Origin of the sequence: Helicobacter cinaedi CCUG 18818 = ATCC BAA-847 (assembly GCF_000155475.1) — a bacterium.
In the GTDB taxonomy this organism is placed as follows: domain Bacteria; phylum Campylobacterota; class Campylobacteria; order Campylobacterales; family Helicobacteraceae; genus Helicobacter_C; species Helicobacter_C cinaedi.
Map to the genome: position 1 here is coordinate 114,518 of NZ_DS990391.1, position 57,671 is coordinate 172,188.

Consider the following 57,671-nt stretch of genomic DNA (forward strand, 5'->3'; position numbering starts at 1 on the left):
TTAGCGATATGCTCAACATTTTGCTCAATACTCTTTGCCATCGCTCCAAATTCGTCTTTATTATGAAGCGGAGTAAGCTTAATTTCTTTGCTTTCACGATTAAGATACTTGAAAAACAACATCATATTATGCTGCAACACACCAATACTCTTTAGCAATGAACGATAAAACATAAACATCAAAGGCACAAAAATAACCACAAAACATACAGAAGCAATGATGAGAGCATTACTCAAAATAGAACGAATAATAGAAAGAATAGATGTTGAGCTATTTTGTGCGTATTGTTCAAAAGTATCAGCATATACACCTGTGGAAATCCAAATATTATCCGTATTTGGAATCATCGCTGCATAGGCAATCTTAGGAGCATTGCCAAGTGTGCCATCAGGCAAAGGTTTCGAAAAGACAAAATGCACAAATTTGCCCTTTGCACTTTGGCTTTTTGCCGTATCAAACAACTCCCGCACATAATACACACCATTGACATCTTTTGCTTCTGCTAGAGATTTACCAAGTAAATCTTTACGCGTAGGGTGAGCCACCGGCACATATTCCTTATAGGTAAAATAATAGCCCGATTTGTCATCTTCAAAACGAAAATCCTCAATAGCCTTGGCGATAACAGCAATTTGTTGCTTTTCATCAAGCCCTTTTATCAAAGCCCCAAGAGATTGTGCCACAGAATCTGTGGAAAGCTTAAGCTTTTGCTCAACTTCCTCTTGTATCAGATCGTGCAGTCGCTCTACACTCTGTTCTGCTATTTCTTTTTCACCAATAAAAACAAGTCCTACAAGCACAGCAAAACTTAAAAATGATCCAAAAATAAGAATAGAAATTTTATATTTAACTGAAAGATATGTAAACATTCTCGTCCTTTATGATTGAATGAGTATTTTTTCGGCGTTGGCAATTATATAAAAAAAAAAAAACGACATATCCTAAGAAAGTAAAATCAAAGTAAAGAGTAATTTATGTATGACTATCACATATTTGCGTTACAATCCTAGCTATACGCTCCACTTCTTTGAGACTTAAACCCTGATGACAAGGGATAGAAATCTCTGCGAGATAAAACTTTTCAGCATTTTCATATCGCACTTCGCCAAAAAGCCACCTGTATAAGCTAAATTGATAAATAGGCTTATAATGCACCTGCACACCCAAGCCCTGTTCCTGCATAGATTCAAAAATCTGCTCCTTTTTACACCACAAATGCGGATAAAGCAAAATAGGATATAAATGATGTGTGCTTTGTATGCTTTTTGGAATGGCAATTGTCCCAAAATGTGGATTGTTAGCAAAAAAATCATCATAAAATCCTGCGATTTTATGGCGAGATTCTATAAAAGATTCAAGTTTTTTGAGCTGACTTAGCCCAAGGGCAGCTCCTAGCTCACTCAAGCGAAAATTCATACCTGCCAATAAACAATCATAATTCCACAGCGTTCTTTTCTCCACGCCGTGTGAAAGCAAAAGCCTTGCGTAATGGGCCAACTCTTCATCATCAGTTACCAAAGCCCCACCCTCTGCGGTAGTAATAGGCTTTAAAGCGTGAAAGCTAAAAACACTTGCATTTGCCAAAGAGCCAATGGGCTTATTGTGGTAGCTTCCACCAAAAGCGTGGGAGCTATCCGCAAACAACAAAAGATTATGCTCCTTTGCAAGATTCTGCAAGACTTCATATTCCACACTTTTCCCCGCATAATCCACACTCACAATCGCCTTGATATACTCTCTTTTTGGGTGAGTGACCAGAATCTTAGCAAGGGCTTTTTCATCAATGTTGCCATCATCTTTCACATCGCAAAAAATGGGCGTGATACCCCAAACTAACATCATATTCGTCGTAGCCACAAAGCTTATAGGCGTAGTAACAAAATAAATCTCTTGTTGAACATCTGCCTGTCGTAGTGGATTTATCCGTGATTTAGCAATATGGGGGAAATATTTATAGATAAATGCTCCATAGAGCACATAAAGGGCTGAAGTAGCAGAGTTAAAAGCAATGGCGTATTTAGCATTTGCCCTTTGGCACAAAGCAGATTCAAATTCTTTGATAAGTTTGCCTTGTGTAAGGTGCGGAGAATGCAAGGCCAAATTTAAAGCCTTTACATCGCTCTCATCAATAAGTTGTGTGCTATAAGGTATCACTACAAACCAAACTACGCTAAAAGCTCTTGCACACGCTGATTGTTTAATTTATCCGTATCGTGTGAAACACGGAAAAGTGAGTCTAGCTTTCTTAAAAATGAGCCATCTGTCTCTTTTGCATCTTGCTTAGCGACTTTAACACCATCTTTTGCGTTTAGCTTCTCTGCGTCATTATCTGCTTGTTCTTTTAATGTGTCAATGGCATCTTTAATTTCACTTTGCTGCTCTTTTAAAATATCATAAAATTTCTTAGCGTCCGTATCAAGTAGCCCTACTTTTAGCTTTGGTGCGTTAAAAATCACATTGCCACTGCCATCTTTTATGTTTTTAGCAAAAACACTAGTGCCTTCAAAAGTCGCCTTTTTCAATACAGATTCTATATTTTTTTTCAAATCCTGCATTTGAGTGCGAATATCATCTTTCTCACCCTTGTCAAAAGTTTCTTTATCTTCATCTGCAAGTTCGGCAAATTTTTTCACATCAGATTCTATTGTTTTGAGTGATTTTTGTGCGACTTGTAAGCGTCCAATATCGCTGTTGGTGTTTTTAAGATTTTGAGCGAGTTGAGAGTCTTTTATGCCACTTACATCAACACTTTTTGCTTTGTCAGCTTTAGGAGAATCTTTTGGATCTTGGGCTTGTTTTGTCGCTTTTGACCCTTTTGATTTTAGCTCTTCTTGCTTTAATGTTTGGCTTGTGCTTGCGGTGATTTTCATTTTTGCTCCTTCACATATCTCTTAATACGCTATCTCTAAATATCTCTAGCACTCTGCTTTAGTCTATTTCAAGCATATTTTGTTCCAAATATTTTGTATGAATATTTGAAGCGTGGAAATCCTTATTTTTCATCATCTTAATATGGAATGGGATAGTCGTCTTAATACCTTCAATACAAAATTCTTTCAAAGCCCTGTGCATACGGATAATAGCCTTGTCTCTATCCTCACCCCACACAATGAGCTTACCGATCATAGAATCATAATGCATAGGCACGGTGTAGCCACCATAGGCGTGGGTATCAAGCCGCACATTTGCTCCACCCGGAGCCACCCATTTTGTAATCTTGCCCGGACAAGGATAAAACTTTTCAGGATCCTCTGCGGTGATTCTGCACTCAATAGAATGTCCCTTAAAAGTAATAGAATCTTGACTTGGAAGCTTCTGCCCCTCGGCTATGCGTATCATCCATTCTACCAAATCAAGTCCGCTTACCATCTCACTCACTGTGTGTTCAACCTGCAAACGCGTATTCATCTCCATAAAATAGAAATCCTCATAATTCGCATCTAGCAAAAATTCAAATGTCCCAGCCCCTACATATTTAATATATTGTGCGGCTTTTACAGCAGTATCTAGCAGTCTTTGACGCACTTCAGGCTTTAAAACCACAGCGGGAGATTCTTCTATGAGCTTTTGCTGTCGCCTTTGAGCAGAGCAATCACGCTCACCGATATGCAACACATTGCCGTGCTTATCAGCTAGAATCTGCACTTCAATATGTTTGGGATTGCGGATAAATTTCTCCATATAAATCGTGCCATCGCCAAAGGCACTTACTGCTTCAGATTCAGCTGCGAGATAAAGATTTTTAAGCATTTCAGGCTTTTCAACCACACGCATACCGCGTCCGCCACCACCCGCAGCAGCTTTCAAAATCACAGGATAGCCTATCTCATTTGCTATCTTTTCAGCCTCTTTATAGTCTTTTAATGCTCCATCGCTCCCTAAAATTACAGGCACACCTGCTTCTTTCATCACATCTTTTGCCTTAGATTTATCGCTCATAAGCACCATAACTTCAGCACTTGGTCCAATGAACTCTATATTATGATGAGAGCAAATCTCCACAAAATTTTGATTCTCACTCAAAAAGCCATAGCCGGGAAAAATCGCATCAACCTTAAGCAACTCCGCCGCACTCATAATCGCAGGAATATTGAGATAACTTTCACTTGACTTATCCCCGCCTACGCAGATTTTACCATCTGCCACATCAAGGTAATACGCGTCTTTATCGGCTGTTGAATAAATCGCAATAGCCTCTTTACCCATCTCTTGGATTGTTCTAATAGCACGGAGCGTAATCTCGCCACGATTAGCTATGAGAATTTTTTGAATCTTTTTTTGTTTTACACTCATTGCTTTGCCTTAGAGTTTTTCAACTTTAATAAGATTAGTGCTAAACTCCACAGGCTGTCCATCGCTCACTTCAATGGAAACAACCTTGCAGTCAAACTCCGCTTCAATCTCATTCATAATTTTCATTGCTTCAATAATCGCAACCGTCTGTCCTTTTTTAATTGTATCACCAACATCAACATAAGGAGCAGCACCCGGGCTTGGAGAGCGGTAAAATGTCCCAACCATTGGAGAGGTAATAAAATGTCCGCTTGTATCTTTTGGTGTGCTAGGTGTCGCAACAGGAGCAGATTCTGCTACTGGAGTTTGAGAGATAGCTGCAACAGGAGCTGGTGCAATGGCTGTAACCGCCCCACTCACACTAGCATTAGCCTTTTGGAGTTTTAGCTCAAAGCCCTCTTGTTTAATACTAAACTTCGCAATATCACTATTGTCAAACAGCTCCATAATCTTTTTGATTTCTTGTAGATTCATCTTGCACCTTTCTTGTCGTGAAATTTAAATCTGCTATAATAACACGATTTTTTTAAAGATACGCAAAATTTTGTAAAAAGTGAGGTGCAAAATGGGTTTAAAGTCTGATTTGTGGATTAAAGAGATGAGTAAAAAGGGTATGATTGAGCCATTTTGCGAAAAGCAAGTGGGGCAAAATATCGTAAGCTATGGGCTATCAAGCTATGGATATGACATTCGCGTGGGTAGTGAATTTATGATTTTTACAAATATCGGTGCGACTTTGGTTGATCCTAAAAGCTTTGATGAACGCAATGTTGTAGAAGTCGATACGAGTGAAAAGGGCTACTGCCTTGTGCCGCCAAACTCTTTTGCCCTTGCACGCACGATAGAATACTTTAGAATGCCACGCAATGTGCTTGCTATCTGTCTTGGCAAAAGCACTTATGCAAGGTGTGGGATAATTGTAAATGTTACGCCTTTTGAGCCAGAATTTGAGGGGCATATCACTATTGAGATTTCAAATACAACGCCACTTCCAGCAAAGATTTATGCCAATGAGGGCATAGCTCAAGTATTATTTTTAGAGGGCGATTCGCCTTGTGAGATAAGCTATAAAGATAAAAAAGGCAAATATCAAGGGCAAAAGGGTATTACACTACCTAAAGTTTTAAAATAAATTAAATGCAGATTCTAAAATCGCTTTATATACCCTATGTGATAGCTTTGTGTGCCATTTTCCGCATTACTCACCCAAGCGGTAAGCTGTGAATCTTTGCTCTGTTTGTTTGCCAAAAAGTATGAAAGAGAAAAGCCCAAAATCGCCCCAGCAATGACTTGTGTAGTGGTATGTCGCTCTGCATATACCCTACTTGCTCCAACTGAAGCTCCAATCAAACTTAATGGCACTCCCCACTTCCAGCCATAACGCTTTTGAGCAAATCCAGCCGCCGAAAAAGTAAATGAAGTATGTCCGCTTGGGAATCCATCAAAGCCTCCATTGTTTGGACGCTGTGAGATTCTAGCATTTGATTCATTTGAACGCGATACAATCACAAAGCCTTGCTTGATAGCGTGAGTGGTAAGGAAAGTCGCTCCAGCCCCTATGGCTTGCTCTTTCACACCTTGCATATCATCAATAGCACAGCTATATGCCATCATTGCAAAAGGCAGAATCTGCATTACATCGCCATATATCTTAAATCCACTCTTTTGGGCATACAAGCCCTTTTGCAGTCCTATACACAACATCAAAGTCATCAAATTTTTTTTATACAAAACACACTCCTTCAACTAAAAAAGTGTGCGATTATACGCTTTTTTCCATAAAAAACAGCAAAAATACACCACCATTTTAGGAATACATTTTGCTTAGTAGCTTACATAATTTTCTTGTAAGGAGTGCAGTATGTTAGATGCAATGCAAAATTCTATTTTAAATAAGCCCGATTCTATCTTGGATAAACGCCCAAACTCTCCATCAGCAGATGTCAATAAGTTGGAGAGCAAGTTTGAAGATATGTTTGCCAAACAGACTAAAGCCAAGACTCAAAAGGAAGCCAAAGATTCAAGTCAAGCCCAAGCCGTAGATGACAAGAATCCACTTAGCAAAGCCTTGCAAGGCAAAATGAATAAGACAGAGGGTAAAAATACAGCTCAAGCAGATTCAAAAAATGAGCTACTTGATAAGAATCTTTCATCACAACCGCAAAAAACACAAAGCCCAAGCACAAAACCTACAAGTCAAAAAGCTCAAACTCCAAGTGCAGTTCCTGCGTCTTTTGATTTTAAGGACACTGCGAGTGAAGATTCAAAAATCGGTTTGCAAGAAAAAATTGCCAAATCATCTAAAGAAAATAAACCAAAAGAGAGTAATCCCCTTGCAGAAGCCCTAAGCACACCTTTAAACACAGGCTCAACAAGCACAGCAAATAAAATTGCAGAAAGCAAAGATTCTAGCCTAGATTCAAAAGCAACAACTCCGCGTTTAGCCTCTATGCCAATGCCACAAACTAAAATCCCACAAGAAGAAACCCAAGCTCCAAAAACCCTAGCTGATGTGCAAAATCTCGCTCAAGCCAAGGGCTTAAACCCTAGCAAAATGAGCCTAGAAACACAAGGAGTAAATGCTCAATCTCTCGTGCAGGAAGCATTAGAGACACAAGCAAAGCCAAAAAGCATTCCAGCATCGACAAAAGAGAAAATCAACTACGAGTATGAAAATAATGTAGATAGAATCGCCATAGTCCAACGCGGAACCAAAAAGCCAAAAAACATCACAAGCAAAATCTCAAACGAGTATCCAACCAAAAAGGCTAATGATGAGGGCAAAGGCAGTGTATTTTCTCTAAAGGACGCACCCCAGCTGGGATAAACAAGATTTAAAAGAGCAAGATTCAAAGGAGAATATGCTCCAAAAAACCCTTAAGACAAAGGCTACGCCTTTAGTTGCTGGAGCTGAAGTGGGTAAGATTCTTAACTCAAAGCAAGATTCTATTGTAGAACAAGACGGAGAATCTTTACAAGCCCCGCAAGACAAAGGCAAAAAGCTCAAAAAGAATAAGGCGGAAAATGGCGAGATCATAAGCGAAGATTCTAAAAAAACAAAGGGTAAGGCGGTCAAAAACCCACAAAATAAAAATGTAGAAAAGCTAGAATCTAGTCCTACCCAAGCAGAATCTAAACAGATAGCCAATCAAACCAAGCAAACAGAGCAGTTTCAAGCCCAGCTTGTGGATTCAAAAAATGCAGAATTAAAAAGCTTTGAAGAGGCATTAAGACTTGATGAGATACCAAGTATTGAGGAGCTACAAAAGCAGACTCCAAAGTCGCAATCAAACGCTACTCAAAAGCCTAATGCCCTAGCCTCAAGCATAGCCGCTTTAGAATCTGAAGCCTTACAAAATAAATCTAAAAGTGGGGATAAAAAAAATAATGAGAAAAATCCCAAAAAAGACACACAAAGCAAAGGGGCTAAGAATACAGACTCAGAAAGCCTAGTGCAAACGAGTAAGGCACAAAACACACAGCTAGAAGAATCTCAATCGCCCCTTGAGCAAAGCCAGATTCAAGAAGAGGAAAAAAGCTTTGCGGAAATGCTTTTAGCAGGGGGCAAAAAGAAAACCAAAATAAAAGAAACTGAAGCAATGGAAGAAGGCAAGGGCAAAGCTCAATCTAAGCAAAGTGCGGAAGTTTTACACACAAAGGAAAATACTCGCACACAGATTCTCTACCGCTCTGCCTTAGCACGAGAGAGTGTAAGGAATTTCGCTCAAGCCCTGCGTGAAGAGGTGCTAAACTACAAGCCCCCTATCACAAAGCTATCCTTAGAGCTTAACCCGCAGAATCTTGGCACACTAGAGCTTACCATCACTAAAAAGGGCAAGGATTTACATATTCAAGTGGTGTCAAATGCCACAGCGGTTGGGTTATTTTTACAAAATCAAGTGGATTTTAGAAACAATCTCGCACAAGTGGGCTTTGAAAATGTGGATTTAAGCTTTAGCTCAAATGAGAATGGTGGCGGCAATAAGGGGCAAAATGGCGAAAACAGCACCCCACAAGAGCAACAGCAAGAAGGGAACAAAAATAGCTTAGAAGATTCACAAAATGAAATAAATGTAATGCATATTACACTGCCTAAATATGCCTAAAAAGGGAGCTTAATAATGGCGATTGACTTAGCAGAAGTAACAGGAAGTGCGGCAAAAATCGCAAAAGAGAAAGAAAAAGTCCGCAATATTAATGAGCTTGATAATGACGCTTTTATGCGACTTTTCTTAGAACAGCTCAAAAATCAAGACCCAACCGCACCAATGGAGACTGATAAGATTATCACGCAAACTGCCCAGCTCACGCAAGTGGAAATGCAAGAGCAAAATAAAAAGACAATGGTAGAAGTGGCAGAAGCGATGAAAAGCACACAAGAGACAAATAAGGAGCTAAAAGAGTTTCAAGCACAAATGAAAGAATCTTTAGAAGCACTCAATCTCGGTATGCAAGATTCAGCCAAATCAAATGTCACTACCGCACAGCTTAATGCACTAAATACCGTCTCAATGATTGGCAAGGTGGCTGAAACTGATGTCTTTGGCGTGAATGTCCAAAAAGGTAAGGCAGTGAAATTCTCAATCTATTTTGATCAAAAAATTGACACACAAAAGGGCGAACCCACCATTTATATTTTCAATAGCAACAATGAAATGGTCAAAAGCATTTCGCTTAAAGATAAAAATAACCAAAGCGGGTATTTGGAATTTACTTGGGATACGCTAGATAATAACGGCAAACAGGTAGATGATGGCACATATAATATTCGTGCAGAATACAATCTTGATGAAACAAGTAAGCAATATCACACCGCTCGTGTAGGACGCGGAGAGGTGCAAAGCATTATTTTTGATAAAGGCTCACCTATGCTAAGAATGGGCGATATGATTTTGCCCCTTGATAGTGCTATTGAGTTTTACAATAAGGATCACGGGCTATGAATAGCACTCTTATCAACTCTTACAGCGGGATTAAAACGCATCAATTTGGGCTAGATTCTATCTCAAATAATATTGCCAATGTCAATACCATTGGCTATAGAAGGAATATTCCGCAGTTTGAAAGCCTTTTTAGCACAAATATGGATTCTCTTAATGCCGATTCCCCTATTAATAACGATATGAACTATGGTGCGACAAAATCAAGTAATGCCATATCTACGCGTAGTGGAAGCTACAAGGCGAGTGATGGGGAGTTTAATGTAGCCTATGAGGGCAAGGGCTGGTTTGTCGTAGGGGAGCAGAAAAGCGGGAGCTTTGAAATCAAAGATGACGGCTATGAAAAAAAGCAAAAAAACTACTTCACACGCGATGGCTCATTTTTGCGTGATGGAGAGGGCTATATCGTCAATACAAGCGGATATTATATGTATGGTGTGGATTTAGGCAAGATTAAAGATGGAATCTACACTTCAAGCAAAAGTGAAGAGATTGATTTTGCAGCCCTTTCTTCTGGGAAGTTGCAACCTATGCAAGTCCCGCAGAATCTCTACTATCACCCTGTGCTGACTACAAAGCTTGATGTAAGTGCCAATCTTAATAAAAATGAAAACGCCACTTCTGTGTCATCATTTTTCAAAAACAAAGATGGTGAGTTTGATATTGAACGATTTATGGATACGGATATTAACGCCTTTGCCACCGATGATACGCCACTTAATGCCCCAAGCTACAATGAAGTCCGCCTTATCATAGATAAAGATGGCAAAAAAGAGACTTTAAATTTCAAATATGGCAATGGCGGGGCAGAATCTGGGGAATTTCGCACTTTTAATGATTTAAAAAATCTTTTGCGTGAGAAAGTGGGGTTAGATTTAGAAATCAGCAAAGGGGCTGATGGGAAAGTTGGCGAGAAAGTAAGCCTAGAGCTAAAAAATAATTCGTATAAGAATCTCAATTTAGAGCTTGGCGGAAGCCTATTTGAAAAGCTAGGATTCAAAGGAAAAAATGAAAACTTTAATAGCGGTGTGGGGACAAATTTTAACGCTAATAAAGCGTATGAAAAAAATGCTATTGTGCAGTATAAGGGCATCTCATTTATCCGCATGGGCGAACTTGGCAGTAGCGAAGATCCCTTTATAGATAAGGAAAATTGGAAGATTCTAGATAGCAGTGCGTTAAGCCAATGGAGTGATAATACCACCTACCTTGAAGGCGATGTGGTGCAAAGTGATGACAAAATCTATCGCCGTATTAATGCCGCTGGGAATAATCCACTCAATGAGGGGAATTGGGAAGAGCTAGGCAGTGTGGAATCTGCCCTGCCACCAAGCTATACCAAAGGCAGCACCTATCAAGTTGATGATGTGGTGAGTTATGAGGGCAAACTTTATCGCAAAATGGTGGATAGTGGCTCAAGCGATCCTAAGCTTGATAATATCGGTTGGCAGGAGATTAGAGGGGATAGCTTCTTCAGTGAGTTTATCCAAATGCCAAGCTACCAAACCAATGTAGAAATCTATGATGAAAGTGGCAAAAAATTCCTAGTCCAAAGCCATTATTTTATGGTGCAATCGGGCAATCCTGAATCCGAGCCGCCAATCAAGGAAAAATGGGAGGTGCGTTCAGCTGTGTTTGACCAGCACGGGGAGATTATGATAAGCCCCGATTATGTAACGCACAACATAGAATTTGATAGCGATGGGAAGCCAAGTGCCGAGCCTATTGAGCTAAATTTTGGCGATAAGAGCTTGACATATAATATCGCAGGGGCAAAGGATATGCAAAGCTCAAACTTTGTGTATAGAGATTCTGGCATTTTAGGAAAGGATCAAGATGGCAGGGCGGAAGGGCATTTGCGTGATGTAAGGATTGATAAAGATGGCATTATATTCCTTGCGTTTGATAATGGGGCGTATGAGCCTATGGGACGCGTGGGCATTGCGGCATTTGTCAATGATCAGGGCTTAAGGAAAGTAGGCGGGAATCTCTTTGAGATGACAGAAATGGTTGTAAATGGCGATGCAAGCACCATTAGCGGAAAGCCAATTTTAGGTTGGGAGGGGCTAAATCTCAAGTTTGGCTCGGTGCTGTATAAGCATTTGGAGACAAGTAATGTTGATGTGGGAAATGCCTTAACGGAGCTAATTGTTATGCAAAGAGGCTATTCTATGAATGCCAAAGCCTTTACCACAGGCGATGATTTAGTCAAAGAAGCCCTCAATCTTAAACGCTAAGATTCTATATTTTTGTGAATCTTAGAATAAATCTTGCCAAAATTTAAAATGTGTTTTTTTTGTATTGTGTGGGCTTTAGATTCTAATTGAAAGGGCAAAAATGAAAAATGCAATACAAAACATAGCAGTTGGAGTTGTAGCAATCTTATCGCTTACCTTGGCACTTAATGGTTGCAATGATGATAAAAAGACAGAACAGCAAAAGTTTCAGCCAGATTCTTACTATGAGAATAAAAGTGTGCAAGAGCTAGAATCTCTATGTGAAAGCAATGACTTCAAAGCGTGTCATAAAGCAGGGGTAAAACCTTTGTTCTCTGCAAAGTAAAAACCAAGCGATTCAGTGCCTGTTATTCTTATTTTCATACCCTCTTTTGCAAAAATATCTGCAAGAATGGCTGAATCTTCTATGAAATCTTTGGCATTAGTTATTTTATCAAGACAGATAAGTTTTATGCCTTTATCTCTCTCACAAATAAGCATATCATAAATATTATCCATCTTATCATTAGTTTCAATTTCATAAAAAGCGCATTTTAAAGAATTTTTATATTCATCGATAATTTGATTCATAATGGTAGTTTTACCTATCCTACGCAATCCATATAACACTACAATTTTGCCATTTTTTTCTTTGTTTGCATTAAAAAAATCTTTGATAATATCTACTGCGTATCGTTTGTTTTTATTAGATTCATTTATTTGGTTAATGTTTTGTTGAATCATTTATTTTTTGTCTTTGGGATTTTGATTGAATCTAATCCGTAGATGGCATAGACTAGCGAGTCGATTTGGGATTGAAGTTTGGCGGTGTTTGCGGTGGAATCTTGCGCTTTTTTGGCTAATCCTCCAAAATCTCAAATAATGCTTTGATAATCTTTGGGTGTAATGTTTTCCCGCTGTGGTGTGGCAAAACCATTCGTTTGGAGTCTTTTTTGTAAATTTTATGGCTTCCTTTTTGCCTATCCACCACAAAGCCATTTTGTAGTAGCAAAGATTCCGCTTCTTTTGCGGTGAGTTTGGGGAGTTTATCGCCCAAGTGCCACCTCGATAGGCGTTATCATCGCTTCTTTTGCGACAATGTGCCGAATCTCATCTGCCCCCAAACTCTCCAAATATAGCTCGATGGCTTCTTTGATATTTGTCCTAGCTTCCTCGAAACTTGCCCCCTCGCTTACGCAACCTTTTAGCTCTGGCACAAAAGCAAAGTAGCCGTTTTCGTCCTTTTCTATCACTGCGTTTATTAGCATTTTTGTCCTTTTTTGCGAAAATTTTGCGAATTGTAGCATATTATTAGTTTTCAATGATTTGGATTTCGCTTGAATCTAGTCCGTAGAGTTTATAAACCAAATCGTTGATTTGAGATTCTAAGTCATTTATTATCTTGTCATTTTGAAGCTTTTTTCTCTTGTCATATTGAGCCATAGGCGAAATATCTCTTTTAGATTCTATGTTTTTAGATACTTCGCTATGCTCAGTATGACAAGATTTAATGACTAAAATTGTATCGACAAGATTCACAAGCTCATCAACTAAATTTTGGTTTTCTTTTGTGATTTTTGGGATAGGAAATCTTTCTAGATATTGATTAGAAAGCAAAAAGCCTTTATCACTATACAAATGCCCGATTTGTTTAAAATACCAAAATATAGTTTTTGAATTTAATAACCCAAAAAGATAATATAACTCTTGCTTTGAATCGCTTGTCAAAAAAGCCATAGAATCTAAAAGATAAAAATCTTTTTCTAAAATAAAACTCGGCTCTTGCGTAACCCTTTGCCACGAAATTTTAAGTTTCTCAAAGTCCTCCAAATACGCACAATTTCGCAAATTATAAGGCGTTTTGCCCTTGTCGGCTCGTTTTTCTAGCTTTGGATAAAAGCTATCTAAATGCTTTTTCAAGGCTGGATAATCGTTTATGTCAATGGCTGGTATTTGCTCGCCATTTTGCGAAGTGTAGCCGTTGTGCGTGCCGATGAGCCACAAGTTCGCCCATTCATAGCTGTATCTTTTTATGTCTCGTCCGCGTAAAATCGGCTTGATGAGTTGCTCTGTGCGTTCTCGCTCTGTCAAACCCACCCCCAAACCCCCTCCGCAAGGGAGGGGGCTTTTTATGCTATTATCACAGGAATCTAAAATCGCCTCTTTTGTCGCTGTGTCTATGATAAAGGCTTCGTTATAGCCTGTTAAAACGCCACGATAAATAGCTATGTCCCATTCTTTCAAAGGTGTGCCGACTTGCTCTATCTTTTGTTTGAGTGCGAGTGTAGGCGAATCTACAAAGATAAATGCCTCGCTATTAAGGCTATCTTGAGGGATTTGGCTGTAACTTAGGGTAGATAAGTCTTTTTGTGTAGGCGTAGCATAAGCAATCATATTATCCTTTTGTCTCTCTTTGCAAATTTGCAATATACACGAATCTACGGTTGCATTCTCAAAGACTTTTACGCCATTAAAATCCACATATTTTTGGATAGTTATGCCTAGTAAAAACTCTCTTAGATTCTTGCCATACCCCGCACGGCAGAATTTATTAGAAGTGATGAAAATAAGATTGCCTTTGGGGAATAGCAGCATAGCACCTTTGGCAAAGAAATAAGTGTAAATATCTGCTGTGCTACACGAAAAGGCATAATCTTTGCCTAAAAAATTTATGTTTTTATAGGATTGGGTTATTGCTTGTTTGTTTGGGATAGATTCTTGCCTTATGTAAGGCGGATTGCCAATAACAATATCAAAAGATTCCACGCCAAACATATACGCACTATCGAAAAACTGCGCTATATCGTTGGGATTAAATGGATTCCATTTAGTGAGTGGCGTCTCGCCTTGTGCTTCAAAAAATAAATCTTTTGCGATTTTGTCTATCGTGGCTTTGTATTTTGATTGTAGGGCGATTTTGTCGTGGCTAGTAAATGTTTCTGCGCGTATTTGTTGTAATTCTATCAAGCCTTTTTCATAAATATCACTGCCAAGTCGTCTGCCACGCGAATCTTGCAATGAAGTCTGCAAAGGCAAAAGCGAATTTGCAGAGATGAATTTAAACTCCAAATTTGGCAGGGGCTTAATATCGCTAGGATTTTCATCGATGATAAGGGAGAGAAAGCAACGCAAACGCGCGATTTCGGTAGCCATAGGCTGAATATCTATGCCATAAATGCACTCTTGCAAAATCTCTAATTTGCGTGTATAAAGGGGGCGTGTGTCGTCTAAATCGCTTTGAATGCGGATAATCTCATTCAAAATCCCCATAGGAAATGCGCCCGAACCACAAGCTGGGTCTAGGATTTTTAGGGTGGCTAATTCTTGTAGGATAGTCTTTTGGGTGTGGATTGCTTCGGTTGCTTCGCTCCCTCGTAATGATGAATCAAACACAAGAGATTCTAAAAATTGTGAATCGACTTTGCCTTTTAGTTTGGTTTGTAAATGCAATAAAATCGCGCTACGCACCATATAGCGCACGATTTCGCGTGGCGTGTAGTAGCTCCCTGTGGCTTTACGCAAAGAATTTTTATCTAACTTTTCTAATTTATTATCCGTAAAAAGTTGAGATAGTAGGCTCTCAAAAATCTGCCCCAAAAGCTCGGGGTCTAGGGCGACTTCCACCGCGCTCTCATCTGCCTCATCGATAGTGAAATGATAGCGATTAAGCGTGGCAAAAAGTTCGCTAAAAAGGTCGTTTGAAATATGTAGTGAATTGATATGCGCATTTGGATTTTGCAAATCAAAAAAGTCATTGTCCTGTGGGCTAAATAATCCACCATTTAGGTAAGGAATCGCGTGTAAAAGGCTAATGATTTGCTCGGGCAAAAATCCATAATTTCTAGATTCGCGAGGTGTGTTTAGCGTGGTAAAAAAGAGTGGCTCTAACACTTCGTGGTAGTAATTTTGGCTTAAATGTGTATCCCAAATCGCAGAATCTACAATGCTCTTTTTCTCCAAAAATTTACAAAATAAAATGCGTGAAAATAGGCGCAGGACAAAATCTCTCTTGGTTTGCTCATCGCTTGTGTTTGGTAATGTGATGGATTCTACAAAGTGTGCAAAATGAGCGAAAATTTCGGTGTAGAATGCTTTATTTAGGCTTGAAATGCTTAACGCCTCCAAAATCTCGCTGTAATAAATATCTACTTCTTTTGGTTTGATTTTGGCGATTTGGTCTAAATTTTTGCAGTGAGCGTGGCTTGGGCTGGCTAAATTTATGTCTTTTATAAGTGTGATTTTTTCTAAAACATCTTTTGTGCTTGTGATTTTATTGTCTCGGCGCGTGGCAAAGGCGATAGATAAATGCGTGGAGCTTACAAAAAAGATAATGTTATAACTTGTGATTGCTTTATTTATCGCATAGGTGGCGTGTATCAAATCCGCCCTTTTGTGTGAATGTGTGGAAACAAGGCTAAATGCTAGATTGCTATGTCCGCTTTTAGAGCTTTCTAACTTATCATCGTTTTTTGCATTAGAATAAAAAATAATCGCATTTGCAAAATCAAAAATTTCATTTTGCAGATTCGCTATATTCTCGTTGCTTGCTTCGTCTTTATGTATTGGAAATAACAAATCTAATAAATCTTTAAATGATTTGCTTTGGGATTGGAGATTGTGTAGGGTGATTTTAATGTTATCGTGCATTGCTTTGTCCTTGTAATGTGGTAAAGTTTGGGTTTATAAGTAGCCACGCTATTAGCTTAAATGGCTTTGGTTTTGGCGTTTTAGGGAAAAGTCCGCCATCTCGCAAAGCATTTTGAGAAATTTGCTTTTGCGTTGAATCAATTTGGGCATTTAGTTGATTAGTTAAATTGGCAAAAATGTGCTTTAACACGCTAATGTCTCTGTAATCTTTGGTAAGCGATTTAAGGTGCGTGAAGTCCTCTTGGGACTTTTGGGTGATATTTTTTAGTGTGATGATTTTGGATAGATTGGCGTATTTGTCATTTTCGCTCACGCTTGGGAGCAATGTAGCGCGTGAAATATCATAAATGCACGGATAAAGCGCGGATTTATCGCGTGAATCTATGTCAGCTAAAAGGGCAAAAAGGAGGTTTTGAGATACTTCGCTATGATTAGTATGACAAATTCTTGCAATCGAAAAAATGCCATCTAACAAATTGCTAGGCGGTGGCGCGGTAAAATCAAAGAGATTTGAGAGATTGACAAAGGCGTTGCTTTCTGGCTCTAATGCGATAAATTCGCTCTCCATTGCTTTTAGTTGCTTTTGTCGCAATTCTTTGTGTGCGCTGTATTTTTCTTGTTGTGGGGAAAATGGATTTTCTAGCGCAGTGGCGGTGTTTGCCGCTTCTAGCTTGTAGCGCAATTTTGCCTCTAAATCGATATATTTTTCTAACTCCATAGGGAAAAAATGCCGAATGCGATTTAGCTTGTGCTTTGAGCCGATACGCCAAATGCGCCCGATTCGCTAAATCGCACGCACGGGATTAAAGGCAATGTCCCAATTTAGCAAATTCGCGCAATCTTGCAGATTTTGCCCCTCGCTTAGACAATCTGTGGCGACTAAAATGTCGATTTCGCGCTCGCCATCTTTTAGCTCATAATGCAAGGATTTTGGCGAAAATAGCTTTTTAAAATCGCTAAAATCTTTTGTGCTTGTGTTGCCTGTGATAGATTCTATGACAAACTCGCTAAATGTCGCTTGTAATGCGGATTTTAACGCCTCTGCTGTGATGATACTCTCTGTAAAAATGATGAGTTTTTCGCGCTTTATGTCGCAAGAATCTATGAGATTTTTTAGGGCTAAAAATTTCTCACTTTTGGGAAAATCACGCTTTGAATTGTATGAATCTAACTTTGATTTTATGTGCTGTAATTTATCCAAATCGCCTTTTATGTCGCTATAAAATTCATCGCTTAAATCGCTAGTGTAGTTTGAATCTCCAATGCTTTGCAATCGCTGTGGAAATGCGCTAGATTCATCAAAATCATCGCTAGATTCGCTAAAATTGCCACTCAAAAATCTCGTGTGGTAGCTAATGATTTTATCCAAAATGCTACTAAACGCATCGACACTAGATTCTAATGCTTTGATAAGCGACATACATAAAAATCCGCGTGGCGTGGAGTAATCGCCCAAATTTGCAAGTTTGTCGCTTTTTAACAACTCGATAATTTCACGGGGCAAATACCGCTCACTATAAGGGTCATAAATGCAAAACGATAAGCTATTTTTGCTTGGATTTACGCCCAAAATTTCTAGCAGTGAATCTATGCTAAAATCTATGTGTGCGGGGATTGATGAGCGTGGCTCTGAAGTTATATCCTTTGTAGGCAGGGATTTGCCTTGCGCTTTTAGAAAACTCTCTATTTCTTGTGCGGAGCGCGAAAAGATAAGATTGCAAAGTTTGTAATAATCAGGTGGCAGAATAATCTCGCTAGATTGACTAGAATCTTGTGCATTTTTGGTGGTTTTGTTTGTTTGCTCACATATTTTTATTGGGTCTAAATCCTTTTTGTTTATGGTGATATGGGATTTATTTAGGCTAAGCTGACGGGCTAAATCTAAGTAGCTATTGTTTATCGGCGTGGCAGAGAGTAGCAAGATATGGGATTTTTCACCTAATCTCTCTTTGAATCTGCGATATGTGGCGTTGTCATTGCGAAAACTATGCGACTCATCGATAATCACTAAATCCGCATTTTGCAAAAACCCGCTTTTTTTGTCTTTGTGTATCGCTTCATCGTAGCTGTAAAATGTAATATTTTGATTTTGGATAAAAACATCTTGCGAATCGTATTTATAACTCTCCCATTGTGCTTTTAGCTTGGCTGGAGAAATAATTGCGATTCGCTTATAGAGCGTGGCAAGGGCTAATGCGCTCAAAGTCTTGCCACTGCCTACGGGGTCTGCAAGCAAGGCTACGCCATAAGTTTTTAGCCGTTTTAGGCATTCTTGTGTGGCACTTTTTTGGAAATCATAGAGTTCGTAAGCTTTCGCACCTAGCTCTAAATCGCGCATTTCATTTGCGGATAAATCCTGCGTCTCATCTTTGAAATACGGCGTGATTTTATCGATAATGTCTTTTGGGCTGTGATAAAAATAGCTTGTATTAAGCAAATTTAGCACTTCTTGCGTAGAATCCATGCAGGTATTTAAGAGATTATCAAAGTAGATTTTGCACTCTTTTGTTGTTTCTTTGGAATCACAGAGCAAATTTAGCTCTTTGTTTGAGCTATCACCATAAAGCCCCAAACCACTTGCGGTTAGATTTGAGCTGCCGATGATGGCGTTTTGCTCGATTTTAGGATTGGCGCAATCGTGGAGAAAATACATTTTTGAATGGATAAGCGTGGAGCGTGGCGAAGTGTAAATTTTGGTATTTGCGTGGTGGGCGATAAAATCATAGGCGATTTTAGTCGCAGAAATCTCATCTAACTGATTTTGGATAATGTCTAGCTCATAGTTTGCTATCCCATCGCCGTGGCGCAAATAAAAGGCAATGCTAGAATCATTTGTGCTAGGCGAATCTTTGCCTAAAATTATCGTAAGTGAGTTTAGCTTGTGGTGAAATCGCGCTATTTCTTGCAATGCTTTGGCATTGAAAAATCCGCTAATCACGCACAAATCGACTTTTGCATTATACGAATCTATGAGATTTGATAGGCGATTTATGAGGGTGTTTGGAGGCTCGTTTGTGATGAGTTGGGAGGTCATAATATTTCTTTTAAAGTGATGAGTTCATCATAACTTCAGGTCTATCAAGCACTTTTTCCATTTCTTGCATTGCTATTCTAGCTTCGATTCTCTCGCTTATGAGGTCTTTTAAAGTCAAACGCCCATCAGATTTCACATAATATTCATAGATGCCATCAATACTATCATTAAATAAAGCAATCTTATCCTTTGGTATAGCTTCAATGAATAGTTTTTTACCTACCATTTCGCTAAAAATCGAATGTGTCTCAAAATAATATTCTACATCAACACCATTTTCCATTCCCAAATATTTAACTCTCAAATAATCAGCAGCTTCTTTTGATATTTCAAAGTCGTGTTGTGCTGCATTTATTGAGCCATAAAACTCCATATATAAGCAATCTTCAGGATGATTTAATTCGCCGCGATGATATGCCTTTAAGGCTTCAATATCTTTTTGCACATATAGTGGCAGAGCTCTTTCATTGAGTTGCATTGTATTTTCTCCTATAATTTGTATATTTATACCACAATATCGCTTAAAAATTAAACTAATTGTGTGGATTTTTAGATTCATCTACTAGGTCTGCGTAGTTTATCAATATCTATTTCATCATTCTTTTCAAAAATATTGTTTGGCAAAGGTTTCAATGATAGATTCCTATTAAATATTAGCTTTTCAAAAAAAACTTTATATATAACTAACATCAAAACCAATGTGATTGAAATCTTCCGTAATCGTATCATAAGAATTTAGCACAAGTGCATTTCTAAAATATTTAGAGTTTTCTTTGAAAATATCATTATTTGCTTGTTTAAGATTCATACTTTATAGCATCATTATTGTAAATACTGCTGTTGTGCGTGTATTGCCCTCTACAAATGGGTGTGTTTGCCAAATATCAGTTACAAATTCACTGATACACTCAATCAAATCATTGCGATTTGGTTTAGGATTTTGCTTTATGTAGTCTTTGTAATCCATAAACGATGATTTTAGATTTTCTGTAATGTGTTCGCTTAATGAATATCTTACACTATCTCCGCATAATATAGGTTCTTTTTTGCTAATATTATATGTCCTAAATTTACCGACATATTTGTCTAAATTGTGTGTAAAGATTCCTTTAAAAAGTTTTCTTAGGACACAATCAGTTAAGCTATTTGAAAAATCGTGTAATGGTGGCTATGGAATGGGCTGTATCTATTTGGGAGATGCCTATGAAAATGGCAAAGTGTAGAGCAGAATACACAAAAAACCATATATCTTTATAATAAAGCCATAGAGCTTGGTGAAAGTGAAGGGTATTATTGGCTTGGATACTTATATACAAGGGGCAAATTAGTAAAGCAAGACTATGTCAAAGCATTTGAATACTATCAACAAGGCTGTGAGCAAGAAGACAATATTTCGTGTTTGCAAATGGGTTATGCTTATTGTGATGGAGAAGGTGTGCGTCAAGACTTTGCAAAGGCAAAAGAGCTTTATGGTAAAGCTTGTGATTTAGGTAATCAGTTTGGCTGTGATGATTACAAAAAACTGCAACAAAAGGGCTATTAGAATCTAGCTTTGCGTAAGCGTGTGAAAGTGTGAAAGCGTAGATTCTAGCTTACATTTTGCTTGTGGTAGAGCTACTCCGCAAGTTGTGGCAGTCTATCCGCACTCAAATCTTTGCTTGGCAAAAAGGGGCTTACAAAACGCTTTTTCTGTTGTTTGTTTTAATGCTCCCACTGCTTGTAGCTCCCAAGCTGACGCAATCCCTCATACAGAGCTGCACCCACACTTGTGGCGAGATTCACACTTCTAATGCCTTTTACCATAGGTAGCCTATACGCCCTAGCAGATTCTGCCAAGCTAGAATCTAGTCCCCTATCCTCTCGCCCAAAATACAAAAATCCCCCTTGTGAAAAATCCGCCTGATAATACAGCTTTTTTGCCTTTGTGCTAAAGAAAAAATGTCGCTCATTTATGGGGTGCTTCTCCCAAAACTCCTTTAGATTCTGCCATTCATACACTTGCAGATTCTGCCAATAATCAAGCCCTGCACGTTTAAGCTCCTTTTGCTCCACGCTAAAGCCTAAGGGGTGGATTAAATGCAAAATAGAATCTGTGGCTACGCATAGCCGCCCAATATTACCCGTATTTTGTGGAATCTGCGGCTCAACAAGCACGATATGAAAAGTATCCATTCTCTTAACCTTTTAAACAATCATTCAAAACAAAAGCCACACTTTAACACACTAAGCATAATAAAAACACCCAAATACATTGCCTTTAAGCTATCTGTGTGCGATTTTAGATACAATCGCAGAGCTTTTTAGCATATTTTTCATTCTAGGAGGGCTTTTATGGATTTTCTCACAAATCTTAATGAAGGTTGGCAGTTTGGCATTCAGCTCTTTGTCGTGCTTGTGTGTCTTTTTTATGGGGCAAGAAAGGGCGGTATTGCTCTTGGGGTTTTAGGTGGGATTGGGCTTTTAGTCCTTGCTTTTGGATTCAATGTCGCTCCGGGCAAACCTGCGGTTTCTGTAATGCTTACAATCTTGGCTGTTGTTGTGGCAAGTGCAACACTTCAGGCAAGTGGGGGGCTAGATGTAATGCTACAAATTGCAGAGCGTGTACTAAGAAAAAATCCAAAATTTTTGACGATTTTAGCACCTTTTGTTACTTGCTTCCTTACAATTCTATGCGGGACAGGACATGTTGTTTATACAATGATGCCAATTATATATGACATTGCGATTAAAAACAATATCCGCCCAGAGCGTCCTATGGCAGCAGCTTCAATCAGCTCACAGATGGGTATTATCGCTTCGCCTGTGTCTGTTGCGGTGGTGAGCCTTACAGCATTGCTCTTAGAAGCAGATCATAAACTCGCAGGATTTGATGGCTATATCAACCTGCTGCAAATCACTATTCCTAGCACACTTTTTGGTGTTTTGTGTATTGGAATATTCTCGTGGTTTAGGGGCAAAGATTTAGATAAAGATGAAGTTTTCCAAGAGAAAATCAAAGATCCAGAGTTTAAAAAATATGTCTATGGAGATTCTAAAACACTTCTAGGTGTTAAGCTTCCTTTCAAAGATTGGTTTGCTATGTGGATTTTCCTAGGTGCAATCGTTGTTGTAGCTGTGCTTGGAGCATTCCCCGAGTTGCGTCCGCAATTTGAAGTAAAAGGTGCGATGAAGCCTATGGGTATGGTAGATGTGATTCAAGTATTTATGCTTTTGGCTGGTTCTGCATTGCTCATTTTTACAAATGTAGATGCAGGTAAGATTGGTAAGAATGAGATTTTCAGATCAGGTATGATAGCCCTTGTGGCGGTGTTTGGAATCTCGTGGATGGCAGATACAATGTTTGCGGTGCATACGCCTATGATGAAAGAAGCTTTGGGCGATATTGTGAAAGCACAGCCTTGGACTTATGCGATTATGCTACTTTTAATTTCAAAATTTGTAAATTCTCAAGCAGCGGCTATTGCGGCATTTGTGCCTTTAGCTCTTGGTATTGGCGTAGAACCCGGAATTATCGTAGCATTTGCAGCAGCGTGCTATGGCTATTACATTTTGCCAACTTACCCAAGCGACTTGGCAACAATTCAGTTTGACAGAAGTGGCACAACACATATTGGACGATTTGTTATCAACCACAGCTTCATCTTGCCGGGCTTAATCGGTGTATTTAGCTCGTGTGTAGCTGGATATGCTTTAGCAAAAATTGCAGGGTATATTTAATAAGTGCGTAATAGAATCTCGCTTTTGAGATTCTATTACTTAATAAAGGATTATTATGGCGTATCTTCTACTCACTGGTGCGAGTGGCTACATCGGCTCACATACTGCTTATGCGTTTTTAAAAAATACAGATTACAACCTTGTCATTGTTGATGATTTAAGCACAGGTTTTATAGAGAATATTACCTATTTGCAGGAATGTTTTAGGGATAGGCTCACTTTCATTCAAAGCAATATTAATGACTTACAGGCAATGCGAACTCTACTTCTTAAATATCAGTTTGAAGCTATCATTCATTTTGCCGCATCGCTGATTGTGGGTGAATCTGTGCTTAAGCCATTACAATACTATATAAACAACACAATCAACACAACAAATCTTATCAATCTTTGTGTGGAATGCAATGTCAATAACTTTATCTTTAGCTCCACAGCTGCTGTGTATGGGGAGCCAGATGTATCGCTTATCCCCATTGATGAAGATGCCCCGCTTTTACCCATTAATCCCTATGGGGCTTCAAAGATGATGAGTGAGCGGGTTTTAAGCGATACTGCAAAAGTGATTGAAAATTTTAACTATGTGGCGTTGCGGTATTTTAATGTCGCTGGGGCGAGTATGGATAACACGCAAGAGCTGCTCTCACAACACAAGGGCTTAGGGCAAAGAAGCAAAAATGCTACACATCTTATCAAAGTCGCGTGTGAATGTGCGTGTGGGAAGCGGGAGAGTATGGGGATTTTTGGCACGGATTATCCTACAAAAGATGGCACTTGCATTCGCGATTATATCCATATTGATGACTTGGCAAATGCTCATCTTGAAGCGTTAAAATATTTGCAACAGACAGAGCAATCAAATGTCTTTAATGTCGGCTACTCTCAAGGGTATAGCGTTAAGGAAGTTATAGAGATTGTCAAAGAAGTGAGTGGGGTGGATTTTAAAGTCATTGCAGAATCTAGGCGAGAGGGCGACCCCATTGAGCTTAGTGCGAAAAATGAAAAGATTCTCTCCCTCACACATTGGCGACCAAAATATAATGATTTAAAAGGTATCATCACAAGTGCGTATCAGTGGGAAAAGGCATTGTCCTAATCCCACTTTGTAAAAAAGCAGATTCTAAAAATAAAATCTGCTTACTTCTCCTAGCTAGTTTAGCTCCTACAACGCAAATAAATCACTAAATTCATTAAACGCCATAGATTCTAGCTTGGCTTGATTTTCACACACTGCCTTAATCTGCTCGCATTTTTTAGGGCTAAGTTTTAGGGCGATATTGCGTTTAAATTTGCTCACTAATACAGGGATACCCTCACTTCTTCGGCGTTTATGCCCAATAGGATACTCCACTTCCACCTTTTTACTCTTGCTACCATCTTTGTAGAAAATCTGCACCGCATTAGCGATTGATCGTTTATCCGCCTCCAAATACTCACGCGTATAGCGACCATCGACTTCTACTACCATTTTATTACGCAAGGCGTCAATGCGTTCATCACTCGCCACAGAATCTTCATAATCTTCTGCGGTCAATCGTCCAAACACAAGCGGCACAGCCACCATATACTGAATGCAGTGATCCCTATCAGCAGGGTTTGCAAGCTCGCCGACTTTGTTGATGATTCTATGTCCAGATTCTTGCGTGGTAATCACAATTTTTTCAATAGAATCTAATTTGTCTTTTACTTCATTATGCAGTTTCAACGCACATTCTACGGCAGTTTGCGCGTGGAACTCCGCTGGGAAGCTGATTTTAAACAGCACATTTTCCATTACATAGCTGCCAAATTCTTGCGGGATAGTGAGCTTTTTACCTCGCATTTTCACATCTTCAAATCCCCAGAATTCCGCACTTAACGCACTTGGATAGCCCATTTCTCCACTTATTGCTTTCAAGGCTAGATTTACACCCCTTGAGCTTGCATCCCCTGCTGCCCAGCTTTTGCGTGAGCCTGTATTTGGTGCGTGGCGATATGTCCGCAACGCCCCGCCATCAATGAAAGCGTGGCTTACTGCGTTTCGCACTTCTTCAAAGCTCCCACCAAGCATAGCACACGCCACCGCAGTAGAAGCGATTCTAACAAGCAGCACGTGGTCTAGCCCTACTTTGTTAAAGCAGTTTTCTAACGCTAGCACTCCTTGAATCTCGTGAGCTTTAATCATCGCACTTAGCACATCTTTGACTTTTAAAGGCTCTTTACCTTCAGCAATATTTTTGCGGCTTAGATAGTCAGCTACTGCCCAAATCGCCCCTAGATTATCGCTTGGGTGTCCCCATTCAGCTGCTAACCAAGTGTCATTAAAATCAAGCCACCTAACCATAGCCCCCACATTAAACGCCGCTCGCTCTGGTTCTAGCTGATAGCTAGTCCCCGGGATCTTTGCTCCTAAAGGGCGAAACTCTGCCCCTTCTACAACAGGTCCTAAAAGCTTGGTGCAAGCTGGAAAGTTTAATGCCAAAAGTCCGCAACCTATGGTATCCATAAGGCAGTATCTCGCCGTCTCATAAGCTAAGGGAGAGTTAATCTTATACTCCAACGCATAACGCGCAATTTTTGTTAGCAACTCATCAAACTCCGGTCGTTTGGTATCCAATGTTCCCATATCGGCACTCATTGTGTTCTCCTTGTAGTAAAATAGAAAATTCACCCTTGTCTATCCATTTATAAGATATAAGGATTTTTAAAGTGGATTGCCATTCTTAAGAACTTCCACCTTAAAAATCCCTAAAACTCACAAAATAACAAGCAATGGCTAGAGTTTGTGTTTTTATAAAATTCTAGAATCTAGATTCTAGATTCACCGCCATTGATAGTCTGCTTAAAGGGCTATGCAATAAGATAAACCGCTCTCTAAGCAGTGAGATTCAAACCGCCCTAAGCGGCGAGATTTTTGAGCTAAAAAGCTAACGCGCCCACACGCATCTCAAGCGTTAAAGATTTTGCGATGATTTTGTGGGTTGTCAAGGCGTGGGCGAAGGGATTTACCTTGAGTGGTAATGAGCAAGCCCACGCCACAGACTCCCACAAAAGCACGCAAAAGATTAACGCTCACTTAGTGGCACAAACACTTTATTCTCCGGTCCTATATATTGCGAACTAGGTCTAATTAACTTATTATTCCCCCTTTGCTCAAAGATATGTGCTAGCCACCCTGCCGTGCGTGAAAAGATAAAAATCGGCGTGAAATACGGCGTAGGGATTCCCATAAAATGATATGTGCTTGCACTATAAAAATCAAGATTAGGGAAAAGCTTCTTTTGCTCCCACATTACCTTTTCTATGGCTTCACTTATGGGGTATAGCCCCTTTGTGTCTTTCACATCATCACTCAATCTTTTACTCCACGCCTTAATCACCACATTTCGCGGGTCTTTCTCCACATATACGCGATGTCCAAAGCCCATAATCTTATCTTTTCTAGCAAGTTTATCTAAGATTCCCTGCGTTGCCTGCTCTGGCGTTTTAAACTCCTCTATCAAATCCATCGCCGCTTCATTCGCACCGCCGTGTAGTGGTCCCCTTAACGCCCCAATCGCCCCTGTGATTCCCGCATACACATCAGACATTGTCGCAGTAATCACCCTTGCGGTAAATGTAGAAGCGTTAAACTCGTGTTCTGCATAGAGAATGAGACTAGCGTGCATAGCCTTTACCCATAGCTCTTTTGGCTCTTTTTGGTGCAAGGATTCTAGAAAATACCCAGCGATAGAATCTTGGCTAGATTCTGTGCTTATTTCTTTACCGCTTGTGTGATAATGATGCCAGAAAGTCAGCACACTTGGGAAAATCCCTAAAAGCCTTGTGCCAATTCTTTGCTGATTTGGAAAAGATGCTTTAAATACATCATATTCTTCTCTCTCCAAACAACCAAGCGTAGAACAAGCTGTCCGCATAATATCCATAGGGTGTGCATCTTTTGGCAAAAGTTTTAGCACTTCTTTTAGCTCTTTTGGTAAGCTCCTAGCAGCGATTAGCTCTTTTTTAAAAGATTCTAGCTCTGCCTTATTTGGTAGCTTTTCTTTTAATAGCAAATATGCCACTTCCTCAAACTCACAATGCTCGGCTAAATCATAAATATCATATCCTCTGTAATTTAGCCCGTGTCCTGTGCCACAAGTGCAAATCGCGGATTCTCCCGCACTTATCCCTGCTAGTCCGCCGACTTTTTTTGCTACTTTTTCCGTTGGTGCTGCCATTGTTGCTCCTTTCTATTAAAGTATCTTTTGTAGATTATTTTTTGCTTTTAAAAAGCGTATCTAGCTTTTGCTCATACTCGTGGTAGCCAAGCATTTCATAGAGTTCATCTCGTGTTTGCATAGAATCTATGCTATTTTTCTGTGAGCCATTGTTGATAATATCTCTAAACACCGCTAAAGCCGCCTTATTCATAGCCCTTGCTGCTGAGAGTGGGTAAAGCACCATAGAGATGCCCACATTTGCTAACTCATCACGCGTGAAATAAGGCGTTTTGCCAAACTCTGTGATATTTGCAAGAACTGGCACTTTTATCACTTCAGTAAATTGCTTATACTCTTCTAGCGTATGGATTGCTTCAGCAAAGATCATATCCGCCCCTGCTTCCACATAGGCTAACGCCCTATCAATTGCGGCTTGTTGCCCCTCACTTGCGTGTGCATCAGTCCTTGCCATTACCACAAAGCTAGAATCTAGCTTTGCATCCATTGCCGCTTTTATCCTATCACACATCTCTTCTTTGCTGACAAGCTCTTTATTTGGGCGGTGTCCGCAGCGTTTTTGTGCGACTTGATCTTCTATGTGGCAGCCTGCTGCTCCACTTCGCGTTAAGTCTTTAATCGTCCTAGCGATATTAAACGCCCCACCCCAGCCAGTGTCCGCATCTACAAGCAAGGGCAAATCACTCACTGCCGTGATTCTACGCACATCAATACACACATCTTCTAATGAGCTAATGCCAAGATCAGGCACCCCTAAGCTCATCGCCGCTAATGCTCCGCCACTTAGATACAAAGCCTTTGCACCGCTTTTTTGTGCTTGTATAGCAGAGTAGGCGTTAATCACGCCTATGATTTGCAAAGGATTATTTTCCTTTAATGCTTCTCTAAATTTCTGTCCTGCTGTTTTCATTTTGCCTCCTTTATGGTTTTAGATTTTGGGTAGCCAAGATTTGCCAATGCTTTCTCAATCTCTGGTAGCACACTAGAATCTTCAATCGTGCTAGGCATTTTCCATTCATTACCATCGGCAATATCACGCATTGTGCCGCGCAGGATTTTACCACTTCTAGTTTTTGGCAGTCGTGCTACCACTGCTACAATATGCAGTGAAGCCACCGCACCAATCTCTTCTCGCACAAGCTGCACAATGCCTTCGCACAAGCTTTGCGTATCTCTCTCTAGCCCATCTTTTAGCACGACAAAGGCAAGTGGAATTTCGCCCTTTAGCTCATCATTTACACCAATTACCGCACATTCTGCAATATCTGGGTGCTTAGCAATCGCTTCTTCCATACCACCAGTTGATAGCCTATGTCCTGCGACATTGATAACCCCATCCATTCGCCCCATTACAAACACATAGCCATCTTTATCGATATAGCCGCTATCGCCGGTGAGATAATAGCCCGGATAGTGATTAAGATATGAGTTTTTATACCTTGTATCATCGCCCCAGATTCCCATTAGACACGCAGGGGGCAAAGGAAGCTTAATCACAAGATTCCCTAGCTTTCCAGCTTTGCATTCCTTGCCCTCTTCATCTAGCACTTTTAAGTTAAAGCCGGGCATTGGCTTTGTAGGAGAGCCGGGTTTTACAGGCATTTGCTCTAATCCTAGCGGATTTGCCGCGATTGCCCAGCCGGTTTCTGTCTGCCACCAGTGATCTATTACAGGCTTTTGCGTCAGCTTTTCAATCCATTTTAGCGTATCGCTATCGCACCGCTCCCCAGCGACAAATACTGCTCTAAGTGAGCTAATATCATATTTCTTCAGCCATTCGCCTTTAGAATCTTCTTTTTTAATCGCTCTAAATGCCGTTGGTGCGGAGAACAAAATATTGACTTTATATTCTTGCACCACTCGCCAGAATGCTCCCGGATTTGGCGTTTTAACCGGTTTCCCTTCATATACAATAGTCGTGCAGCCATTCATCAAAGTGCCATAGACAATATAGCTATGCCCCACAACCCAGCCTACATCACTTGCCGCCCAAAAGACATCACCGGGCTTTGCGTTGTAGATATTATCCATAGACCACTTCATCGCCACAGAATGCCCACCATTACTGCGGATAACACCCTTTGGCTTACCAGTTGTCCCAGAAGTATAAAGCACATAAAGCGGATCAGTCGCATCAACAGGCACACACTCAACAGATTCTGTTTTCTCTTCTTCACTCTCCCAATCCACATCACGCCAAGGTAGCATATTAGCCCTTTCTTGTGGGCGTTGCCAAACAAGGCAGGTGGTGGGCTTATGGCTAGAGCTTTTTATGGCTTCATCTAAGATGGGCTTATATTTCACCACACGCGAAATCTCTATCCCACAAGAAGCACTCATAATAACGCGTGGCTTTGCATCTTCAATCCTAGCGGCTAACTCGTGTGCGGCAAATCCACCAAAAACAACGCTATGAATAGCACCAATCCTAGCACAAGCAAGCATTGCAATCACTGCTTCTGGAATCATAGGCATATAGATAAGCACTCTATCGCCTTTTACCACGCCTTTATTGACTAAGATTCCAGCGGTTTTTGCCACTCTTTTGCGTAATTCTTTATAGGTGTAAGACTTTTTTGTATCTGTTACAGGCGAGTCATAATGCAATGCCACTTGATCGCCCCTACCATTTTCTATATGCAGATCAAGGGCGTTGTAGCAGGTATTCATACAGCCACCGACAAACCAGCGATAATGATCATTTACAACATCAAGCACCTTATCCCATTCGTGATACCAATGCACTTTTTTAGCAGCTTCTGCCCAAAAGGCTTCTGGATTCTCAATGGATTGTTTATACACTTCTTGATATGTGGGCATCTCTACCTCCTTTGAAAAATTGCTTTGAAAAATTGGCTAGGGGTTTATTCTAGCTTGAAAGGATTGATTTGCTATGAACAATTTTTGATTTTTTAATGCAAGTTTTGAACATAAATGCTATAATTGAACAAAAATTGTGCAATTATATTGAGAATCTCTATTGTAAAAAAGAATGTAAAGGATTATTGTGGCATTTGGAGCATTGGAAAAACTCATCATCATTTATCAAAAATCAGGCTTAAGCGTGTCAAAATTCGCCAAAATCATCGGCAAAGATAGACGCACACTCACTTCGTGGATTGACAAAAGTGTTACAAAAACGCCACAAGCTGAAGTCTTTGAATCTATCAATACATTTTTCCGCTACCCTAGCAGAATCTGGGATACAGATTGTGAAAAAGATGAGTTTTTCTCCCTGCTAAAAGCCCTGCCACAAAGTGAAATAAAAATCATAGACAAAGGCTATGAGGGAGGATTAGAATATATTTTAGAAAAGGAATCTAAAAGGCGTTTTGTGATTCACCCTAGATTCCCTTCCCCTGCTTACCGCGATAAAATTGTTACTTTTCCCTACAAGTTTGGCAACTCTATCCACGCACAAGCTTTACGCACAAAACGCTATGAGCTAATGCTAGAACACGGCTTTGAAAGTGTGGAGTGGTATAGCATAGAATCTTTGCTCCGCTTTGCTTTTTCCCCCATTGGCAATTTCTACACAAAAGCCCAACGCATAGCGGTTTTAGAACTGATGCTAGAAAGCTTAGAGGATAACTACAACAAAAGCTTATATCTTTTTGATTCATATAGCACTAAAATCTTTGGTGTTGATAGCACATATATTTCGCTTCAGCCACAAGAGAATTTGATGTTTGTAAAAATGCCAATAGATTCTATGATTTTAGAAATCACAAACAAACAACTCGTGCATAGAATCCACAAGCACTTCACCTCACCTAGCCACGCCCCAAAGCATATCCCAAAAGACTATGCCCCACAGATTCTAAAACTCTGCCTTGAGTGCATAGAAGAGCAGAAAGATATGTTACATTTTTGCACGATGATAGCAGACAAAACCCCTTATAGCCCACTTTTTATGAGTGCAATCTCCAAAGATTTACACCATCATTTTGACAAAACTACATTTTAATTACTTTATTTGAGTTAGAATACTTTTACATTTATTATACACAAAGAATTTAATATGCTAACACTACGCAAAGCAAATGAAAGAGGGCATTTTAATCACGGCTGGCTTGATACTTATCATAGCTTTTCGTTTGCAGGATATTATGATGAAAGGTTTATGGGTTTTAGCGCATTGCGTGTGATTAATGAAGACAGGGTAGAGCCGAGCAAGGGCTTTGGGACACATTCGCACAAGGATATGGAGATTCTCACCTATGTGCTAAGTGGGACAATCGCGCATAAAGATAGTATGGGGAATGAAGAGCGTGTGCCAAGTGGGGAGTTTCAAATAATGAGTGTAGGCAGTGGTATCACGCATTCAGAGTTTAATCTTTTAGACGAGCCGCTGCATTTTTATCAAATTTGGATTCAGCCAAATGAGTTAGGTATTACCCCACGATATGAGCAAAAAGCATTTGACACAAGCAAGGGCAAAAGGCTTATTTTGTCCCCAAACGCCGAGCAAGATTCTCTAAAAGTGTATCAAGATATGCGGTTATGGCTGTATAGGGATATTGCGAGTGAGACTTTTAGCTTTGATTCTAGCAAAGAAAATAGTAGGAGGGCTTATATCCAAGTGGTGCGTGGCAAACTAGAAATAGAATCTAGCCAAACCAAGCCCTTTATCATAAAAACAAGCGATGGTGTGATGTGCTGTGTAGAATCAAGCTTTACTCTCAAAGGCTTAGATTCTAGTAATGAAGTGTTGATTTTTGATCTGCCTTAATATAAATTACTTTTATGATGAGCGTCTCTGCCTTAGCCATTCGTTGAATCTTGCCACATAGCTCCAAAAGAGTGGAATAAAAAAGATGGCGATAAATGTCGCTGCTAACATTCCACCAATCACGCCTGTGCCAATAGCGTGTCGGCTCGCACTTCCCGCCCCACTAGATAAAGCCAAAGGCAACACACCAATACTAAAGGCAAGTGAAGTCATAATAATCGGGCGGAATCGCAGTTTTGCCGCACCAATGGCAGATTCTAGAATCCCTTTGCCCTCTTTCTCGTGCAAATGCTGTGCAAACTCCACAATTAAAATCGCATTTTTAGCCGATAGGGCGATAAGCATAACAAGCCCAATTTGAAAATATATATCATTACTTAGCCCCCTTAGCATAGTTGCCAAACACGCACCAAATACTGCAAAAGGCACAGCGGTAAGCACAGATAAAGGCATAAGCCATCGCTCATACTGTGCACACAAAATCAAAAAGACAAAAATAAGTCCAAAAATAAATGCCAATTTCCCCGTGCCACTTGCATTTTTCTCTTGATAGCTTGTCCCAGAATAAGCTATTGTGTAGCCATCCGGCAGAATTTCCTTTGCTACCCCTTCAATCACTCGCAGTGCATCACCACTTGAATAGCCCTTTGTCTCATTCGCATTACCGATGACTTTCGCACTTGTGAAAAGATTAAACCTATCCACAATATCCGCTCCAATGACACGCTCAAAGCTCACAAGTGTGCTTATGGGGATTAAATCGCCATTGCTAGATTTCACAAAAATACGGCTCAAATCCTCTGGAGATTCTCTAAACTCACTTTGGGCTTGGATATTGACTTGATAGGTTTTCCCATAGAGATTAAAATCATTGACATAATGCTGTCCAAAGGTGCTTTGCATTGTGGTGAAGACATCATCAACATTCACATTCATCGCTTTTGCTCTCTCTCTATCAAGATTCAAATGATACTGCGGAATATTCGCACTAAAAAGACTTCTTACACCCAAAAGCTCCTCGCGTTTATTTGCCTCTGTCACAAGGAGATTAGCATATTTTTCCAAATCCTTAATGCTCCCGCCACTTCTATCTTGAATATACAGCTCAAAGCCCCCAACGGTTGATAAGCCCATAATCGCCGGTGGTGTTGTTACAAGACTAAAGGCATCAAGGTTAGCATTAAATGCACCCATCATTTTTTGTGCAATAGCAAATGCACTCTCTTTTCTCTCACTCCAATCTTTTAGCGTTACAAAAATCACCGCCCCACTTGATCGTGCCGCACTTGCTAACATATCAAATCCAGCAATCAAAAAGCCTGAATCCACACTTTCTTCTTGCCCTAAAATCGCCAAGCCCTTTTTGCCCTCTGTAATCGTGCGTGAAAGTGAAGCCGCTGGAGACAGCTGAATAAAGCTCATCATACTGCCCTTATCTTCACTTGGCACAAGCCCAGTAGGCAGTTTAGAAAACAGCTCCCAAGTTGTTATAAGAATAGCTACAAATAACGCTACAAGCAAGATTCCACGCCGCAACGCCTTGCCTATTTGCTCACCAAATTTATGTGTCAGCCAATCAAAAAAGTCATTAAATCGTCTCACAAGATAAAAAGGCTTAGGCTCTTTTGCTTTCAAAATAGACACACATAAAGCAGGGGTTAAGCTCAATGCCACAAAGCCAGAAATCACCACAGAAATAACAATAGTTATGGCAAACTGCTTATAAATTGCTCCGCTAAATCCACCAATAAATGCCACAGGAATAAAAACAGAGCAAAGCACTAACACAATGGCAACAACCGGACCTTGAATCTCGCCCATTGCTTTTAATGTGGCTTCTTTGACGGAGTATTTTTCTCCAAGCTCATTTGTTTCCGTATGCAGGATTCTCTCCACATTTTCAATCACAATAATCGCATCATCAACAACAATCCCAATCGCAAGGATAAGCCCAAAGAGCGTTAAAAGATTAATTGAAAATCCTAGCACATACATACCCGCAAATGTACCGATGATTGACACAGGAATGGCGATTACAGGAATGATAGTCGCACGGAAATTTTGCAAGAAAAAATACATTATGATGATAACAAGCACAATGGCTTCAATAAAAGTCTTAATCACTTCATTAATGGAGATTTTCACAAAGCTTGTTGTGTTATAGACATTTTTATAATGCAGTCCATTCGGGAAGCTTAAAGATAGCTCTTGCATTTTTTTCTCTACCGCACTAGCCACATCAAGGGCGTTTGCTCCCGGTTGCAAGGCGATACCAAAGGCTGAAGCGTGTTTGCCATCAAGCAATGGGCTAACACTATAATCCTTTGCTCCAAGCTCAACTTTAGCCACATCTTTAAGACGCAACGCCGAGCCATCAGCATTTGAGCGAATAATAATATTACCAAACTCTTCAGCACTCACAAACCGCCCCTGTGTCGTAACCGAGTAAGTAAAAGCAATATCACTTCTCATAGGCTCTTTACCAAATGAACCAACAGCAAACTGCGAGTTTTGCTCTGAAACGACTTTAGCTACTTCGGAAGGGGTAAGATTATTTTGTGAAAGCTTATCAATATCAAGCCAGATTCTCATAGAATAATCTTGAGAGCCAAAGGGCGTTACATCGCCCACACCCGGGACGCGTTTAAGCTCATTAATGACATTTAAGATTCCATAGTTTGCTACAAAAGTGCTGCTGTGTGCGGGATTATCCGAATACATTGCATACACCGCTAAAAGTGTAGAAGATCTTTTACGCGTGGTGATTCCCACTCTTTGCACCTCTGCGGGAAGTTGGGCTAGGGCGGATTGGACGCGATTAGTTACATTGACTAGTGCCATATCCGCATTGGCATCATTACTGAAAAATACATTGAGATTCATTACCCCGCTTGAAGTTGAAGAAGACTTCATATACAGCATTCCCTCAACACCATTGATGCTATCTTCAATAATACTTGCCACCGTGTTTGCCATAACTTCCGCACTCGCCCCACTATAAGTCGCACTTACAACAATCTCATTAGGCACAACTTGCGGATACTCTTCAACTGGTAAAATCGTTATACAAATCGCCCCAACAAGCGTAATTACAATAGACAGCACCATAGCAAAAATGGGGCGGTTGATACAAAATTTTGACATAAGCTGCTCCTATTTTTTTGAATCTTGGGGCTTTGTCTCTTGTGGTTTCACATCTTGTGCTTTGGAATCCTGTGGTTTCGAATCTAGCTGTTGCAATGGCATAGATTCACGAATTTTTGAAAGTTGATTCAGCACGAGTATATCGCCATCTTGCAAACCGCCTGTGATAAGCACTTGATTATTGCGGAGATTCTGCCCTAGACTTACGCGTGAGATGTGAGCCTTGCCATCTTTTAGCGTATAGACATAGCTGCCTTGATTATCTTGCAAAAGGGCAGTTTGGGGGATTGTAATAGCATTTTGTGCTTCAAAGCCCTTTAGTCGCACACGCACAAATTCATTAGGCAAAAGCTTTTGCTCATCATTATCCACAATCGCCCTTGCTTTAATTGTCGCCGTTTGTGAATCTAGCACAGAATCCACAAAATCAAGTTTGCCTTGCTTTTCATACACTTTGCCATTACCAAGCACATATTCCACTTGTATGCGGTTATTTTCAAGCCCACGCATAAAGTAATAATCCGTATTTGGGATAGAAAACTCCGCATAGATAGGGCTAAGCTGCGTGATTGTCGTTAGGACATCTTGTCCGCTACTGCCTACGAGATTCCCCACATCATAGCTTCGCATACCCGTCTTACCACTAATCCCAGCTACCACATCTGTATAGCCTAGATCAATACTCACATCATCAAGCGTCGCCTTGGCATTTGCTAGATTTGCTTGAGCAGATAGGTAGTTTGAACGCGAAGTGTCATATTGATCAATGGTATAAACGCCTTGCTTATAGAGCTTCTCAACGCGTTGCCAATCGCGATTAGCTTTGATGAAGTTCGCTTCTGCGGATTGATATTGAGCTTTGGCTTGATTGACTTTTGTAAGATAACGCGTTGGATCTATTTTAAAAAGTAACTGCCCCTCTTTGACAATATCACCCTCATTAAAATTCTTTGATAACAGCACACCTTGCACCCTTGCATACACCTTAACACTTTGGATACTTTTTAATCTCGCGGCATATTCAAAGTTTAAAGCCACATTTTGATGAGCGATTTTTTGTGTCTCTACTTTAAGCACGGGGGCTTGGGCTTTATTTTTTTCAGAATCAAAACAACCCACAAATAGCATACCCGCACATAAAAAAGCTACACATATTTTTAAAATATACCGCATATTATCACTCCTTGCATTTCTTAAAAACATAACTAAGCAATTTCAAATCCCTGTATTTTCACACCAAAAAGTCATCTATTACCTAATCAAAAATAGTTGCATATACAACTAATAATCTCGTGTATCGTATAAAAACTCTGTGAAATAAATGTGAAAGCCCACTCAAAAATTAATGCAGTGTTAGATTCTATCCCCACAGCTTAGGGATAGATTTAAAATTACGCAAAATCTTTTAAAAGCAAATCCTGTGTATTCATCACACCCACACCCTTATCAAGCACCGCTTGTGCGATGTCTTGGGCTTCTTTGAGTGAGTGCATTTTCGCCGTGCCACATTGATAAATATTTAGCTCTGGAATCTGACTTTCATCTTGGATACGCAAAACATCTCGCATACTCGCTTCCCACGCATCTTTAACCGCATAGGAATCTGGCTTACCCACCACACTCATATAAAATCCCGTGCGACAGCCCATCGGCGAAATATCAATAATCTCCACTCTTGAATCATTGAGATGCTCCCGCATAAATCCAGCGATGAGATGCTCCATTGTGTGGATTCCCTTTTCACTCAAAAGCTCACAATTTGGACGCGTAAAACGCAAGTCAAACACACTTATCACATCTCCCTTTGGTGTCTCCATAGTCTTTGCTAAACGCACCGCAGGTGCTGGCATACGCGTATGATCCACCTTAAAACTATCTAGTAATGGCATATTCTCTCCTTTAATTTTGATTTGAGAAAGGGCATTGTAGCAAGTTTGCAAAAACGCTACAACACAAAAGGCACAACAAACAAAGCATATCGTGCCATTTTGCCAAGGGCAATGCCTAGCACACATAGAATCTGACTATACCGCACAAGCCCAAGAGCTAGAGCAAAAATATCCCCCACAAAAGGCAAAAACACAAAAAACGCATACACAAAACCATATTTTTGAATCTTAGGGGCGAGGGTTGAGATATTCTCCCACGCCTTTGGGAAAAACCGCATAATCATCTTATATCCGCCAAAATAGGCTAAATAATATGTGCTTAAGCTCCCTAGCGTATTGCCTAAACTCGCCACAGCCCACACTACAAAAGGCTCAAAGCCCACTGCCACAAATCCCACGACAAATACTTCAGAGCCAAGCGGATAAAGTGTGCTAGCCACAAAACACACCGCAAATAACCCAATCAAGCCATATTCATAATACTCCGCCATTCTCGCTCAACTCATTTAAAATTCCCAAACGCCACTTATGCATAAGCACAAAGGCAAATTCGCAAAAACCACAAGCAGATTCTAAAAATTCTTAATATTCTCCAAAGTCAGCTCTAACAATCTCTCCCTAGCCTTGTCATACGCCCACGCCAAGTGCGGAGTGATAAGAATCTTATCAGCTATTTTTTTATCTAAAAATGGGTGATTTGGCTTCATCGGCTCTATCTCAAGCACATCTGTGCCAAAATACATATCCTTATTTTTCAAAAATTCCGCTATGTCATTTTCATTCACAATGCCACCACGACCGACATTGATTAAAATTGCCCTATCTTTTATCAACGACAGATTCTTGTAATTAATAAGATTGTGCGTTTGGGGGTTGAGCGGAGCGTGAATGGATATAATATCACTTTGGGAGAGAATCTCATCTAGCTCCTTACGCATAAAGCCACTTTGGGTATTTTTCCCACTTGTGGAGTAGTAGCTCACTTTTGCCCCAAAAGCCTGTGCGAGATTCCCAACCCTTTGCCCGATACTTCCAAAGCCGATAATCCCCCATTGCAAGTTTTCTAGCTCCCTTAATCCGCCATTAATATGCGTAAAAGTATCACTCTCACACCACGCCCCACTTTTGCAATACGCATCATAATAGCCTAGCCGTGCCAAAAGGTGCAGGGCTATACTCAAGGTATGCTGTGCTACAGCAGTTGTGGAGTAGCCAGCGACATTTTTTACCACAATGCCTTTCTTTTTAGCAAAGTCTAAATCTACATTATTCATACCTGTGGCGGTAATGCAGATAAGCTTTAAATCCGGCAGTTGTGATAACACAGATTCATCAAGCATAACTTTATTTGTCAGCACCACATCTGCCCCAGCACATCGCTCTATCCGCTGGTGTGGGAGTGTAACCCCATAGCTTACAAACTCGCCTAGGGCTTTGAATCTGCTCAAATCGCAATCGCCCAAAGTATTTGCATCAAGCAAAACTATTTTCATCATATCTCCTTTTTTGCGTATTTTGGGATATAATACATTTCATCTTTGAATAAGGGGCAAAATAATGCAAAAAAATGCAAGGGTTGTGAATATATTGCTAGATTCTCTGCCATTTATTAGAATCTTTAGGGGGGAGATTATCGTCATCAAATATGGCGGAGCAGCACAAAGTAGCCTAGATTTAAAAGAGAAATTTGCCCTTGATATTGTAATGATGTATATGCTTGGATTAAAGCCTGTGATTATCCACGGCGGGGGCAAACGCATAAATGAAATGCTTGAAAGTCTAAAAATCCCAAGTGAATTTAGTAATGGCTATCGCGTAACTTGTGCAGATTCTATGCGGGTGGTGGAAATGGTGCTAAGTGGGGAGATTAATAAGGAACTCACTGCATTTTTAAACTTCCACGGTGCCAATGCAGTAGGCATAAGTGGTAAGGACGCAAACCTACTTCAAGCAAGGGCAAAGGATAATGGTGCATTAGGCTATACCGGGGAAATTACAAAAGTGAATCCGGAGTTTTTGCTTAAAACTATCAATGAAGGCTTTGTGCCTGTTATCGCCCCTATTGCTAATGGCGAGAACGCAAGGCATTTAGGCTATAACATTAATGCTGATTTATGTGCGTGTCATATTGCTAAAGCGTTAAAGGCTAAAAAAGTCATTTTTCTAAGTGATATTCCGGGTGTGCTAGATGAAAATAAAGAGCTTATCTCTTCGCTCACACCAAGCGAGATTAAAAAGCTTGAATCTAGGGGTGTAATCAGCGGTGGTATGATACCCAAACTTGAAGCCTGTGTGGATTGCGTGGAAAATGGTGTGCAAAAGGCTCATATTATTGATGGCAGGGTGGAGCATTCCTTGCTTTTGGAGCTTTTTACCACGCAGGGTATCGGCACGGAGATTTGCAATAACACGACAAAAGAAAACAAATGAAACTAGAATCGTATCATTATGGGTTTTTAGAGCGGCTGTGGCTGAAGCTTGAAGCACGATCAATGGACAAAAATATAGAACGCATTGTAATACTCCTGCCCGTGCTACTTTTTATGCAGAAAGAGCAGGTTGAATCTTTGCTTGATGAACTGCCAAAGATTCTAAGCTCCTATCTTAAGCCCCATTTGGTGCAACGCGTCTTTGCCCACATTGTGCTAAAACTCAAAGAATACACCAAAAACGAGCAGCTTTTTATCCAAGAGCGACAAAAAGCATTTGAGTGTTTAGCTGAAAATATTCAGCTTTATGCGATTGTGCTTGATATGTTTGATAACAATAAAAGCCCTGATAGCCTTGATTTGATTGAACAAATCGTGCGGAAAAAGTTTGATAAAGACTATCAATTAGATAAAAAGAATCTCCGCCTTTTGAGCTACCAAGAAAAGCATTGCGGTGCTAAATGATTATACCTAAAGGAGATGCAATGGATAAAGCACAGATTTTAGAGCGGTTAAAGACACATTTGCAACAGCTTAAAAACACACACAAAGCCCCACGAAACGAAGTGAGCATCGAGTGGGTTACACAAATATGCAATCTTATTGGAATCCCAAAAGACTATGCTCCGCTTTGTGAGCAGATTCTATCATATAAACCGCTTACACGCCTTGTATGGCTACATATGGCAGAATGCACCGGGTGCAGTGAAAGCTTTTTGCGACTTGATAAGCCCGGGGTGGAATCTTTGCTTTTAGAATATATCTCACTTGAATACCACGAGACTATTATGGGAGCGGTTGGCTTCAATGCGAAACAATGCCTACACGATACGCTTAAAGAGGAGTTTATACTTGTGATTGAAGGGGGCGTGTCTTTGGGGGAGAATGCGTATTTTCTCACTTCCGGGGCTGATAGCACAAATGGCGAGAATGAATGCCTTGAAGTAGCGCGACACGCACAAGCCATTTTTGCCATTGGCACTTGCTCTAGCTTTGGCGGGGTGCAAGCTGCATATCCTAATCCTACGCAATCTCAAGGCATTAGCACCTTTTTAAGACAACCCATTGTGAATATCCCGGGCTGTCCGCCTAGTGAAGCCAATATGATAGGCTCACTAATGTATTATATTTTGCTCCAAGAGATTCCGCCTTGTGATAGTCTAAATCGCCCTTTATGGAGCTATGGTAAGAACCTGCACGAGATGTGCGAACGCAAGGCAAAATTTGAATCTGGGGATTTTGTAGAATCTTTTGATGATGAGCGTTTGCAAGATGGTTATTGCTTATATAAAGTGGGTTGCAAAGGACCTTATGTAGCAAATAACTGCCCAAAAGTGAAGTTTAATGCTAAGACAAGTTGGCCTGTGCGGGCGGGACACGGCTGTATTGCTTGTAGTGAGCCTGATTTTTGGGATAGCTTTGGCAAGATTGAAGAGCCAATCAATAATGCCAATGCTTATATCAAAGACAAAAAGCCCCTTAAATCTCTACCCTTAGTCCATAGGCTAGATGATACCCTATTAGATTCTACACTATGCCTTGAGCTTGATAGCTTGAGTGATACGCGTATTTATAGTCAAGAGAAGCAGAATCTCAATCTGCTTGCTGTGAGTTTTTATGCCAATCTCTCCGCACTTTTGCCATATTTAGCGAGTAAAAATAAGCTTGGAGCGAGACTTGTGGAGAACTACCACAAGTGGCGTTTAAAAGAAGAGTTAGAATCTGTGCTAGATTCTGAATCTGCTGAAGATTCTATCTCGCATAATGCAAGTGATATGCTAAAACTTGTTGGAATGATGTTTGGTAAGAGTTTAAATCACGCTCAAGTTTTGGACTTAGCCCAAAGCTACTTATTTCCACATATCAGCAAACTTGATTTTAAGCTCACTACAAAAGACAATGGCGGTTGTGAAATTGAAGTCAATAAATCCTTGCGACTACCACTGTGCTACTTACTTGGTGGGCTAGAGATAGAGGGTGTGGCATATAGTGTGGTAAGCTCAATCTGTGAGATTTTAGCCCTTGCTCTTGTGGAGCTATGCAAGATTTACAATATCAGTCAAGTGGCGTTTAAAGGCGATCTTATGCAAAATCCGCTTATACAAGATCGCCTTGCTACCTATTTGCCAAAGTGGCTTAAGGTTGTGTGAGTTTTTAGACGAGATAGGGCTGTATAAATTTTAAGCTATCTATTGTGTTTGAGAGAAATACTAAACCTTGAAGTGTCAGCACACTACAGATTCCAGCTAAGATTCCAGCTAGGGCATCATCGCCTACAACGCCTAGTCCGCCTTTCCATTCCCTATCAATTTTGCCAATAAATGAGGGTTTAGACACATCAAAGATTCTAAAAAACACAAAAGCTAAAAGGCTATGTGCCACCCCAAAGCCTACAATCGCCATAGCTAACCACATACCCACAAGCTCATCAATCACTATGCTTTTATCATCGTGGGTTTGTGTGGTTTCTTCGTATTTATCAATATGCTTAATGGCAATAAACCCTATAAGAATGCTTAGTAAAAAAATGCTCTCTTGTGAAAAATACACTATAGGCAACCCCAAAAGCAAAGCCACCACACTCCCCATAGTGCCGGGAGCCTTAGGCGAGTAGCCGCTATAAAATAGACTTAAAAACAAGTCTTTAATCAATTTTTGTTTTTTAGTCATTATGGGTTTTTAGGGATTAGTCTTATTTTTGCGGATAATGCCATACTTCTTGCGTTTTTCCCACAAGCTTTTGCGGCTCATTCCAAGCTTTTTAGCAAGCTCTATATCTGGATAGCGACTTTCATATTTGGTAATAATAATCTTTTCATACTCTTTGACTGATAGAATCTCTCCGCTTAGCTCTACGCTATTAGACTGCCGAGAAATATCAATCACTTGTGGGAATGCAACCTTTTCGCTTGAAACAATGCTAATAATCACATTGTGCTTTAACGCCACTTCAAGGAAATCCTTTCTATCGCTCTTTTTTAGCTCTTCAAGGTTGGTGATGTAATAAATCTCATTCTTTTTTGGTGGCACACGGAATATACTTTTCCAAGTATCCTCTTTTAGGGAATAAAATTGAAAATGGACGCGTTTTTCCCGTGCATACCGCATAGCATAAATATCCGCTGCTCTCTGCGTGTTTGTCTTAATCACAAATGGAGGATTATACAAAAATGGCTCTGGTGTGCCTAGCTCTTTTTCAATAAAGCTAAAATAGCTTCTATAAAAGCTAATCTCTTCATTAATCTCCCTATACGCCTTGTAGTGTGTGATTTTACGGATAAGCTCATCAACGATAAAAGGCTTAACAATATAGTCTGTTACGCCATTTCGCAAAGGCTTAATCACGGTATCATCATTAATATACGCAATCATTAAAATAATAATGGCTTGTGGATAGGCTTTACTTAGCTCTGTGTAGCCCTCATTAATCGTGCCAAATGAGGCTAAAATCACATCATAATGATCCTTTTGCACTTCTTTGAGTGAATGTGCGATAACGCACTCCAAGCGTGAATCGCTAAGCTTATTTGCAATACTTTGAGCGAGATAAATCTCATTTTCAATGATTAAAACTTTCATTTTCTCTCCCTTTTTAAATATGTCCTAGTCATTCTCTCCCTTTAAATTATGATGATTTAACTCTCCGTTTAATATCTCTTGCCAAGGGGCAAAGCCCATACTCACACTTGCCTGAACACACACGCCCTCTTTTCGCCCTACAAAGCCTAGAGATTCAGTTGTAGTTGCCTTAATATTCACACGCGATTTTGGCAAATGTAAGATTCTAGCGATACACTCACGCATTTGTGATTTGTATGGGGCGATTTTAGGCGTTTGTGCCATAATGCTTATATCCACATTATGCAGTTCATAGCCGACACTTAAGACAAAATCATAAATGTGCTGCAAAAGTTTTTTGGAATCTGCGTTTTTATACGCTTCATTAGAATCTGGAAACCACTGCCCTATATCGCCCCCACCAATAGCACCCAAAATCGCATCACTTAATGCGTGAAGTGCGACATCGCCATCACTATGGGCTTTAAACCCAAATGAAGATTCTATTTTCACCCCACCAAGCCACATTTCTTTATTATCTTCAAAGCTATGCACATCAATGCCATTACCTACAAAAACACGCTTTGAAGGGGCTTTGAGATAGGGCATATGAGTGAGTAAATCGCCCTTAAAGGTAAGCTTATTCATAAGAGAGCTGCCTTTTATAAAAGCTATCTTTTTGCCAAGCTTATGAAGTGCGGAGCTTTCATCACTAGAATCCGGGCTAGATTCTAGAGCAAGTTTCAAATCCTTTGTCTTACTAAGCTGTGGCGTTTGGATAAGCTTAATCTCATCGCGGTTAAGATACCCTCCATTATAAAAGCTCGTATCGCTTACCTTTATATAAGGCACGATACAAGCCGTGCTTTCATCAATCTCATCTAGTTTAGCAAATAACGCCCTAAGCACAGAATCTTGAGTATTCCACCTTGCTACATCACTCACAAGCACAAAGGGCGTATCTACATATTGCAGGGCATTACGCAAGGATTGTGCACGACTATCCCCACCCTGCACAACTTTAAAAGGACTTATATCAGCCATATAGGCAAAGTCATTTTTTGAGGCGGTAATAAGAATCTTTTTAAAAGAAAACTGCTGTGTTATCTTGCGTGTAGCTACAAGCCACAAAGGCTCTTCACCAATGCGAATCCACTGCTTTTTACAAGCAAAGTCATCGCAAAAACGCGTAGAATCCCCAGCTGCCATCATAATGAGTGAGACATCATCTAAAACCGAATATAAAGCCAAAATCTTTCCTATAAAAGTGCGTATTTATTTTTGAAAATCCGCATTCTACCATAAAAAACAAAAAATAAGCTAAAAATTGTTACTTAAATTCCCATATTGTTTAACTATTTTTTAAATAATCAGTGTATATTTTGCAAGTTTAGATAGCGTAAGCACAAAAAATAAAAAAGGATTTTCTATGAGAACACAATGGGTGCAAGAGAGATTGATGCAAGAACGCACCAAGGATTCAATCCGCACACAGCTACACTACGCCAAAAAGGGCATTATCACTAAAGAAATGGAATATGTCGCTAATGTCGAGAATCTAAGCCCAGAGCTTATCCGCCAAGAGATTGAGCGGGGGCGGCTCATAATCCCAGCAAACATTAATCACACCAACCTTGAGCCTATGGGGATTGGCATAGCCACACGCACGAAAATTAACTCAAATATCGGTAGCTCCTCTCTTGCAAGCTCCATTGAAGAAGAAGTTGAAAAGGTTAAAGTTTCTATAAAATATGGTGCGGATACGATTATGGATCTAAGCACGGGCGGGGATTTAGATGAGATAAGAAAAGCAGTTATCAATGCTTCAAGTGTGCCTATTGGCACGGTGCCTATGTATCAGATTCTCTATGATGTGAAAAATGATGTCTTAAAGCTAGATATACAAACTATGCTTGATGTGCTAAGAAAACAAGCCAAACAAGGGGTAAGCTACTTTACTATCCATTGTGGATTCTTACTTTCACATATGCCTTTTGTGGCGAAGCGAAAAATGGGGATTGTCTCACGCGGTGGAAGCCTTATGGCAAGCTGGATGATGCACTATCACAAAGAGAATCCATTCTATGAATATTTTGATGAGATTCTAAAAATCTGCCAAGAGTATGATGTGAGTTTGTCTTTAGGGGATTCTTTGCGTCCGGGCTGCTTGTATGATGCAAGTGATGAAGCACAATTTGCTGAACTCAAAGTGCTAGGGGAGTTAGCAAAAAGGGCGTGGGAAGCTGATGTGCAAGTAATGATAGAAGGTCCCGGACATGTGCCGCTTAATCAAATTGAACGCAATGTAGAGTTACAAAAGCAATACTGCAATCAAGCACCCTTTTATGTGCTAGGACCGCTTGTTACAGATATTGCTGCTGGGTATGATCACATCGCAAGTGCCATTGGTGCGTGTGTGGCGGCGTGGAAAGGTGTAGCAATGCTCTGCTATGTAACGCCAAAGGAGCATTTGGGACTGCCTAATGCTAAAGATGTAAGGGAAGGAATCTTAGCTTATAAAATTGCTGCTCACGCCGCAGACATTGCTAGAGGACGAATTGGCGCAAGAGATAGAGATGATGCGATGAGTGATGCGAGATATAGCTTTGATTGGAATAAACAATTTGAGCTCGCCCTTGATCCTGATAGGGCAAGGGAATATCACGATGAAGCCTTGCCACAAGAAGTCTTTAAAGACGCGGAGTTTTGCTCAATGTGTGGTCCAAAATTTTGTAGCTATAAAATCTCACAAGACATTTTTAAAGCCCACAAGCAAGATGAAAAAGAGCCTATGGCAGTAAATGAATGAAAATTAATAATTTAGAAGGAGCTAAAATGACACTTTTTGTTTGTCTCGTGCATTATACAAAGCCTTTAGAGCAGGTTACGGAGCGTTTGCAAGAACATAGGGATTATCTTAAAAAAGGCTATGAAAAGGGTATTTTACTCGCCTCTGGTCCTAGAATCCCAAAAGATGGCGGCATTATCATCGGCAAGTTTGCAAATAAAGATGAAGCTTTAGCATTTGCAGCAAATGATCCTTATGTGCATTATGATCTAGCAAAATATGAAATATTAGAATTTGAGCCTGTGCTGCACGCAGAGATTTTAAAGGATTTTTTGAAATAAAAAACCTTAAGGACAATGAAGATTCCAAACCCATTTTTCAAACAAAAACGCCTTAGAATCCTTAAGCTTAATGCAGAATCTAAAGTCTAATAGCCATAATAATAAATCCCATAGGTTACAAAAATGCGGATTTTTGTCTTTGTGATTGGGCGTGGGTAGTCCTTGTAGGCAATCTCAATGGTGCGTTCGCTATTGCGGTCTAAAAGCATATAATTTGATGAAACAATAATCTTTAGTCCGCTAATGTCGCCATTTGGGTGCAGATAAAACTCCACTGCACTAAGCCCCTCTTGCCCCAGCCGTATGGCACTTGCTGGATATTCTAAATACTTTTTTGTGATGCGTCCAATATCCCGCAAATTATTGACTAAAAATTCCTGCTCTGCTATGCCATAGTCTCCAAATTCAGCCCCATAAAGCTCCTCTATATCTCTCCTTGTTACCTCATCAACACCCGGAAACTTCGCAAGGGCTTTAACTCTGCTTCTCTGCCTTGTGGTTTGCTGATGTTTGCCCCTACCATCATAAAGGCTTAAAGATGAGATATCAAGCTCATTCGTATTGCTTTGGGTTTGCTTAGGTGTTGGTGGAGTGGAGCTAAATTTGGGTGCGACAAGTTGATTATGCGTATCCTGCTTAGATTCTAGCTCCCCATCACCTAGAATCTGAAAGCCCGCCACTTTCATTTGCGGATTTGTAGAAGTGCCTTTTTTAAACTGCATTTGTCCAAAACGCACAAACAAAATGCCAAGAATCACACAATGGATAAGAAAAGATATAAGTAACCACGCCCAAAGGCGAGATTTATCCTGCGTTTCAAGCGGATTTTTCATTTCTTAGGGCTTCTCTTCTCATTTTTTAATCCCTCTCATCGTTGGGATATTGAGAATTATGGAGATATTTAGAAAGTCGCTCTTGCTTTTGCTCTAAGAGCTTGGCAAATTGATCATCAAAATGCAGTTGCTCTGCTGTGCTAATACTCTGCGGGATAGGATAACGATCAATAAGTGTTGTGCTTGTTGCACCAATGAGTATCAAATACCGATAGCCATTAGATTCTATAGTTAGGATTCTGTGTTTTGAATCTAAATTTTTCTGTGAAACAACCTCAATTTTCGTTGGGTCAAAGACTTCCTGCTTTTGGGCAAAAGATGAAAAATATCCGCCAAAACTCCTTTTTGCCCCTACCCTATTGCTCCCTGCTTTATTGCCGCCTTTAGCAGCAACATACCGCTTCACATAAAATAGCACAAACACAAGGGCTGCCATAACAAGCAAAACAGCCACATACCGCCAAGTATCAATCCCCATATCCGTTTTGAAAGCAAGGGGATTTTGTGAATCTACCGCTTGAGATGAAGTATTTTGAGAGGGTTGAGTTTGAGCTGTGGGGGCTTGTGTATTTTGACTAGATTTTATCTCAAGGTTTGGAATCTTATGTATCGTTTGGGGCGTTTGCAAAAGTGTGTCAAGCTCACTTTTTGGAGCTTCTATCTTGTTTAGCACCACTTTAATGGCCTTACTTGATTTGCTGACATTTACGCCAATCACACGCACATCGCCAACACCTATGACATACAAATCATTTTGGATATTAAAGACCTGCACTTCACTGATAAAGGAATTTTTCAGGCTTTGATTTTTTGATTTTGCTTGAAGATTTGGAAATATCACGCCTTTATAGCCATCTTGCTCAGTTAGACGCGGGGAGTTTTCATAGCTAGATTCTAAATAAAGCAGCACTTCAACGCTATCTTGCTTTTGTGAAAACTCAATCCCTGCTACATTAGAATCTGCCCCATACAAGGAAGCAAAACACAGCAACACAAAGGCAAATATTCTCATTTTATTCCATCAGTTTTATTCTCTTAGATTCTTACTTCTCACGCGTCAAATAATACACAATCGCATTAGAATCTAAAATCTCATTGATACGAATAGCAAGATTACGCTCATACACCATAACTTCACCCTTGCCAATCACACGACCATTGATAAAAGTCTCTATACTCTCCCCCGCTGGTTTGCCAAGATCTATAATAGAGCCTTTCTCAAACCGCAGAATTTCACCCAAAGCGATTTTTGTATTACCAAGCTCGGCATTAAAAATCACTTCCATATCAAGCAAACCGGTATAGTTTTTCATCATATCTTCAAGATATGTCGCAAGTTCAATTTCCTTTGCGGAGTGAATCCGTTGTTTGTCTAAGATACTCTCTCCTGCCATTTATGCCCCCTGATACAATCCTAACATACCTAAAGTCCCAACATCACTAATCATTTGATGTCTAATGCACTCTCCGCATATAAATGCTACATCGCCCCTGCTTTAATCTAAAATGCAATCCGTGATCGTAGTTTTTAATCAAGCGATGTCCCAAATACTCGGGTGTTGAGATATTAAAATGCTTACCAAGCTCCTGTGTCATCACTTTTGCCCTACCCACGACAAGATTAGCAAGTTCCTTTGCCATATCTTCCAAAGCTTGTTCGCTTGGATTCTCTTCACCCAAAAAATCCACACAAAAAATCCGCAAAAATGCCTTATTAAAAAGCAAAAACACATCATTATGTGCACCTACCATACTAATCCTGCTCAAATATCCCCTTTTAAGCGGCATAATAGAATCATGCGGGGTTTTACTAATGCTCTTTTGCACGACATCAAAAAAGCTATTATGAATAATATCCATTACAGCACCTTTAAGTTTTGATTTTGCGTATTATACTACATTTTTTGGCTACACATTTTTAAACTTTTCAACTTGGCTTAAAATTGCTTTTATTTTGACAATATGCATTGACAAAGCACTCTTCACAAAGGGGTTTTAACGCCTTACAAGTATATCGCCCAAAAAGCACAAAAGCTTGATGAAGCACTGAAAGATCTGTTTTAAGCAGAGCTGTTAGCTCCTTTTCAGTCTCAATAGCACTTCTAGCCCCACTTAGTCCTAAACGATGAGACACACGAAAGACGTGCGTATCAACTGCCATATAATTTTGCTCAAAAAATTCTATCAGCACGACATTAGCCGTCTTTTGCCCTACACCTGTTAAAGTCTTTAACTCCTCTTGCGTGGTTGGAATCTCCCCATTAAACTCGCTCATTACCTGATTTGCCATACTGACAAGGTGCTTTGCCTTGTTATTGAAAAACGAAACAGATTGGATAAATTCTTTTACATCTGCAAGGGAGGCTTGGGATAGAGCCTTGACATTAGGATAGGCTCTAAAAAGAGCAGGGGTTACAAGATTAACGCGTTTATCCGTGCATTGGGCTGACAACATAACACACACGAGCAGTTCATACAAATTATGATACACAAGCTCTGTTTTAGCATTTTTGTAATGTTCTAAAAACAAAGCCTTAATAATGGGAATGTTTTTCTTTTTTGCTTTTTTAAAACTTGGTTTTGGGTTAGGCTTAGGCATTTAAATCCTAAGATTCTAAAGGTTCAACAATAATGCTCTTTGCCTCTACATCTCGCAAAGCTATCTGCGTGCCTTCCACTATCACTGCTACTGCTAAACGCCTGATAGAGTGGCTCACCACGCGACACACCTTGTCTTTTACAATCCCAAAAGACATAAATCTATTTTTTAACGCATTATCTTGCGTTTCAAAAGCCACAATTTTACACTGCTTACCCACATCACAATCATAAAGTGTCATTTTGCCATATTCCTTATTTTTTATTTTGGCGATTATAGCTCAATTTTAGATAACAAGACTGATTTTTATCTTATCAACTCATCTTTGGCAGATTCTATTTTAGGATTTTTCCTTCTCATATTCCTTTCATTCTCTTGCAAGTCTTGTTGTGGGAGATTTGGCTCTATATCTTTATCATATTCTGTCTCATTAGCCTCTTGTGTTGGCTCTATCGTGTCTTGCTGCTGCATCTGCTCTATCATAGGATTTGACATAGAATCTTGTGCTTCTTGTTGCTCTTTTGTCTCTTTAGGCTTTGGCTCGGCGACATTTTTATCAATAGCATCAGCCAAGCCGCTTAAAAGATTATCCACCGGCTCTAAGATTCTACCCACCATTTCAAATGGACTAAGTAAAATATCCTTTGCCACACTCACTTCACTTTTTGGCTTCTCAAGTGTGCCTTTCATCACAATCCCGGTTGTAAATTTCCCATCACTTCCCAAAATCACATAATCAACAAGCGGGATCTTATCAATAATGGATGCCAAAGTCTTAAGCGTTGAAGCTTTGAGAACAATATCAAGCTCCTGATTTTTAAGATTGACTAATCCCCCACCCTCCACATCAATAGAACTTCCAACTAGATTAATATTTTCAAGCACCAAAAATTGATCATTAATGACAAAATCCACCTTGCCATTTTTGACCTCATAGCCCTCTGCTCCAAGTCCGGGTTTGCGGAATGTCAGCAATGCCGGGATTGTATCAATGAGTGCGAGAACATTTTGCACAATGGCTAAGTCTCTATAAATCGTATTTTGCATACTGATTTCACCTTTTAACGCTCCCTCGTCATATATACCCTTAAAGTTAAACAACCCGCCTTTAAAAATCTCTCTCCCCCACACGCGATTTAAAAACGCTGCACTAAAATTACTCAAACGCAAATTCGCACGAGAATACGCCATATCCACATTTGCCACACCATTACCATAAGTAACATCAGCCCGAATCACGCCATCGCGTATAGATACAGACGCCACATCTGAAGGGATAACATAACCACTCAAATAAAAATCCATATCCTTTGCTTCAAGGTATGTGATATGAGGTGAAATCTTATGCTCCCTTTCATATCGCTGCTTGGCTTTGATAAATGCCTCTTGTTCCGCCCTCTGTGCTGGAGTGAGTTTTTCTGTAGATTCACTTTCTTTATTAAGCTCCGCAAGGATAGGAATCTTACTTGAAAACACCTCATCAATCCGCAAATTATAGCCATCAAGAATAATTTTACTAATGTTGCCATCTTTGACAAATAAAAACTTCTTGTTTTTTGAGCTTATGCGGATTCCTTTTTTATCAATCACACCTTCTAAAAAATACCGACTAAGTTTTTTAGCGTCTTTATCATACAGCGGATACTCAAGGTTACTCACCTCGCCACTTAAACTAAAGCTTTCAAAATCACTACTTTGGAGCTTAAGATTCCCACTTGGGATTCCAAAATACTGCAAAATAGGTGAGTAGGGATAAATCTTTGCAATATCACTAAGTTCAAAGACATTGAGCTTATCATTAAGAATAATATTAATGGCAAAATCGGGTAAAGTGATGATTTTTTCCTTGCCACCAAGATATCCATCTATTGTAATTTTTGGCATTTGTTTGGGATTTATTTTTACAATCTCTTCGCTAAAGCCTTTTTGAGATTCCTCATAAATGGCTTGAATAATGCGTTTTGTCAGCTCATCGCTATCTTTTGGGATAACAGGTGGTGTGGAGCTTTGCGACAGGGCTTGTGAAGTCAATGCAAATGCGTCAATAGCTAAATCCCCTTGGAGTTTAGAGCTTTTAAGATTCCACATCATATTAAGTGTGCCTTTAACACTCTTGGCATAATTTACCTTTGTGTTTAGAATCTGTATATAGGCTTTTTCAGGCGTATTTGTGAGATTAAGATTAAGATTATTCACACTAAGTGGAAAACTCCCTAGATTCAAAGTTGTTTGCGGGGCATTGATATTGCCATTAAGAGAGACTTGCGTGTGTTTATTTTTATTCTCTATATTTATATCAAGATTCACACGCAGTTTAGAATCCGCACTCCGTAGTGGCACACTCACACCATACACCTGCAACAAATCATTTAAATCATCACTCATCATCGCATTTTGAGAGCGGATAGCTATTTTGACACTAAGAGGTGGGGTGAAAACATTGCTGATTTTGACTTCCGAGCCATCAAGCTTGATATTTGTAAAAAATGGATCTTTAAGCAAAAAGGTGAGATTCTCATCTCGCATATATAAAATGATACGCGTCGCTTCAATAGGCTTAATATGCGGAGCGAGATAGACTTTTGGTGCTTCTATGGCTAAATCAAGTGCGAGCGTTTTTTGAAGTTTGGTAAAAAACTGCCCATCAAGTGTGCTTTGGAATCTTAATGAGTGGAGCTTTAGCACATCATATTTAATGTTTTTAAAAAGCCAATCATTCAGTGCTTTTATCTTTAGCTTTTCCACATAAGGCTTAATAGCGTCAAGATTGTAAAGATGAGAAGTTGAAGCCTCTAAGTCAATTTTATAAAAATCTGTAATGCTCCGCACATATAATGTCGGCTGATCTAGTGGCGGCTCCACTTCTTCATCGCTTGTTTGAGTATCACTTATTTGATTTGGAGCTTTTGGCTTTTTAGGCTTTGGTGTGGGCTGCTTGATTGGCTCTTTTGGCGAGATAGCTATATCCATTTCAAGTGTTTTTTTCAAAGATTGATATACAAATTTCCCTTGCACCTGCAAACCAAGACTTAGAATCTCAAGCTCGTGGATAAGCAACTCTGTATCTTTGTTACTTTCCTCTACATCAAAATACGCTAAAAACTCCGGAGCATTGATTCTATACTCGTGTCCGTCATAATGCACACTCCGCTTTTGCTCATCGGCAAAAACGACATTTTCAATATCAAGCTTCTCAAAATATGAGATGACAAATAAAAACTTTTTAATCCACCCAAGTATATCTTTAGGATCTAAGGGCGTATCATCATCTGTGCTTTGTTTGTCTTGTTTCTGCAAGGCAGAGATGTCAAGTTTTTCAATATTTAAAATCAGCTTGTTATTTAATCTAAGATACAATCCCTCAACTTGAATTTGTCCAAAACTGATAGAAGGGCTGTAAATGCCATTAGATAGAGTTTTATATCCCATCAGAGAAAGTGTAAGTAAAATGCCCAAAAAAACGACAATACTCACAATATGTTTTGATCTTTTTTTCATCATCGCCATAACCATTTTGTTTTATTTGCTTCAGCCTGTGCAAACGGAGCGGATTTTGAATCTGCCCAAAGGCTCGTTGCCCAAAATTATAACATACTTAAATGAAAATGGGGGGCATTACAACAAGCTAGATTCTCTTTTTATCCGTCTTTTGGGGCAACCACAAAGTGGGTTTATTGATATGAAAGCGGGAGTGTTACCTAAAGGGGCATTTTTCAAAGCTCTTGTCAGCTCAAAGGCAGCCACAAAAGATGTAACGCTTATTCCGGGCGAAACGATGTATTTTTTTATCCGCATTCTTGCAGATACTTTTAATCTCTCACCCGAATCTTTGCAAGTAGCCTATGATAAGTATTTTCCCTACCCTGACGGTATGATTTTCCCCGATACTTATAGTTTGCCTGTTGGAATAGATTCTGATGAGCTAATGAAACTTTTATATGATATATCTATAAAACGCCACGAGCAAAACGCCATAAGACTACTTGGAGCATACAATCAAGAAGAATGGTTTAAAAATGTTAGCATTGCTTCAGTGGTGCAAAAAGAAGCTGCAAATAATCAAGAAATGCCTATTGTGGCAGCGGTTGTATTCAATCGCTTAGAAAAAAATATGCCCTTGCAAATGGACGGCTCACTTAATTATGGGCAGTATTCACACTCTAAAGTTACGCCTGAACGCATACGCAATGATGATACGCCCTACAACACATACCGCAATAAAGGCGTCCCACCCTACCCTGCTGGAAGTGTGAGCATACAAGCCATAGAAGCCGTGCTAAAGCCCGCTCAAGTGGATTATCTCTATTTTGTGAGAGACAGAAGCACCGGAACGCATAAATTTAGCAAAACTTACGATGAACATCGCAGTCATTTTTGATTTTAATTTGCTTTTAAGTTATTTTATCCCATAGTTAGCAAGTTAAATTTTTTTTAACTTTTTGTGTTTTGAGTTAAAAACCTTAAATGCAAACAAGCTCTCAAATCAAGGAAAAAGATGTTTGGTAAAATTGCTATCATTGGCGGTTCCGGTAATGTCGGCTCTCATATCGCATTTTTAGGTGCGATGAAGGGCATTGCCAAAGAAATTGCACTTTTTAGCATTGATATACCTCGTTGCAAAGGTGTGGGACTTGATATATCTCAAGCCGCAGCAGTTTTTAATATCCCTACACATATTAAAGGCTATGAATCTTATGAAGGACTAAGTGAAAGTGAAGTAGTCATCATCACTGCTGGAATCCCCCGCACTCCCAATATGACACGCGATGACCTGCTTCTAAAAAACGCACATATTATGCGAGAAGTTAGCCAAAATGTCGCCAAAATCGCACCTAATGCCTTGCTTCTTATCGTGTCAAATCCCCTTGATGCAATGTGCCTTGTGGCAAAACACGCAAGCGGATTTGATAAACAAAGGATTATAGGTATGGCAGGTGTGCTTGATGGAGCAAGATTAGGTTATGAAAGCAAAGTGTTGTTAAATGACTTTCAAACACCAATCAAACCTTATGTGATAGGATCTCACAGCGATGATATGCTGCCACTCTTAAGGCATTCTTTGTATGGGGCAGAAAATCTCGCAGATAGGCTAGATTTAGACTCACAACAGAATCTCATTAGAGAGACAAAAAATGGTGGGGCAAAGATTGTGAGTTACTATCAGCAAGGTTCGGCGTATTTCGCCCCAGCGAGTGCTGTTGTCAAAATGCTGGAACTTATTGCAAACCCACAAGATGAAGAAGTTGTATGTAGCGTATATATACAAGGCGAGTATGGTTTGCAGGGCATATACATTGGGCTTCCCATTAAACTTGGCAAAAAAGGAGTAGAAAAGATTGTAAATTTGACACTAAATAAGCAGGAACAAGAGATATTAAAAATCTCCGCACAGGGCATCAAAAAACAAGTTGAGATTCTCAAAAATAACGGATTGTTAAATTAGAGAATCTAAGATTATATTGAATTCCAAAAATAAGAAAGGAAAGGAGTAGAAAAGATTGTAAATTTGACACTAAATAAGCAGGAACAAGAGATATTAAAAATCTCCGCACAGGGCATCAAAAAACAAGTTGAGATTCTCAAAAATAACGGATTGTTAAATTAGAGAATCTAAGATTATATTGAATTCCAAAAATAAGAAAGGAAAGGAAAATGGGTATCAAACAAGCACCAGAGAATGTGCCGGTATGGGTTGATGAAACGCGTTGCAAAGCGTGCGATGTATGCGTATCACTTTGTCCAAGCGGTGTTTTAGGTATGAAAAAAGATGAGCACAAGATTCTAGGGAAAATTATCTCTGTGGCTTATCCGGAAAGCTGTATTGGGTGCAGGGAGTGTGAGCTACACTGCCCAGATTTTGCTATCTTTGTAGCAAGTAAAGATGAGTATAAATTTGCCAAAGTTAGCAAAGAAGCACAAGAGCGTGCAGCAAAAATCAAAGAAAACAAATTTATGGTGATATAAGGAGAGAAAATGCGTGAGTTAATTACAGGAGGAAACGAGCTTGTCGCGTTGGCTGCGATAGAATCAGGTTGTCGGTTTTTTGGTGGCTATCCTATCACCCCTTCAAGCGAGATTGCACACGAAATGAGTGTGGAGCTGCCAAAAATCGGGGGGAAATTTATCCAAATGGAAGATGAGATTAGCGGTATTGCTGTTGCTTTAGGTGCATCAATGACAGGCGTTAAAGCAATGACTGCTACTTCTGGTCCGGGTATCTCGCTTAAATCTGAACAAATCGGCTATGGCTTTATGGCGGAGATTCCACTTGTTGTCGTTGATGTTATGCGTGGGGGACCTTCCACCGGACTTCCCACACGCGTTTCACAAGGCGATATTAATCAAGCCAAATCGCCAACTCACGGGGATTTTTGCTCTATCGCACTTTGTGTTGGGAATCTGCAAGAAGCCTATACGCAAACAATTCGTGCTTTTAACCTTGCTGAAAAATATATGACACCCATTTTCTTACTGCTTGATGAAACCATAGGGCATATGCACGGGAAAACTTTAATCCCAGATTTTGAAGAGATTAAACCTACAATCTGCAATAGAGAAGAGTTTAAAGGCGATCCTAAAGATTATCAACCCTACGGCGTGGCACAAGATAAACCTGCTGTGTTAAATCCTTTCTTCAAAGGCTACAAATACTATATCACAGGACTTCACCACGGAGCGAGTGGATTCCCCACAGAAGATGAAAAGCTCTCTCAAAATCTCATTGATAGGCTTTTTAACAAAATAGAATCTCATATTGATGATATTGTTGAGTTTGAGGAATATGAGATGAATGATGCGGAGATTCTTATCATTGCTTATGGCTCCGTCTCGCTATCCGTCAAAGAAGCAATCAAAGATTTACGCAAAGATGGAGTAAAAGTTGGGCTATTCCGCCCCATCACATTATGGCCTAGCCCCGCAAAACAGCTTAAAGCTTTGGGTAAAAAGTTTGAAAAGATTCTAATGATTGAGCTTAATAAGGGGCAGTATAGACAGGAGGTGGAACGCGTTATGCAAAAAGATGTTGTGTTCTTAGGCAAAGCAAATGGACGCACAATCTCACCTGCTGAAATCATTACAAAAATCAAGGAGATATAAGATGGCTTTTAATTACGAAGAATATCTACGAATGGATAAAATGCCTACCCTTTGGTGCTGGGGCTGTGGCGATGGTGTGATTCTAAAAAGTGTTATCCGTGCTATTGACGCACTTGGCTGGAATATGAATGATGTTTGTATTGTCAGTGGGATTGGCTGCTCTGGTCGCTTTAGCTCGTATGTGAATTGCAACACCGTGCATACCACTCACGGGCGGACAATGGCGTATGCTACGGGCATTAAACTTGCTAATCCGGATAAAAAAGTCATTGTCATATCCGGCGATGGGGATTCTATGGCAATCGGTGGGAATCACACAATCCACGCTTGTAGGCGAAATATTGATCTCAATCTTGTGATGATTAATAACTTCATCTATGGACTCACAAACTCTCAAACCTCTCCCACAACGCCAAAAGATTTTTGGACGGTTACAGCGCAATATGGCAATATTGATCCAAACTTTGATCCTTGCGAAGTAGCAAGTGCGGCAGGAGCGAGTTTTGTAGCACGAGAGAGTGTGCTTACACCTAAAAAACTTGAAAAAGTGCTAATGGAAGGCTTCACGCATAAAGGCTTTAGCTTTTTTGATATACATAGTAACTGCCACATTAACCTTGGACGAAAAAATAAAATGGGTGAGGCAACTTCTATGCTAAAATGGATAGAATCTCGTCTTGTGAGTAAAAGTAAATTTGATACACTTTCAGCAGAAGAAAGGGTAGGTAAATTCCCAACCGGTGTGCTTAAACATCAAACAGATAGAATGGAGTATTGCGAAGCCTATGAAGGCGTAATCAAAAAAGCTCAAGCTAAAGGGGGACACTAAAATGCATCAGTTACGATTTACAGGTGTAGGCGGACAAGGGGTGCTTTTAGCGGGAGAGATTCTAGCAGAAGCACAAATCAAAGATAAAGGCTATGGTGTCAAGGCTGCCACTTACACAAGCCAAGTGCGTGGCGGACCAACAAAGGTTGATATTTTGCTAAGCCAAGAGGAGATTCTCTATCCTTACGCACACGAGGGCGAAATTGAGTTTATGCTTTCCACCGCACAAGTAAGCTATGATTCTTTTAAAAGTGGTGTCAAAGAGGGTGGTGTGATTGTCGTTGAGCCAAATCTCGTGCGACCAAGTGATGAGGATAGAAAAAAGTTTAAAATCTATGAGATTCCAATTATTACCATTGCTAAAGAAGAAGTGGGCAATGTCGTTACA

General features: G+C 39.9%; 56 protein-coding genes and 1 pseudogene (1 of these 57 cut by a window edge). 23 read left to right on the forward strand and 34 right to left on the reverse strand.

The window, feature by feature from the left end:
• From HCCG_RS00720 to accB, 5 genes are all read right to left on the reverse strand, one after another.
• On the reverse strand, nt 1–869 hold an 869-nt coding region (locus HCCG_RS00720), incomplete at its 3' end, for a cache domain-containing protein (protein ID WP_002955428.1).
• Between the two features lie 103 nt (nt 870–972).
• A complete protein-coding gene (gene pseC, locus HCCG_RS00725) occupies nt 973–2,154 on the reverse strand; it encodes a UDP-4-amino-4,6-dideoxy-N-acetyl-beta-L-altrosamine transaminase (RefSeq protein ID WP_002955429.1) in 1,182 nt (393 codons plus the stop codon).
• A gap of 11 nt (nt 2,155–2,165) precedes the next feature.
• Nucleotides 2,166–2,870 (reverse strand): flagellin N-terminal helical domain-containing protein, encoded by a 705-nt coding sequence (locus HCCG_RS00730; RefSeq protein WP_002955430.1) that lies wholly within the window; start codon nt 2,868–2,870, stop codon nt 2,166–2,168.
• 58 nt (nt 2,871–2,928) lie between these two features.
• Nucleotides 2,929–4,293: an acetyl-CoA carboxylase biotin carboxylase subunit gene (locus HCCG_RS00735; protein ID WP_002955431.1), complete on the reverse strand. Its 1,365-nt coding sequence runs from the start codon at nt 4,291–4,293 to the stop codon at nt 2,929–2,931.
• Between the two features lie 9 nt (nt 4,294–4,302).
• Entirely contained in the window at nt 4,303–4,767 is a 465-nt protein-coding gene (gene accB / locus HCCG_RS11855) for an acetyl-CoA carboxylase biotin carboxyl carrier protein (protein WP_002955432.1), read from the reverse strand.
• A 91-nt stretch (nt 4,768–4,858) separates the two neighbouring features.
• Here accB and dcd point away from each other — a divergent pair, with 91 nt between their 5' ends.
• Nucleotides 4,859–5,425, forward strand: a complete 567-nt coding sequence (gene dcd / locus HCCG_RS00745) for a dCTP deaminase (protein ID WP_002955433.1) — start codon at nt 4,859–4,861, stop codon at nt 5,423–5,425.
• Between the two features lie 14 nt (nt 5,426–5,439).
• On the opposite strand, the gene HCCG_RS00750 is transcribed toward dcd, so the two are convergent.
• Nucleotides 5,440–6,024, reverse strand: a complete 585-nt coding sequence (locus HCCG_RS00750; RefSeq protein WP_014667144.1) for a phosphatase PAP2 family protein — start codon at nt 6,022–6,024, stop codon at nt 5,440–5,442.
• Between the two features lie 130 nt (nt 6,025–6,154).
• Between HCCG_RS00750 and HCCG_RS00755 the strand changes: the two genes are divergently transcribed.
• The 5 genes from HCCG_RS00755 (at nt 6,155) to HCCG_RS00775 (ending at nt 11,795) form a co-directional block, all read left to right on the forward strand.
• The gene (locus HCCG_RS00755) at nt 6,155–7,120 is read left to right on the forward strand and encodes a hypothetical protein (protein WP_002955435.1); all 966 of its coding nucleotides are present in this window, start codon (nt 6,155–6,157) and stop codon (nt 7,118–7,120) included.
• 34 nt (nt 7,121–7,154) lie between these two features.
• Entirely contained in the window at nt 7,155–8,399 is a 1,245-nt protein-coding gene (fliK, locus tag HCCG_RS00760) for a flagellar hook-length control protein FliK (protein ID WP_002955436.1), read from the forward strand.
• Between the two features lie 15 nt (nt 8,400–8,414).
• Nucleotides 8,415–9,236, forward strand: a complete 822-nt coding sequence (flgD, locus tag HCCG_RS00765; protein WP_002955437.1) for a flagellar hook assembly protein FlgD — start codon at nt 8,415–8,417, stop codon at nt 9,234–9,236.
• Nucleotides 9,233–11,470: a flagellar hook-basal body complex protein gene (locus tag HCCG_RS00770; RefSeq protein ID WP_002955438.1), complete on the forward strand. Its 2,238-nt coding sequence runs from the start codon at nt 9,233–9,235 to the stop codon at nt 11,468–11,470. The genes flgD and HCCG_RS00770 overlap by 4 nt, the downstream gene beginning before the upstream one ends.
• Nucleotides 11,471–11,570: 100 nt before the next feature.
• A complete protein-coding gene (locus HCCG_RS00775) occupies nt 11,571–11,795 on the forward strand; it encodes a hypothetical protein (protein WP_002955439.1) in 225 nt (74 codons plus the stop codon).
• Here HCCG_RS00775 and HCCG_RS00780 read toward each other — a convergent pair.
• The 8 genes from HCCG_RS00780 to HCCG_RS11610 form a co-directional block, all read right to left on the reverse strand.
• Complete coding sequence (locus HCCG_RS00780; protein ID WP_002955440.1) at nt 11,756–12,193, reverse strand: AAA family ATPase; 438 nt, start codon at nt 12,191–12,193, stop codon at nt 11,756–11,758. The genes HCCG_RS00775 and HCCG_RS00780 overlap by 40 nt on opposite strands.
• 115 nt (nt 12,194–12,308) lie before the next feature.
• Complete coding sequence (locus tag HCCG_RS00785; protein ID WP_002955441.1) at nt 12,309–12,506, reverse strand: type II toxin-antitoxin system HicA family toxin; 198 nt, start codon at nt 12,504–12,506, stop codon at nt 12,309–12,311.
• Nucleotides 12,496–12,717, reverse strand: coding sequence for a type II toxin-antitoxin system HicB family antitoxin (locus HCCG_RS00790; protein ID WP_014667149.1), 222 nt, complete (start codon nt 12,715–12,717; stop codon nt 12,496–12,498). The genes HCCG_RS00785 and HCCG_RS00790 overlap by 11 nt, the downstream gene beginning before the upstream one ends.
• Before the next feature lie 43 nt (nt 12,718–12,760).
• Nucleotides 12,761–16,096 (reverse strand): Eco57I restriction-modification methylase domain-containing protein, encoded by a 3,336-nt coding sequence (locus HCCG_RS00795; RefSeq protein ID WP_002955443.1) that lies wholly within the window; start codon nt 16,094–16,096, stop codon nt 12,761–12,763.
• Entirely contained in the window at nt 16,086–16,814 is a 729-nt protein-coding gene (locus tag HCCG_RS00800; protein WP_002955444.1) for a hypothetical protein, read from the reverse strand. The genes HCCG_RS00795 and HCCG_RS00800 overlap by 11 nt, the downstream gene beginning before the upstream one ends.
• Before the next feature lie 66 nt (nt 16,815–16,880).
• Nucleotides 16,881–19,130: a phospholipase D-like domain-containing protein gene (locus HCCG_RS00805; RefSeq protein WP_002955445.1), complete on the reverse strand. Its 2,250-nt coding sequence runs from the start codon at nt 19,128–19,130 to the stop codon at nt 16,881–16,883.
• Between the two features lie 10 nt (nt 19,131–19,140).
• On the reverse strand, nt 19,141–19,608 hold the full coding sequence (locus tag HCCG_RS00810; protein WP_014667153.1) for a hypothetical protein: 468 nt from the start codon (nt 19,606–19,608) through the stop codon (nt 19,141–19,143).
• Nucleotides 19,609–19,941: 333 nt separating this feature from the next.
• Entirely contained in the window at nt 19,942–20,235 is a 294-nt protein-coding gene (locus HCCG_RS11610; protein WP_081445307.1) for a Fic family protein, read from the reverse strand.
• A 159-nt stretch (nt 20,236–20,394) separates the two neighbouring features.
• Here HCCG_RS11610 and HCCG_RS13000 point away from each other — a divergent pair.
• Nucleotides 20,395–20,502, forward strand: a pseudogene (locus tag HCCG_RS13000) (SEL1-like repeat protein); the annotation flags it as partial.
• A gap of 33 nt (nt 20,503–20,535) precedes the next feature.
• Nucleotides 20,536–20,673: an SEL1-like repeat protein gene (locus HCCG_RS12445; RefSeq protein WP_014667155.1), complete on the forward strand. Its 138-nt coding sequence runs from the start codon at nt 20,536–20,538 to the stop codon at nt 20,671–20,673.
• Nucleotides 20,674–20,831: 158 nt separating this feature from the next.
• Here HCCG_RS12445 and HCCG_RS00820 read toward each other — a convergent pair whose 3' ends face one another.
• Nucleotides 20,832–21,302: a tRNA (cytidine(34)-2'-O)-methyltransferase gene (locus HCCG_RS00820; protein WP_002955451.1), complete on the reverse strand. Its 471-nt coding sequence runs from the start codon at nt 21,300–21,302 to the stop codon at nt 20,832–20,834.
• A gap of 159 nt (nt 21,303–21,461) precedes the next feature.
• Between HCCG_RS00820 and HCCG_RS00825 the strand changes: the two genes are divergently transcribed.
• Both HCCG_RS00825 and galE read left to right on the forward strand, forming a co-directional pair.
• Complete coding sequence (locus HCCG_RS00825) at nt 21,462–22,847, forward strand: anaerobic C4-dicarboxylate transporter (RefSeq protein ID WP_002955453.1); 1,386 nt, start codon at nt 21,462–21,464, stop codon at nt 22,845–22,847.
• A 55-nt stretch (nt 22,848–22,902) separates the two neighbouring features.
• Nucleotides 22,903–23,940, forward strand: coding sequence for a UDP-glucose 4-epimerase GalE (gene galE / locus HCCG_RS00830; RefSeq protein ID WP_002955454.1), 1,038 nt, complete (start codon nt 22,903–22,905; stop codon nt 23,938–23,940).
• A gap of 66 nt (nt 23,941–24,006) precedes the next feature.
• Here the strand turns inward: galE and prpD are convergent, their stop codons facing one another.
• The 4 genes from prpD to HCCG_RS00850 form a co-directional block, all read right to left on the reverse strand.
• Entirely contained in the window at nt 24,007–25,461 is a 1,455-nt protein-coding gene (gene prpD, locus HCCG_RS00835) for a 2-methylcitrate dehydratase (protein ID WP_002955455.1), read from the reverse strand.
• 427 nt (nt 25,462–25,888) lie between these two features.
• Nucleotides 25,889–27,043, reverse strand: coding sequence for a bifunctional 2-methylcitrate synthase/citrate synthase (gene prpC, locus HCCG_RS00840; protein ID WP_002955456.1), 1,155 nt, complete (start codon nt 27,041–27,043; stop codon nt 25,889–25,891).
• A 34-nt stretch (nt 27,044–27,077) separates the two neighbouring features.
• Entirely contained in the window at nt 27,078–27,953 is an 876-nt protein-coding gene (gene prpB / locus HCCG_RS00845; protein ID WP_002955457.1) for a methylisocitrate lyase, read from the reverse strand.
• Nucleotides 27,950–29,863, reverse strand: coding sequence for a propionyl-CoA synthetase (locus HCCG_RS00850; protein WP_002955458.1), 1,914 nt, complete (start codon nt 29,861–29,863; stop codon nt 27,950–27,952). The genes prpB and HCCG_RS00850 overlap by 4 nt, the downstream gene beginning before the upstream one ends.
• Nucleotides 29,864–30,050: 187 nt before the next feature.
• Between HCCG_RS00850 and HCCG_RS00855 the strand changes: the two genes are divergently transcribed.
• Together HCCG_RS00855 and HCCG_RS00860 are read left to right on the forward strand one after the other, a co-directional pair.
• The gene (locus HCCG_RS00855) at nt 30,051–31,010 is read left to right on the forward strand and encodes a hypothetical protein (protein WP_034547854.1); all 960 of its coding nucleotides are present in this window, start codon (nt 30,051–30,053) and stop codon (nt 31,008–31,010) included.
• A gap of 54 nt (nt 31,011–31,064) precedes the next feature.
• Nucleotides 31,065–31,775, forward strand: a complete 711-nt coding sequence (locus HCCG_RS00860; protein WP_002955460.1) for a pirin family protein — start codon at nt 31,065–31,067, stop codon at nt 31,773–31,775.
• Between the two features lie 12 nt (nt 31,776–31,787).
• On the opposite strand, the gene HCCG_RS00865 is transcribed toward HCCG_RS00860, so the two are convergent.
• The 5 genes from HCCG_RS00865 to HCCG_RS00885 all read right to left on the reverse strand — a co-directional run bounded on the left by HCCG_RS00865 (nt 31,788) and on the right by HCCG_RS00885 (nt 38,301).
• Nucleotides 31,788–34,919 (reverse strand): efflux RND transporter permease subunit, encoded by a 3,132-nt coding sequence (locus HCCG_RS00865; RefSeq protein ID WP_015453749.1) that lies wholly within the window; start codon nt 34,917–34,919, stop codon nt 31,788–31,790.
• A 9-nt stretch (nt 34,920–34,928) separates the two neighbouring features.
• Nucleotides 34,929–36,092, reverse strand: a complete 1,164-nt coding sequence (locus tag HCCG_RS00870) for an efflux RND transporter periplasmic adaptor subunit (protein WP_002955462.1) — start codon at nt 36,090–36,092, stop codon at nt 34,929–34,931.
• Nucleotides 36,093–36,310: 218 nt separating this feature from the next.
• A complete protein-coding gene (gene luxS / locus HCCG_RS00875) occupies nt 36,311–36,808 on the reverse strand; it encodes an S-ribosylhomocysteine lyase (protein ID WP_002955463.1) in 498 nt (165 codons plus the stop codon).
• 56 nt (nt 36,809–36,864) lie between these two features.
• The gene (locus HCCG_RS00880) at nt 36,865–37,299 is read right to left on the reverse strand and encodes a YqaA family protein (RefSeq protein WP_002955464.1); all 435 of its coding nucleotides are present in this window, start codon (nt 37,297–37,299) and stop codon (nt 36,865–36,867) included.
• 81 nt (nt 37,300–37,380) lie between these two features.
• Complete coding sequence (locus tag HCCG_RS00885; RefSeq protein WP_014667164.1) at nt 37,381–38,301, reverse strand: D-2-hydroxyacid dehydrogenase; 921 nt, start codon at nt 38,299–38,301, stop codon at nt 37,381–37,383.
• Nucleotides 38,302–38,365: 64 nt separating this feature from the next.
• On the opposite strand from HCCG_RS00885, the gene argB reads away from it, so the two are divergent.
• The 3 genes from argB to HCCG_RS00900 are packed head-to-tail and all read left to right on the forward strand — an operon-like array spanning nt 38,366 to nt 41,387.
• Nucleotides 38,366–39,238 (forward strand): acetylglutamate kinase, encoded by an 873-nt coding sequence (gene argB, locus HCCG_RS00890; protein WP_034547858.1) that lies wholly within the window; start codon nt 38,366–38,368, stop codon nt 39,236–39,238.
• Complete coding sequence (locus HCCG_RS00895) at nt 39,235–39,702, forward strand: hypothetical protein (protein WP_002955467.1); 468 nt, start codon at nt 39,235–39,237, stop codon at nt 39,700–39,702. Before argB ends, HCCG_RS00895 begins: the two co-directional genes overlap by 4 nt.
• Nucleotides 39,703–39,722: 20 nt before the next feature.
• Nucleotides 39,723–41,387: a hydrogenase small subunit gene (locus HCCG_RS00900; protein ID WP_002955468.1), complete on the forward strand. Its 1,665-nt coding sequence runs from the start codon at nt 39,723–39,725 to the stop codon at nt 41,385–41,387.
• Nucleotides 41,388–41,391: 4 nt separating this feature from the next.
• Here HCCG_RS00900 and HCCG_RS00905 read toward each other — a convergent pair whose 3' ends face one another.
• Genes HCCG_RS00905 through HCCG_RS00915 form a run of 3 tightly spaced genes read right to left on the reverse strand, consistent with a single transcriptional unit; the run spans nt 41,392 to nt 44,046 of the window.
• The gene (locus HCCG_RS00905) at nt 41,392–41,907 is read right to left on the reverse strand and encodes a phosphatidylglycerophosphatase A family protein (protein WP_034547861.1); all 516 of its coding nucleotides are present in this window, start codon (nt 41,905–41,907) and stop codon (nt 41,392–41,394) included.
• Nucleotides 41,908–41,916: 9 nt separating this feature from the next.
• Nucleotides 41,917–42,816, reverse strand: coding sequence for a response regulator (locus HCCG_RS00910; RefSeq protein WP_002955470.1), 900 nt, complete (start codon nt 42,814–42,816; stop codon nt 41,917–41,919).
• 24 nt (nt 42,817–42,840) lie between these two features.
• Complete coding sequence (locus HCCG_RS00915) at nt 42,841–44,046, reverse strand: bifunctional 2-C-methyl-D-erythritol 4-phosphate cytidylyltransferase/2-C-methyl-D-erythritol 2,4-cyclodiphosphate synthase (protein WP_015453753.1); 1,206 nt, start codon at nt 44,044–44,046, stop codon at nt 42,841–42,843.
• 178 nt (nt 44,047–44,224) lie between these two features.
• On the opposite strand from HCCG_RS00915, the gene thiC reads away from it, so the two are divergent.
• A complete protein-coding gene (gene thiC / locus HCCG_RS00920; RefSeq protein WP_002955472.1) occupies nt 44,225–45,604 on the forward strand; it encodes a phosphomethylpyrimidine synthase ThiC in 1,380 nt (459 codons plus the stop codon).
• Nucleotides 45,605–45,630: 26 nt separating this feature from the next.
• Entirely contained in the window at nt 45,631–45,924 is a 294-nt protein-coding gene (locus HCCG_RS00925) for a YciI family protein (RefSeq protein WP_002955473.1), read from the forward strand.
• A gap of 86 nt (nt 45,925–46,010) precedes the next feature.
• Here HCCG_RS00925 and HCCG_RS00930 read toward each other — a convergent pair whose 3' ends face one another.
• The 7 genes from HCCG_RS00930 to HCCG_RS00960 form a co-directional block, all read right to left on the reverse strand.
• On the reverse strand, nt 46,011–46,757 hold the full coding sequence (locus HCCG_RS00930) for an energy transducer TonB (RefSeq protein WP_002955474.1): 747 nt from the start codon (nt 46,755–46,757) through the stop codon (nt 46,011–46,013).
• Nucleotides 46,758–46,782: 25 nt separating this feature from the next.
• Nucleotides 46,783–47,769: a flagellar biosynthetic protein FliO gene (locus HCCG_RS00935; RefSeq protein WP_230197809.1), complete on the reverse strand. Its 987-nt coding sequence runs from the start codon at nt 47,767–47,769 to the stop codon at nt 46,783–46,785.
• Nucleotides 47,770–47,800: 31 nt separating this feature from the next.
• On the reverse strand, nt 47,801–48,151 hold the full coding sequence (gene fliN / locus HCCG_RS00940) for a flagellar motor switch protein FliN (RefSeq protein WP_002955476.1): 351 nt from the start codon (nt 48,149–48,151) through the stop codon (nt 47,801–47,803).
• Nucleotides 48,152–48,212: 61 nt separating this feature from the next.
• On the reverse strand, nt 48,213–48,617 hold the full coding sequence (locus tag HCCG_RS00945; protein ID WP_002955477.1) for a chemotaxis protein CheX: 405 nt from the start codon (nt 48,615–48,617) through the stop codon (nt 48,213–48,215).
• Nucleotides 48,618–48,684: 67 nt separating this feature from the next.
• Nucleotides 48,685–49,356 carry an endonuclease III gene (gene nth, locus HCCG_RS00950; RefSeq protein WP_002955478.1) on the reverse strand — a complete coding sequence of 224 codons (672 nt, stop codon included), beginning with the start codon at nt 49,354–49,356 and terminating at the stop codon, nt 48,685–48,687.
• A 7-nt stretch (nt 49,357–49,363) separates the two neighbouring features.
• Nucleotides 49,364–49,597, reverse strand: a complete 234-nt coding sequence (locus tag HCCG_RS00955; RefSeq protein ID WP_002955479.1) for a FeoA family protein — start codon at nt 49,595–49,597, stop codon at nt 49,364–49,366.
• A gap of 65 nt (nt 49,598–49,662) precedes the next feature.
• Complete coding sequence (locus HCCG_RS00960) at nt 49,663–52,713, reverse strand: DUF3971 domain-containing protein (protein ID WP_230197810.1); 3,051 nt, start codon at nt 52,711–52,713, stop codon at nt 49,663–49,665.
• 91 nt (nt 52,714–52,804) lie between these two features.
• On the opposite strand from HCCG_RS00960, the gene mltG reads away from it, so the two are divergent.
• The 6 genes from mltG to HCCG_RS00990 all read left to right on the forward strand — a co-directional run.
• Complete coding sequence (gene mltG / locus HCCG_RS00965) at nt 52,805–53,734, forward strand: endolytic transglycosylase MltG (RefSeq protein ID WP_002955481.1); 930 nt, start codon at nt 52,805–52,807, stop codon at nt 53,732–53,734.
• A 117-nt stretch (nt 53,735–53,851) separates the two neighbouring features.
• A complete protein-coding gene (locus tag HCCG_RS00970; RefSeq protein ID WP_002955482.1) occupies nt 53,852–54,799 on the forward strand; it encodes a malate dehydrogenase in 948 nt (315 codons plus the stop codon).
• A 209-nt stretch (nt 54,800–55,008) separates the two neighbouring features.
• Entirely contained in the window at nt 55,009–55,320 is a 312-nt protein-coding gene (locus HCCG_RS00975; protein WP_002955483.1) for a 4Fe-4S binding protein, read from the forward strand.
• Between the two features lie 9 nt (nt 55,321–55,329).
• Nucleotides 55,330–56,454, forward strand: coding sequence for a 2-oxoglutarate synthase subunit alpha (locus tag HCCG_RS00980; protein ID WP_002955484.1), 1,125 nt, complete (start codon nt 55,330–55,332; stop codon nt 56,452–56,454).
• Nucleotide 56,455: 1 nt separating this feature from the next.
• On the forward strand, nt 56,456–57,283 hold the full coding sequence (locus HCCG_RS00985; RefSeq protein ID WP_002955485.1) for a 2-oxoglutarate ferredoxin oxidoreductase subunit beta: 828 nt from the start codon (nt 56,456–56,458) through the stop codon (nt 57,281–57,283).
• Nucleotide 57,284: 1 nt separating this feature from the next.
• Nucleotides 57,285–57,671 carry the 5' portion of a 2-oxoacid:acceptor oxidoreductase family protein gene (locus HCCG_RS00990; protein ID WP_002955486.1) on the forward strand. It continues 168 nt past the right edge of the window, so only the first 387 of its 555 coding nucleotides appear in the window; the start codon lies at nt 57,285–57,287; its stop codon lies beyond the right edge, outside the window.

What these genes read in the sequence shown, in the direction of transcription:
- HCCG_RS00805 (WP_002955445.1), bottom strand. Translation starts at nt 19,130, where the DNA reads ATGACCTCCCAACTCATCACAAACGAGCCTCCAAACACCCTCATAAAT.
- HCCG_RS00895 (WP_002955467.1), top strand. Translation starts at nt 39,235, where the DNA reads ATGAAACTAGAATCGTATCATTATGGGTTTTTAGAGCGGCTGTGGCTG.
- prpB (WP_002955457.1), bottom strand. Translation starts at nt 27,953, where the DNA reads ATGAAAACAGCAGGACAGAAATTTAGAGAAGCATTAAAGGAAAATAAT.
- HCCG_RS00730 (WP_002955430.1), bottom strand. Translation starts at nt 2,870, where the DNA reads ATGAAAATCACCGCAAGCACAAGCCAAACATTAAAGCAAGAAGAGCTA.
- HCCG_RS00870 (WP_002955462.1), bottom strand. Translation starts at nt 36,092, where the DNA reads ATGCGGTATATTTTAAAAATATGTGTAGCTTTTTTATGTGCGGGTATG.
- accB (WP_002955432.1), bottom strand. Translation starts at nt 4,767, where the DNA reads ATGAATCTACAAGAAATCAAAAAGATTATGGAGCTGTTTGACAATAGT.
- luxS (WP_002955463.1), bottom strand. Translation starts at nt 36,808, where the DNA reads ATGCCATTACTAGATAGTTTTAAGGTGGATCATACGCGTATGCCAGCA.
- HCCG_RS00945 (WP_002955477.1), bottom strand. Translation starts at nt 48,617, where the DNA reads ATGGATATTATTCATAATAGCTTTTTTGATGTCGTGCAAAAGAGCATT.
- prpC (WP_002955456.1), bottom strand. Translation starts at nt 27,043, where the DNA reads ATGGCAGCACCAACGGAAAAAGTAGCAAAAAAAGTCGGCGGACTAGCA.
- fliK (WP_002955436.1), top strand. Translation starts at nt 7,155, where the DNA reads ATGCTCCAAAAAACCCTTAAGACAAAGGCTACGCCTTTAGTTGCTGGA.
- HCCG_RS00850 (WP_002955458.1), bottom strand. Translation starts at nt 29,863, where the DNA reads ATGCCCACATATCAAGAAGTGTATAAACAATCCATTGAGAATCCAGAA.
- HCCG_RS00860 (WP_002955460.1), top strand. Translation starts at nt 31,065, where the DNA reads ATGCTAACACTACGCAAAGCAAATGAAAGAGGGCATTTTAATCACGGC.
- HCCG_RS00795 (WP_002955443.1), bottom strand. Translation starts at nt 16,096, where the DNA reads ATGCACGATAACATTAAAATCACCCTACACAATCTCCAATCCCAAAGC.
- HCCG_RS00755 (WP_002955435.1), top strand. Translation starts at nt 6,155, where the DNA reads ATGTTAGATGCAATGCAAAATTCTATTTTAAATAAGCCCGATTCTATC.
- HCCG_RS00735 (WP_002955431.1), bottom strand. Translation starts at nt 4,293, where the DNA reads ATGAGTGTAAAACAAAAAAAGATTCAAAAAATTCTCATAGCTAATCGT.
- HCCG_RS00775 (WP_002955439.1), top strand. Translation starts at nt 11,571, where the DNA reads ATGAAAAATGCAATACAAAACATAGCAGTTGGAGTTGTAGCAATCTTA.
- HCCG_RS00985 (WP_002955485.1), top strand. Translation starts at nt 56,456, where the DNA reads ATGGCTTTTAATTACGAAGAATATCTACGAATGGATAAAATGCCTACC.
- HCCG_RS00810 (WP_014667153.1), bottom strand. Translation starts at nt 19,608, where the DNA reads ATGCAACTCAATGAAAGAGCTCTGCCACTATATGTGCAAAAAGATATT.
- HCCG_RS00790 (WP_014667149.1), bottom strand. Translation starts at nt 12,717, where the DNA reads ATGCTAATAAACGCAGTGATAGAAAAGGACGAAAACGGCTACTTTGCT.
- HCCG_RS00980 (WP_002955484.1), top strand. Translation starts at nt 55,330, where the DNA reads ATGCGTGAGTTAATTACAGGAGGAAACGAGCTTGTCGCGTTGGCTGCG.
- HCCG_RS00865 (WP_015453749.1), bottom strand. Translation starts at nt 34,919, where the DNA reads ATGTCAAAATTTTGTATCAACCGCCCCATTTTTGCTATGGTGCTGTCT.
- HCCG_RS00955 (WP_002955479.1), bottom strand. Translation starts at nt 49,597, where the DNA reads ATGACACTTTATGATTGTGATGTGGGTAAGCAGTGTAAAATTGTGGCT.
- HCCG_RS00935 (WP_230197809.1), bottom strand. Translation starts at nt 47,769, where the DNA reads ATGAGAATATTTGCCTTTGTGTTGCTGTGTTTTGCTTCCTTGTATGGG.
- fliN (WP_002955476.1), bottom strand. Translation starts at nt 48,151, where the DNA reads ATGGCAGGAGAGAGTATCTTAGACAAACAACGGATTCACTCCGCAAAG.
- HCCG_RS00800 (WP_002955444.1), bottom strand. Translation starts at nt 16,814, where the DNA reads ATGGAGTTAGAAAAATATATCGATTTAGAGGCAAAATTGCGCTACAAG.
- HCCG_RS00825 (WP_002955453.1), top strand. Translation starts at nt 21,462, where the DNA reads ATGGATTTTCTCACAAATCTTAATGAAGGTTGGCAGTTTGGCATTCAG.
- HCCG_RS12445 (WP_014667155.1), top strand. Translation starts at nt 20,536, where the DNA reads ATGGGTTATGCTTATTGTGATGGAGAAGGTGTGCGTCAAGACTTTGCA.
- HCCG_RS00770 (WP_002955438.1), top strand. Translation starts at nt 9,233, where the DNA reads ATGAATAGCACTCTTATCAACTCTTACAGCGGGATTAAAACGCATCAA.
- flgD (WP_002955437.1), top strand. Translation starts at nt 8,415, where the DNA reads ATGGCGATTGACTTAGCAGAAGTAACAGGAAGTGCGGCAAAAATCGCA.
- HCCG_RS00880 (WP_002955464.1), bottom strand. Translation starts at nt 37,299, where the DNA reads ATGGCGGAGTATTATGAATATGGCTTGATTGGGTTATTTGCGGTGTGT.
- HCCG_RS00910 (WP_002955470.1), bottom strand. Translation starts at nt 42,816, where the DNA reads ATGAAAGTTTTAATCATTGAAAATGAGATTTATCTCGCTCAAAGTATT.
- argB (WP_034547858.1), top strand. Translation starts at nt 38,366, where the DNA reads ATGCAAAAAAATGCAAGGGTTGTGAATATATTGCTAGATTCTCTGCCA.
- HCCG_RS00780 (WP_002955440.1), bottom strand. Translation starts at nt 12,193, where the DNA reads ATGATTCAACAAAACATTAACCAAATAAATGAATCTAATAAAAACAAA.
- mltG (WP_002955481.1), top strand. Translation starts at nt 52,805, where the DNA reads ATGCCCAAAAAAACGACAATACTCACAATATGTTTTGATCTTTTTTTC.
- HCCG_RS00930 (WP_002955474.1), bottom strand. Translation starts at nt 46,757, where the DNA reads ATGAAAAATCCGCTTGAAACGCAGGATAAATCTCGCCTTTGGGCGTGG.
- HCCG_RS00900 (WP_002955468.1), top strand. Translation starts at nt 39,723, where the DNA reads ATGGATAAAGCACAGATTTTAGAGCGGTTAAAGACACATTTGCAACAG.
- HCCG_RS00970 (WP_002955482.1), top strand. Translation starts at nt 53,852, where the DNA reads ATGTTTGGTAAAATTGCTATCATTGGCGGTTCCGGTAATGTCGGCTCT.
- galE (WP_002955454.1), top strand. Translation starts at nt 22,903, where the DNA reads ATGGCGTATCTTCTACTCACTGGTGCGAGTGGCTACATCGGCTCACAT.
- HCCG_RS00925 (WP_002955473.1), top strand. Translation starts at nt 45,631, where the DNA reads ATGACACTTTTTGTTTGTCTCGTGCATTATACAAAGCCTTTAGAGCAG.
- dcd (WP_002955433.1), top strand. Translation starts at nt 4,859, where the DNA reads ATGGGTTTAAAGTCTGATTTGTGGATTAAAGAGATGAGTAAAAAGGGT.
- prpD (WP_002955455.1), bottom strand. Translation starts at nt 25,461, where the DNA reads ATGAGTGCCGATATGGGAACATTGGATACCAAACGACCGGAGTTTGAT.
- HCCG_RS00975 (WP_002955483.1), top strand. Translation starts at nt 55,009, where the DNA reads ATGGGTATCAAACAAGCACCAGAGAATGTGCCGGTATGGGTTGATGAA.
- HCCG_RS00885 (WP_014667164.1), bottom strand. Translation starts at nt 38,301, where the DNA reads ATGAAAATAGTTTTGCTTGATGCAAATACTTTGGGCGATTGCGATTTG.
- thiC (WP_002955472.1), top strand. Translation starts at nt 44,225, where the DNA reads ATGAGAACACAATGGGTGCAAGAGAGATTGATGCAAGAACGCACCAAG.
- HCCG_RS00820 (WP_002955451.1), bottom strand. Translation starts at nt 21,302, where the DNA reads ATGGATACTTTTCATATCGTGCTTGTTGAGCCGCAGATTCCACAAAAT.
- HCCG_RS00905 (WP_034547861.1), bottom strand. Translation starts at nt 41,907, where the DNA reads ATGACTAAAAAACAAAAATTGATTAAAGACTTGTTTTTAAGTCTATTT.
- nth (WP_002955478.1), bottom strand. Translation starts at nt 49,356, where the DNA reads ATGCCTAAGCCTAACCCAAAACCAAGTTTTAAAAAAGCAAAAAAGAAA.